Source organism: Granulicella paludicola, from assembly GCF_025685545.1.
Classification (GTDB): domain Bacteria; phylum Acidobacteriota; class Terriglobia; order Terriglobales; family Acidobacteriaceae; genus Granulicella; species Granulicella paludicola.
This window is the reverse complement of sequence record NZ_JAGSYC010000018.1, coordinates 113,623-171,293: the sequence shown is the minus strand read 5'-3', so window position 1 is coordinate 171,293 and position 57,671 is coordinate 113,623. Positions and strand designations below refer to the sequence as shown.

The 57,671-nt window shown below is 56.3% G+C and carries 42 protein-coding genes (2 of these 42 only partly in view); 30 read left to right on the top strand and 12 right to left on the bottom strand.

The window, feature by feature from the left end; genetic code table 11:
* On the bottom strand, nt 1-547 hold the beginning of the coding sequence (locus OHL14_RS02505) for a hypothetical protein (RefSeq protein WP_263377728.1). Its footprint begins 1,058 nt before the window's first position; the window shows 547 of its 1,605 coding nt (coding positions 1-547); its start codon is at nt 545-547; its stop codon lies off the left edge, out of view.
* Between the two features lie 157 nt (nt 548-704).
* Between OHL14_RS02505 and OHL14_RS02500 the strand changes: the two genes are divergently transcribed.
* The 3 genes from OHL14_RS02500 to OHL14_RS02490 are packed head-to-tail and all read left to right on the top strand — an operon-like array spanning nt 705 to nt 5,367.
* Nucleotides 705-1,712, top strand: a complete 1,008-nt coding sequence (locus OHL14_RS02500) for a lysylphosphatidylglycerol synthase transmembrane domain-containing protein (protein WP_263377727.1) — start codon at nt 705-707, stop codon at nt 1,710-1,712.
* A 39-nt stretch (nt 1,713-1,751) separates the two neighbouring features.
* A complete protein-coding gene (locus OHL14_RS02495; protein WP_263377725.1) occupies nt 1,752-3,737 on the top strand; it encodes an arginine--tRNA ligase in 1,986 nt (661 codons plus the stop codon).
* 16 nt (nt 3,738-3,753) lie between these two features.
* Nucleotides 3,754-5,367: a bifunctional metallophosphatase/5'-nucleotidase gene (locus OHL14_RS02490; RefSeq protein ID WP_263377724.1), complete on the top strand. Its 1,614-nt coding sequence runs from the start codon at nt 3,754-3,756 to the stop codon at nt 5,365-5,367.
* On the opposite strand, the gene OHL14_RS02485 is transcribed toward OHL14_RS02490, so the two are convergent.
* From OHL14_RS02485 to smpB, 4 genes are all read right to left on the bottom strand, one after another.
* Entirely contained in the window at nt 5,364-5,840 is a 477-nt protein-coding gene (locus tag OHL14_RS02485) for a c-type cytochrome (RefSeq protein WP_263377723.1), read from the bottom strand. The genes OHL14_RS02490 and OHL14_RS02485 overlap by 4 nt on opposite strands.
* A 98-nt stretch (nt 5,841-5,938) precedes the next feature.
* Nucleotides 5,939-7,462: a leucyl aminopeptidase gene (locus OHL14_RS02480; RefSeq protein ID WP_263377722.1), complete on the bottom strand. Its 1,524-nt coding sequence runs from the start codon at nt 7,460-7,462 to the stop codon at nt 5,939-5,941.
* Between the two features lie 407 nt (nt 7,463-7,869).
* Nucleotides 7,870-8,388 (bottom strand): hypothetical protein, encoded by a 519-nt coding sequence (locus OHL14_RS02475; RefSeq protein WP_263377721.1) that lies wholly within the window; start codon nt 8,386-8,388, stop codon nt 7,870-7,872.
* A 121-nt stretch (nt 8,389-8,509) separates the two neighbouring features.
* On the bottom strand, nt 8,510-9,052 hold the full coding sequence (gene smpB / locus OHL14_RS02470; protein ID WP_263377720.1) for an SsrA-binding protein SmpB: 543 nt from the start codon (nt 9,050-9,052) through the stop codon (nt 8,510-8,512).
* Between the two features lie 410 nt (nt 9,053-9,462).
* Between smpB and OHL14_RS02465 the strand changes: the two genes are divergently transcribed.
* The 8 genes from OHL14_RS02465 (at nt 9,463) to OHL14_RS02430 (ending at nt 19,182) form a co-directional block, all read left to right on the top strand.
* Complete coding sequence (locus tag OHL14_RS02465) at nt 9,463-12,015, top strand: cohesin domain-containing protein (RefSeq protein WP_263377719.1); 2,553 nt, start codon at nt 9,463-9,465, stop codon at nt 12,013-12,015.
* Between the two features lie 52 nt (nt 12,016-12,067).
* Nucleotides 12,068-12,541, top strand: a complete 474-nt coding sequence (locus OHL14_RS02460; RefSeq protein ID WP_263377718.1) for a type II secretion system protein — start codon at nt 12,068-12,070, stop codon at nt 12,539-12,541.
* 36 nt (nt 12,542-12,577) lie between these two features.
* Entirely contained in the window at nt 12,578-12,997 is a 420-nt protein-coding gene (locus tag OHL14_RS02455) for a type II secretion system protein (protein WP_317890389.1), read from the top strand.
* 231 nt (nt 12,998-13,228) lie between these two features.
* On the top strand, nt 13,229-14,485 hold the full coding sequence (locus OHL14_RS02450; RefSeq protein WP_263377717.1) for a M48 family metallopeptidase: 1,257 nt from the start codon (nt 13,229-13,231) through the stop codon (nt 14,483-14,485).
* Nucleotides 14,486-14,695: 210 nt separating this feature from the next.
* Entirely contained in the window at nt 14,696-15,121 is a 426-nt protein-coding gene (gene queF / locus OHL14_RS02445; RefSeq protein WP_263377716.1) for a preQ(1) synthase, read from the top strand.
* A gap of 193 nt (nt 15,122-15,314) precedes the next feature.
* Complete coding sequence (locus OHL14_RS02440) at nt 15,315-16,661, top strand: M20/M25/M40 family metallo-hydrolase (protein WP_263377715.1); 1,347 nt, start codon at nt 15,315-15,317, stop codon at nt 16,659-16,661.
* 50 nt (nt 16,662-16,711) lie between these two features.
* Nucleotides 16,712-17,968: a spinster family MFS transporter gene (locus tag OHL14_RS02435; protein ID WP_263377714.1), complete on the top strand. Its 1,257-nt coding sequence runs from the start codon at nt 16,712-16,714 to the stop codon at nt 17,966-17,968.
* Complete coding sequence (locus tag OHL14_RS02430) at nt 17,965-19,182, top strand: glycosyltransferase (protein ID WP_263377713.1); 1,218 nt, start codon at nt 17,965-17,967, stop codon at nt 19,180-19,182. Before OHL14_RS02435 ends, OHL14_RS02430 begins: the two co-directional genes overlap by 4 nt.
* Nucleotides 19,183-19,217: 35 nt before the next feature.
* Here OHL14_RS02430 and OHL14_RS02425 read toward each other — a convergent pair whose 3' ends face one another.
* The 3 genes from OHL14_RS02425 to ispG all read right to left on the bottom strand — a co-directional run bounded on the left by OHL14_RS02425 (nt 19,218) and on the right by ispG (nt 22,769).
* Nucleotides 19,218-20,783 carry an ArnT family glycosyltransferase gene (locus OHL14_RS02425; protein WP_263377712.1) on the bottom strand — a complete coding sequence of 522 codons (1,566 nt, stop codon included), beginning with the start codon at nt 20,781-20,783 and terminating at the stop codon, nt 19,218-19,220.
* A 54-nt stretch (nt 20,784-20,837) separates the two neighbouring features.
* A complete protein-coding gene (locus OHL14_RS02420) occupies nt 20,838-21,296 on the bottom strand; it encodes a response regulator (RefSeq protein ID WP_263377711.1) in 459 nt (152 codons plus the stop codon).
* Nucleotides 21,297-21,536: 240 nt separating this feature from the next.
* Nucleotides 21,537-22,769 (bottom strand): flavodoxin-dependent (E)-4-hydroxy-3-methylbut-2-enyl-diphosphate synthase, encoded by a 1,233-nt coding sequence (gene ispG, locus OHL14_RS02415; protein ID WP_263377710.1) that lies wholly within the window; start codon nt 22,767-22,769, stop codon nt 21,537-21,539.
* Here ispG and OHL14_RS02410 point away from each other — a divergent pair.
* On the top strand, nt 22,759-23,646 hold the full coding sequence (locus OHL14_RS02410; RefSeq protein ID WP_263377709.1) for a hypothetical protein: 888 nt from the start codon (nt 22,759-22,761) through the stop codon (nt 23,644-23,646). The two genes, ispG and OHL14_RS02410, sit on opposite strands and share 11 nt — an antisense overlap.
* 4 nt (nt 23,647-23,650) lie before the next feature.
* Here the strand turns inward: OHL14_RS02410 and OHL14_RS02405 are convergent, their stop codons facing one another.
* Nucleotides 23,651-23,830 (bottom strand): hypothetical protein, encoded by a 180-nt coding sequence (locus OHL14_RS02405; protein WP_263377708.1) that lies wholly within the window; start codon nt 23,828-23,830, stop codon nt 23,651-23,653.
* A gap of 133 nt (nt 23,831-23,963) precedes the next feature.
* Between OHL14_RS02405 and OHL14_RS02400 the strand changes: the two genes are divergently transcribed.
* Entirely contained in the window at nt 23,964-25,019 is a 1,056-nt protein-coding gene (locus OHL14_RS02400) for an NAD(P)-dependent alcohol dehydrogenase (protein ID WP_263377707.1), read from the top strand.
* A gap of 4 nt (nt 25,020-25,023) precedes the next feature.
* On the top strand, nt 25,024-26,043 hold the full coding sequence (locus OHL14_RS02395; RefSeq protein ID WP_263377706.1) for an AraC family transcriptional regulator: 1,020 nt from the start codon (nt 25,024-25,026) through the stop codon (nt 26,041-26,043).
* Here the strand turns inward: OHL14_RS02395 and OHL14_RS02390 are convergent.
* Nucleotides 26,040-28,160, bottom strand: coding sequence for a beta-galactosidase (locus OHL14_RS02390; RefSeq protein ID WP_263377705.1), 2,121 nt, complete (start codon nt 28,158-28,160; stop codon nt 26,040-26,042). The genes OHL14_RS02395 and OHL14_RS02390 overlap by 4 nt on opposite strands.
* Before the next feature lie 178 nt (nt 28,161-28,338).
* The gene (gene poxB / locus OHL14_RS02385) at nt 28,339-30,075 is read right to left on the bottom strand and encodes a ubiquinone-dependent pyruvate dehydrogenase (protein ID WP_263377704.1); all 1,737 of its coding nucleotides are present in this window, start codon (nt 30,073-30,075) and stop codon (nt 28,339-28,341) included.
* A gap of 197 nt (nt 30,076-30,272) precedes the next feature.
* On the opposite strand from poxB, the gene OHL14_RS02380 reads away from it, so the two are divergent.
* The 12 genes from OHL14_RS02380 to OHL14_RS02325 all read left to right on the top strand — a co-directional run bounded on the left by OHL14_RS02380 (nt 30,273) and on the right by OHL14_RS02325 (nt 44,955).
* On the top strand, nt 30,273-30,680 hold the full coding sequence (locus OHL14_RS02380) for a carboxymuconolactone decarboxylase family protein (protein ID WP_263377703.1): 408 nt from the start codon (nt 30,273-30,275) through the stop codon (nt 30,678-30,680).
* 445 nt (nt 30,681-31,125) lie between these two features.
* The gene (locus OHL14_RS02375; protein ID WP_263377702.1) at nt 31,126-32,136 is read left to right on the top strand and encodes a tyrosine-type recombinase/integrase; all 1,011 of its coding nucleotides are present in this window, start codon (nt 31,126-31,128) and stop codon (nt 32,134-32,136) included.
* Nucleotides 32,137-32,935: 799 nt separating this feature from the next.
* Nucleotides 32,936-33,895, top strand: a complete 960-nt coding sequence (locus OHL14_RS02370; RefSeq protein ID WP_263377701.1) for an RNA polymerase sigma factor — start codon at nt 32,936-32,938, stop codon at nt 33,893-33,895.
* A gap of 864 nt (nt 33,896-34,759) precedes the next feature.
* Nucleotides 34,760-35,032 carry a hypothetical protein gene (locus OHL14_RS02365; protein ID WP_263377700.1) on the top strand — a complete coding sequence of 91 codons (273 nt, stop codon included), beginning with the start codon at nt 34,760-34,762 and terminating at the stop codon, nt 35,030-35,032.
* A 59-nt stretch (nt 35,033-35,091) separates the two neighbouring features.
* Complete coding sequence (locus OHL14_RS02360) at nt 35,092-35,532, top strand: hypothetical protein (protein ID WP_263377699.1); 441 nt, start codon at nt 35,092-35,094, stop codon at nt 35,530-35,532.
* Between the two features lie 62 nt (nt 35,533-35,594).
* Nucleotides 35,595-35,957 carry a hypothetical protein gene (locus OHL14_RS02355; RefSeq protein WP_263377698.1) on the top strand — a complete coding sequence of 121 codons (363 nt, stop codon included), beginning with the start codon at nt 35,595-35,597 and terminating at the stop codon, nt 35,955-35,957.
* Nucleotides 35,958-36,057: 100 nt separating this feature from the next.
* Nucleotides 36,058-36,705, top strand: a complete 648-nt coding sequence (locus tag OHL14_RS02350) for a hypothetical protein (protein ID WP_263377697.1) — start codon at nt 36,058-36,060, stop codon at nt 36,703-36,705.
* A gap of 300 nt (nt 36,706-37,005) precedes the next feature.
* A complete protein-coding gene (locus OHL14_RS20295; RefSeq protein WP_449727808.1) occupies nt 37,006-37,422 on the top strand; it encodes a phage terminase small subunit in 417 nt (138 codons plus the stop codon).
* A 667-nt stretch (nt 37,423-38,089) separates the two neighbouring features.
* Complete coding sequence (locus OHL14_RS02340) at nt 38,090-41,044, top strand: phage tail tape measure C-terminal domain-containing protein (protein WP_263377695.1); 2,955 nt, start codon at nt 38,090-38,092, stop codon at nt 41,042-41,044.
* An 86-nt stretch (nt 41,045-41,130) separates the two neighbouring features.
* A complete protein-coding gene (locus OHL14_RS02335) occupies nt 41,131-41,688 on the top strand; it encodes a hypothetical protein (RefSeq protein ID WP_263377694.1) in 558 nt (185 codons plus the stop codon).
* Nucleotides 41,689-42,132, top strand: coding sequence for a DUF6950 family protein (locus OHL14_RS02330; RefSeq protein ID WP_396270737.1), 444 nt, complete (start codon nt 41,689-41,691; stop codon nt 42,130-42,132).
* A 3-nt stretch (nt 42,133-42,135) separates the two neighbouring features.
* Nucleotides 42,136-44,955 (top strand): phage tail protein, encoded by a 2,820-nt coding sequence (locus OHL14_RS02325; protein ID WP_263377692.1) that lies wholly within the window; start codon nt 42,136-42,138, stop codon nt 44,953-44,955.
* A 144-nt stretch (nt 44,956-45,099) separates the two neighbouring features.
* On the opposite strand, the gene OHL14_RS20140 is transcribed toward OHL14_RS02325, so the two are convergent.
* Nucleotides 45,100-45,318, bottom strand: a complete 219-nt coding sequence (locus OHL14_RS20140; RefSeq protein WP_396270735.1) for a helix-turn-helix domain-containing protein — start codon at nt 45,316-45,318, stop codon at nt 45,100-45,102.
* A gap of 192 nt (nt 45,319-45,510) precedes the next feature.
* Between OHL14_RS20140 and OHL14_RS02320 the strand changes: the two genes are divergently transcribed.
* The 4 genes from OHL14_RS02320 to OHL14_RS02305 all read left to right on the top strand — a co-directional run.
* A complete protein-coding gene (locus OHL14_RS02320; RefSeq protein WP_263377691.1) occupies nt 45,511-49,989 on the top strand; it encodes a DEAD/DEAH box helicase in 4,479 nt (1,492 codons plus the stop codon).
* 1,743 nt (nt 49,990-51,732) lie between these two features.
* Nucleotides 51,733-56,334, top strand: a complete 4,602-nt coding sequence (locus tag OHL14_RS02315; RefSeq protein WP_263377690.1) for an RHS repeat domain-containing protein — start codon at nt 51,733-51,735, stop codon at nt 56,332-56,334.
* Nucleotides 56,307-57,374 (top strand): WD40/YVTN/BNR-like repeat-containing protein, encoded by a 1,068-nt coding sequence (locus OHL14_RS02310; protein ID WP_263377689.1) that lies wholly within the window; start codon nt 56,307-56,309, stop codon nt 57,372-57,374. Before OHL14_RS02315 ends, OHL14_RS02310 begins: the two co-directional genes overlap by 28 nt.
* A gap of 54 nt (nt 57,375-57,428) precedes the next feature.
* A protein-coding gene (locus tag OHL14_RS02305; RefSeq protein ID WP_263377688.1) for an RHS repeat-associated core domain-containing protein crosses the window boundary here: on the top strand, nt 57,429-57,671 show its beginning. 549 nt of this gene lie beyond the right edge of the window; the window shows 243 of its 792 coding nt (coding positions 1-243); the start codon lies at nt 57,429-57,431; the stop codon falls past the right edge of the window.

Genomic DNA, 57,671 nt, shown 5'->3' with positions numbered 1-57,671 from the left:
CCGACAGTGACCATTGATCGAGAGCAAACGCGCAGGCCAGCAGGGTGAGCGGCGTGGTGAAGCTGCGCGCCGTCAGGTATGGGTCGATGAGCATGAGCGAGGTCCCGGCGACGGGGAGCGTGGACCATGCGGCCAGGAGAGCCACTCCGCTGAGTTGAGCGAGCTGCGAGAATTCGCAGCGCTTTAGCAGCTGCAGCCCAGCATAAAGCAGTAGCCAAAGGCTGAAAATATACCCCGGCAGTAGGATGGACCCAAGCGGTAGATGTGTAATGTGGACCAGCACAGCCATGCCTGGCGCAAAGATCGAATACTTCAGATGCGCAGTAACGAAGACTGTGTAGTGGGGAAAGAGCTGGGGATTCAGCAGATATTCGATCCCGGCCACATAAACGCCACCATCCTCTGCAAATGGGTGATAGCCGTCTATGAGCAGCGTTGCCAATGTAAGCAGCGGTAGCAGCAGGCGCCACGGCAGCAGGTGCCGCGCAGACAGGCGTTCGTCTGTTGTCAGCAGAGCCGGAGATACCGTGGTTATCGTGGCAGCCATCGGTCTAGAGTAGCGAATTCTTGGGCATCTGCGCGATAGGCGATCGACATCATCGCCGACTCCACGGGCGATACAATGGTCAGGTGATTGGGAAGAGTTGTCATATGCCGTCGCAGCCGTGCTGCGGGGCGAAGGTGTGGAAAACGGGGAGAGTCGCGTGAACAAAGAACGCAGGGTCGGCCTGCTAAAGATGCTGCCCGGAGTCTTGATCAGTGTCTTCTTCCTCTGGCTTACGTTTCGCGGCTTTCGGCTCGCTGATTTCCAGAATGTGCGTCTGCGCGAGCCTGTCTGGTTGCTTGGCGTGGTGTTGTTCGGTGTTGCTGGCTACACGATGCGTTGCTATCGCGCATGGCGAATGCTGCGCGGCGTCAACGCTCCGTTCGGCGCCTGCTCACGCGTGTTTATGACCTCGCTGGCTGCAAACAATATTCTGCCCCTGCGCATCGGCGATGTGATGCGCATCTTCACCTATGCCGGCGACTTGAACGCAACTCCGTCGATGATCCTGAGCACGGTTCTGCTGGAGAAACTGCTGGACGTGTTCTCCCTTGCGGCACTGTTTGCGGTGACGCTGCACTTCGGCGGTGCCGTATCCCCGCGCCTGGTGCTGGGCGCTGAGATTGGCATGGCCGTCTCGGCCGCTGGCCTGCTGGTGCTTGTCTTCGGAGCGCGTACGCTGGAGCCGCTGGTGAAGCGCATCTTCGCGAAAACGCAAAAAGAAAAGCTTGCAAAAATCGAACACTGGATTCTGCTCGCACTCGATTGCATCCGTCAGAACGGCGTGCTGGGCACACTGTGGCTTGTCGTCTGCAGCTTTACCGCATGGACGCTCGAGGGGCTGATGTACGTCGCAGCGACGCGGCTGGTTGGTCTGCAGACCGACGCCACTGGTCCGTGGCAGGCTGTGGCGCAGGCCAACCTGTCCTTCCTCATTCCCAGCTCACCTGGCGGCATTGGCCCCTTTGAGGCCGCTTGCAAGGATGCGTTGATACGGCATGGCACGCCTGCTGCCGCTGCAGGTATCTTCGGACTGGCCATGCATGTGTATCTGCTGGTGACAATCACGGCAGTTGGCGGAGCCATGTTCCTGATGCACCGACTGCAACGAGCGCGACGCCTGCCTCTGCTGGAAGAGATTGAAGAATTACCCGTTGGGCTACCGTAAGCGGCAGGCAACAGAATTAAGGATCAGGAAAGACGGTTTATGTACAGGATATTGCAGCAACAGTTGCAGGCACAGATCGGCACGCTTCTCAAGGAGAAGTACGAGATTGAGATTGCGAATCTAGTCGTAGAGCTGCCACCGAAGATTGAGTTCGGCGAGATGGCATTGCCTGTCGCGTTTGAGTTGGCGAAGCGGCTGAAGAAGCCGCCACGCGCCATCGCGCAGGAGTTGCAGCCGCTGCTGGCGGAGATCCCGGGCGTAGCTTCAGTGGAGATCGCTGGCGCCGGCTATCTGAATGTGAAGCTCGACCGTGCAGCGACTGCAAAGCGCATTGCCGCAGATGAACACGCGACGGTTGGCGGCGCAGGTTTTCGCCTCGTCGAACACACCAGCATCAATCCGAACAAGGCAGCGCACGTGGGGCATCTGCGCAATGCGATCCTTGGCGACAGCTTTGCGCGGATGTTGAAGGCGGATGAGTACAAACCAGGTTACGAGACTGGCGTACAGAACTACATCGACAACACGGGCGTTCAGGTTGCGGACATCGTGGTCGCCATCACGCACCTCGAAGGCATGAAGCTTGATGATGTACACGCCTGGATGACCGAATTGATCGAGACGAACACGCGGCTGGACTACGCCTGCTGGGATCTCTATGCGAACGTTTCGCAGTGGTATGACGCTGACCCCACACAGTCTGTAGCGCGCAAGCAGCTACGGCTGGATACGTTGCACCAGATCGAAGCGGGAGACAACGAGACAGCTGAGATCGCTGATCTGATCGCCACAGGTGTGCTGCGTCGTCACCTCGAAACGATGGAACGACTTGCCATCGAGTATGACTTTCTGCCGCGCGAAAGCGAGATTCTGCACCTGAAGTTCTGGGAGGCCGCTCGCCAGCTAATGGTCTCGAAGGGGGTGCTCTACGAAGAGGCCGAAGGCAAGAATAAGGGCTGCTGGGTGATGCGTCGCGCGGGCGTGGAACTCGCTGCGGGCGAGGTCGATGAGGACGCGAAGATCCTCATCCGTTCGAACGGCACGGTCACCTATGTCGGCAAGGACATCGCTTACCACCTCTGGAAGTTCGGGCTGCTGGGCAAGGATTTCGGCTATGCAAAGTTCCGCGAATATCCAGCACACACGTGCTGGATTTCAACGATGCATGGAGAAGATCCGCATCCGAGCTACGGCCACGCCGACGCGATCTACAACGTGATTGATTCGCGCCAGGATGATCCGCAGACGCAGGTGAAGGAGGCTTTACGCGCGCTGGGCTATGTCGCTGAAAGCGAGCGCTACACGCACCTGAACTACGCATTCGTTGGTCTCACGGCACGCACCGCGGAAGAACTCGGCTACAAGCTCAGTGATGAGGACAAGGCAAAGAACTTTATCGAGGTCAGCGGTCGCAAGGGCTTTGGTGTGAAAGCTGATGATCTCATCGACCGCATGATCGGAGCTGCGAAAACCGAGGTCGACACACGTCACCCTGAACTCGATGAGGTCGAGCGCGCAGAGATCGCCGATGCCATCGGTGTAGGAGCACTACGCTACTTCCTGCTTCGTTTCACGCGCAACACCATCATCGCGTTTGACTACCAGGACGCACTGGCGTTTGATGGCGAGACCGGACCGTATGCTCAGTACGCTGCCGTCCGCGCTGCCAATATCTTCCGCAAGGCCGGAGTCTCGGCTGAAGAGGCAATCGCAGCTGTAGCCTCTCTCGATCTGGCTTCGATGCTCGAGGGCGAAGAGGGTACGAGCGTCTGGGAAGTGTGGCTGTCTGTCTCGCGCGTCTCTCAGGTATTGGAGCAGGCGATCGCTACAGCAGAACCAGCGATGCTCGCACGCTATGCGTTTGTGCTCGCCCAGCAGTTCAACAACTTCTATCACCGCCACCACATCCTGAACGAGACCGATGCTGCACGCAAGACGTTGCTGCTGGCAACGGCAGCTGTCGCGCGGCGCGAACTGCTTCGTGTCCTCGGATGGCTCGGAATCAAAGTGCCGAGCGCAATGTAGCCTACGGGAGGAAACGATGTCCAGGCGGTTCGTGGTGACCCTTGCGATGATGGCTGCCGCAGCGTGCGTCGCGCAGAAAACGCGACCGGTGACGGTGCAGGTGCTGGCGATCAACGATCTTCATGGCAATCTCGAACCGCCTACAGGCAGCAGCGGCAAGGTAAATGCAACGCCTGCAGGAGGGACCGAGTATCTCGCGACGCATCTGAAGCAGGCAGAAAAACGGAATCCTAACTCGATCCTGGTCGGCGCTGGCGACATGATGGGTGCCTCGCCGCTGCTCTCGGCGCTCTTCAAGGACGAGCCCACGGTCGAGGCGCTGAACGCGATGCACCTGTCGGTGACCTCGATTGGCAACCACGAGCTGGACCACGGACCGGACGAGCTGAAGCGGCGGTTAAAGGATGCAAAGTATCAGTACCTCGCGGCGAACGTCGTGCGCAAGGATACGGGCGCAACGCTCTTTCCATCAACTGCGGTGCGGATAGTCGGCGGTGTGAAGATCGGTCTTATCGGCGAGATACTTGAGGATTCGCCATCGGTGATCGCAGGGCAGTCGATCCGTAATCTGCGTTTTTTGGAGGAAAGTCATGTTGCGAACGAGGCTGCAGCGCGACTGGAACGGCAGGGAGTACACGCGATTGTTCTGTTGATTCATCAGGGCGGTATGCAGTACGTTGAGAAGAGCATCGACACCGATCCGAATGGTTGCGTGGGCTTCAAAGGCGAGATAGCCGACATCGCGGAGAAGCTTTCGCCCGCGATCAAAGTCGTCCTCAGCGCACACACGCACCAGTTCTACAACTGCGAGATTGCCGGTCACACGGTGACAAGTGCGGGATCGTACGGACGTCTGTTCACGCGCATAAACCTGACGATCAATCGGCGCACTGACAGGATTATTGCGTTGACCGCGAAGAACGAGATTGTCACACGCGATGTTCCGAAGGACCCGACACAGACCGCGATTCTTGCGAAGTATGAGCCGCGCGAGAAGGCGATGGCTGACAAGGTGGAAGGTTCGATCACCGCGACCATCACGCATCGAGGTGATGAAACGGGTTCCAGGGAGTCCGCGCTGGGTGATGTCGTCGCCGATGCTCAACTGGCTGCGACGCAGGCTCCAGATCAGGGCGGTGCAGTGATTGCGTTTATGAACTCAGGTGGGCTGCGCGCCGACCTTGTGCAGCCGGAGGGAGCGCAGGGACCGTCGCCTGTCTCTTTTGGTGATCTCTACGCGGTGCAGCCATTCGGAAATCATCTAACGGTTGCGACGATGACGGGCAAGACGATCCGGCTGCTCCTGGAGCAGCAGTTTCATGTAGACGGTAGCGCAAACGTTCTACAGGTCTCCGATGGCTTTAGTTACAAGTATCGGCTTCATGCGGAACAAAGCCAGCATGTGTTGCCAGGCTCGATCATGCTGCGTGGTCGTCCGATCGCCGACGGCGATGTGCTGCGTATCGAAGCCAGCGACTTTCTTATGGGCGGTGGTGACGGGCTAACGGCGTTCCGCGACGCGAAGGATAAGCTTCTTGGACCAGCGGACATCGATGCGCTTGTGGAGTACTTCCACAAGCACTCTCCGGTTGCGCCTGGAGCGCAGAACCGGATTGTGCGCATGGACTAAAGCGACGGGCTTGGCGGTGGCGCAGGCTTATGTTCGGCTGGAGGCGGCGGAACGAATACGGATGGTTTGGCCATACCGCGATGGCAGGTGCCGCAGTTGACGTCGTTCGTGGGCTTGGGATCCGTCAGCTGCGAGAGATACTCGGAGTTGATGGTCGAGGTCATCTTCATCATCACGCGAGCGCGGTCTTTCATCGGGTTTGCATCGGAGGCAAAGTTGTTGCGACCAGTAGCTGGATCTTTCGCGTGGCAGTAGCTACATTCCACACCGAGCTCACCTTCCCAGTTGCGCATGATGGCGACGACTTGCTGGGAAGTCATGTCTTTGGGAAGGACCTTCAGGTTGGACGGCGGAGGCATCGGGCGACGCTGGCCACCGCCTGCGGGCGGCGCAGCTGTCTGAGCGGAGGCGATGAACGCGCAGCCTGCAAAAAAGAGGCAGGTTGTGACGCGAAAGCGCTGAAGTCGAGTCATGATGGACAATCCTTTGCGTTGACAGTGTTGGATGCGGGGATCTTGATGCGAAGTCTATGAACAATCGCAACCGCTGTCAACGCAGAGGAATGTCAGGCTCAGGAAGAGTAGCTGCGAACCCACTCTGTGATGCTGCGGACTGCCATTCCAGTGGGGCCTCGCGAGATCCAGGCGTCGTTGTCGTCTGACCAGGCCGTTCCGGCGATGTCGAGGTGAATCCACTTGGCTGCGGGCAGCTCGGGCGTCTCGGTGACGAACTCCTTCAGGAACATGGCCGCTGTTGTCGCGCCACCGTAGCGAGTCGCGCCGGTGTTGCGGATGTCGGCGATCTGGCTCTTGATCTGGTCGCGGTAGTCGTCGGTGCAGGGCATGCGCCAGTACTTCTCGCCGGTGGTAGTCAGCGTTTCCATGAATTGCGCTGTCGTCTCGTCATCGTTGGAGAAGAGGCCTGCGTTGAGCAGTCCTAGCGCGACTCCGATGGCGCCGGTGAGGGTTGCTGCGTTGATGAGGTGCGTTGCACCGAGCGTGCGGGCGTAGAAGAGACCGTCGGCGAGCACGAGGCGACCTTCTGCGTCGGTGTTGATGATCTCGATGGTTTTGCCGGACATCGCGGTGACGACATCGCCGGGTTTGAAGGCCTTGCCATCGGGCATGTTTTCGGCCGAGCAGACGACGCAGATCACGCGCACAGCGGGCTTGAGCAGGGCGATAGCGCGCATCGCGCCGATCATCGCGGCAGCACCAGCCATGTCGTACTTCATCTTCTCCATGTTGTCGCCGGGCTTGAGCGAGATGCCGCCAGTGTCGAAGGTGATGCCTTTGCCGACGAGGCCGAGAATGGGCGCGTCTGCTGCGGGAGCGACAGCAGGTTCGTAGTGCATCACGATCAGCGCGGGCGGTTCAGGCGAGCCCTGCGTGACCGAGATGAACGCGCCCATCTTGAGCTCGTCGAGCTTGGCGCGGGAGTGGACTTCGCAGGTGAGGCCGACTTCAGCGGCCATCGCTGCGGAGCGCTTGCCGAGCTCGGTTGGCGTCAAAACGTTTCCAGGTTCGTTGACGAGAGAGCGGGCGAAGTTCTGGCTCTCGGCGACGATGATGCCTTCGTCGAAGCCTTGCTGGAGATCGGTTGCGTCGGACTGCTGGTGCAGAACTGTTACTGAATGGACCGAGAGGTCTTTGCGGTCGCTGCGATAGGTGTCGATGTCGAACTCGGCGAGTAGAGCGCCTTCGGCGATCGCGCGGGCAGCGTGCTTTGCGGGCAGCGACTTGTCTTCCGGGAACGTGATGGCGAGATCGCGGATGCTGCGCGGTTTGGCGAAGCGAACTGAAACACCTGCGCCTTTGCGGAGCTGGTGAATGCCGAGTTTGTCGGCTTTGCCGAGGCCGATGATGAGGAGACGTTCAGCTTTGAGGCCAGTTGGAGCGTGGAGCAGGAGCGTTTCGCCGAGAGCTGCTTTGAACTCGCCGCTGGAAAGCCAGGGTTTTGTTGCGGCGAGGAGAGCTGCCGAGTTGGTGAGAAGTGCGGGCGAAGCTGGTTCCGCTGTTGCGTTGTCAGCGGCGAAGACGATGAGCAGCGGAGTGGAGAAGGCTGCGGAATCCTGGAGGTTCAAGGAGATATTCACTTCTCCATCGTATCGCGGGTATCGCGGCGAGGGTCACCCCCCTCCCCCCATACTTTCGGTCCCAAAGTCTTGAAAGCGGGTGGGTTGAGTCCGGACTTCGGTGTATAGGAAGTCACGACTGTGGATTTGCGTTGATAAATCCGAAATTTTCTTTCTCTCTAATTCAATTATAGCCAGCGGAGATTGCGAACATGCAATTGTTTTTCGACTCGTAACTGTTTTGCTTTGAGGTGGTTAGAGCGAGATCGAGATGTCTGGGGGCTTGACACCATCTGGCGCGACCTCGGGGGAGGGAGAGGTTCGCGCGCGTTGCGCGAATGTCCACTTTCCACCCCAGCGAGCAAAGAAGGCTCTCCGGGGTGCCCAGAAGGACGAGGCGGTACCTATCCCTTCGGAGTGCCCTGAGGTTAGCGTTCGCGGCAGGTGCTGTCCTTCTTCAACATGTCGGGGAGTTTGCCCTTCAGGTCGGTAAGGAGGAGGTCGTCCATGGTTTTGACGCGAGCGTTGGGGTCCTTCGCGATGATGACCGAGTAGCCCTTGAGGACGCTGGTGAAGGCGTAGGTGTTGGTACCGTAGGGGTCAGTTCTGCCGGTCTCGATGCGATAGGTGGCGCTGCCGAGCAGGTAAAGGCGGTAGATCTGGGCCTGGTAGGGGTAACCGGTGGTGCTGAGTTTGCTGAAGAAGTTGAAGAAGCTGGAGCAGAGCGGGGTGTGGAAGTCGGGTGAGGTGCTGACCTCCTGCACGGCTACTTCGGCGTCGCGGTTCAGCTGCGGGTCGAGCGGATTGGCTTCGAGCTTATGCGAGATGGCGGTCCAGGCTGGGTAGTTGGCCTCGGACGAGGGGGTGGTTTGTGCGCCGGCGATCGAGGCGGCGGCGAGCAAGAGCGTGCAGAGTGGAAAAAGGCGAAGCAGTGAACCAGTCTTCATTTGCTGGGGATCTCCTGTGATTTTGCCGGGACAGTGTCATTCCGATCATGATGTTCCGGCGGCAGTTCCATGCTGGTATTGCTGTGTTTCCTTTACTTCTGTCACTTAGTGAAGAATTTGGTTAACGTCGCTGGCTGCGAGCCACGGCGGCTTTGGCTTCCTTATCGGCCTCGCGGGAGCGTTCGGTTTCGCGCTTGTCCCAGTCCTGTTTGCCCTTGGCGAGGGCGATCTCGCACTTGACGCGACCGGATTTGAAGTAGAGCTTGACCGGGATAAGAGTGTAGCCCTTTTGTCTGGTGAGGGCTTCGAGCTTATGGATTTCCGTTTTGTGCAGCAGCAGCTTACGGGTGCGCAGCGCTTCGTGATTCATGGTGTTGCCGTGCGAAAAAGGGCCGATATGGGCGTTGAGGAGAAAACACTCGCCGTCCTTTAATAGACCGTAGGCATCCTTGAGGTTGGCCTTGCCTTCGCGGATGGATTTGACCTCGGTGCCGCGCAGGGCGACGCCTGCCTCGAAGCGGTCGGTGAGGAAGTAGTTGAAGCTGGCGGAGCGATTGAAGGCGGCGTCGCGCATACCGGCGGCGATGGGGTCGCGGTCCTTCTGCTTGACGACAGGCTTGGTATTCCCAGTTGGGGAGGTCGGATTGGAGAGGATACGAGGCATAGTAAGACGAATATTGGCGTGGTGCGTCCAAAGGAAAGGCTAGCAGATTTGTGCGGTGACGTAAGAAACGTTTCGTTGTTTGAGACGGTACGGGCGTAATGGCGGCGGTTGAGGATAGGCTCGTGCTGCGCACATCGCTATGACGAATGCAGGGGTTTCTCCGCTACGCATCGCGATAAAGCTGCGATGCTCCGGTCGAAATGACAGAGTTCGGGTGGTTTGGTGAGAATGTTTTGGTTGCACCGAAGTGGAGTAAGCCTGTGAATCGAATGGTATTATCGACCCAGCCCGACCCATCGGCAGGAAACCTGTTTGAGGCAGGTTCGGAGCGGATATTGACAGGCATCGGCGGAACGCAGATCAGCAGGTTCAGAGTGAGCGCCAGAGGTCATCGGGAGCGGGTCGCAGTGATGCAACAAGATCGAGTGAGCGGGATTGGCCCGCTGGGCCACCTTACAGAGCCGAAGAGCTTCGGCCAGCAAAATCTTCGTGTGGCTGGACGTTTCCTTGCCCGCAACCTTGCCAGCGTGACTCTGGCGTCGTTGCTACTGGGCGGCGTTGTCGTGACCGCGAGCGCCCATGCGCAGTCGGCTGGCAGCTGGAACACGAAGGCCCATAACGCGGAGGCCCGCGAGGACTATGACGCGGCGTACGAGGCGTATCGGCAGGCGCACCTGAAGAAGCCGAACGATCTGCGGTACAAGACGGGTTATGAGCGCGCAAGATTCGAAGCGGCCAACATGCACGTGGACCGCGGTCGGGTGCTGCGTCAGTCGGGTGATCTGGCAGGTGCGGTGAACGAGTTTGCACGCGCATTGCAGATCGATCCGGGCAACGAGGCAGCGGCCCAGGAGCTGCAGAGCTCAGAGAAGGCGCGGCCGGCGGATGCAACGACGGGGCCGGGTGCGGCTGCAGTGACGGGCGGCGGTGTGCCGAATGCAGGACAGCCGATGATTCCGGGTGTGGGCGAGCAGTCGCCTTACCAGCGCAAGGTGCAGCAGGACATTGCGGAGATGGCCGGACCGATTGTGCTGAAGCCGGTGTCGGATGATCCGATTACGCTGCACGCGGTGGAAGATGCGAAGGTGATTTACCAAGCGATTGGCAAGGCCGCCGGGCTGAATGTGATCTTCGACCCCGACTACCAGTCCAAGCGCATCCCCGTGGATTTGACCGGGGTTTCCTTGCAGGACTCGTTGCGTATTGTGGGTACGCTGAGCGGGACGTTCTGGAAGCCGGTGACGTCGAACACGATTTTTGTAGCGCAGAACAATCGCACCAAGCGAACGGATCTGGAAGATCTCGCGGTGCAGGTGTTTTATCTGACAAACGTGTCGCAGCAGAACGACGCGAATGAGATTCTGGTTGCCCTGCGCAACCTGCTGGACCCGAACGTGCATATGTATCTGGTGGGGAGCCAGAACGCGATTATTATGCGCGCGACGCCGTCGGAGCTGACGCTGGCGGAGAAGCTGATTAATGATCTTGACCGGATTCGTCCGGAGGTGGTGATCGACGTGGCTGTGCTGGAGGTGAGCCGCCAGCTGGAGCGCAACCTGGGCATCACGCTGCCGACGAGCTTTGGTCTGACGCCGCAGGCGAGCAACTATAACGTGTCGACTTCGAACACAGCGACGACGACGACAACGACTTCGACGTCGTCGACGGCTGCTTCGACGGGTGTGACGCTGAACACGCTGGCGAATTTGAATGCGACGAACTTTGCGGTGTCGATTTCAGGTGGAACGCTGAATGCGTTGCTGTCGGATTCAGACACGCGCGTGCTGCAGAACCCGCGCATTCGAGCCACGGATGGTCAGCGCGCAACGCTGAAGATCGGATCGAAGATTCCGGTGGCGACGGGTTCGTACTCGGCTGGCGCGGCGGTGACAACGGCTTCGCTGGGTGTGCAGACGCAGTTCACGTATCTCGACGTAGGTGTGAACATCGACGTGACGCCGACGGTGCATTATGACCGCGAGATTTCGCTGAAGATGAAGATCGAGGTTTCGAGCCAAAACGGATCGGTGACGATTTCGAGCGTGACGGAACCGATCATTGCGCAGAAGGTTTCGGAGCAGGTGATTCAGCTGAAGGACGGCGAGCCGTCGATCCTGGCTGGCCTGGTGCAAAAGCAAGATTCGAAGGTGGTATCCGGAACGCCGGGGCTGGGTGAGCTGCCGTTTCTGAAGTACTTCTTCTCAAGCCAGGACAAGACGACGCAGAGCGATGAGCTGGTGTTTCTGATCATCCCGCACATTGTGCGCGAGTCGATTTTGACGGACGAGAACACGCGGCAGATTTATACCGGCGCGGGTGGCTCGGTGGAGCTGCTGCACCGCGATCCGCCGAAGTATGCGATGCCGGCGGTGGCTCCGACGGGTGAGGCTGCGGGTGCTCAGGGAACGTCGGCTGCGAATGCTGCGAACGCGATGATTGGCAAGATTGCTGCTGACGCGCGGCCGCTATCGATGGGCGCGGGCAGCACGCTTTCGGTGCCTCCGGGAGCGAGCGTGCCGATGGATGCGAACGCTCCGGGCGGGCCGGTGCAACTGTCGGTGCTGCCAGCGGTTTCGAACCAGGCTGTGGGCGCGACCTTCCAGGTGGCAGTGACGGCGGCGAATGCGCGCGATCTGGCGAGCGTGCCGATGCAGCTGCAGTTCGATCCGAAGCTGCTGTCGCTGGTGAACGTAGATGATGGCGGCGTGCAGGGACTGCTGGGCAAGGACGGGCAGGCGGTGACGGCGCTGCATCGCGATGATGGCAATGGCGCGGTGTCGCTGTCGGTGACGCGGCCGCCGGGCGTTCCGGGAGTGAATGGGCAGGGAACGATCTGCACGCTGACGTTCAAGGCGATTGCTCCGGGTGAGGCGACAATCACGATGGCTCGCACGGGAGCGAAGGACAGCAAGCAGGCGAGCCTGCCGACGGTCGGCACCCAGGCGATTGTGCACGTGAAATGACAGGAAACAGGGAGTAGGGAACAGGTTGGAGGAGCGAGCGGTGTCAGCGGCGATGAGGAGCAGGTTCGAGGCGCGACGCCGCAAGGGCGAGGCGGGACTTACGCTGACGGAGCTGATTATCGTGGTTGCGATCCTGGCGATTCTGGCCACGATGGCTCGGCCAACGGTGACGTTTGTGGTGAAGCGGCAGAAGGAGAAGGAGCTTCGGCGCGACCTTTGGATGATGCGGGACGCGATCGACAAGTATAAGGATGTGGCGGATCTGGGTGGCATCCAGACGAAGGCGGACTCGAATAACTATCCGCCGGATCTGCAGACGCTGGTGGATGGCGTCGATGTGAAGGACAAGCGGATGCGGTTCCTGCGGGAGATTCCGAAGGACCCGATGACGGGCAACACAGACTGGGGGCTGCGGTCGAACCAGGACGAGCCGGATTCGACGGGGTTCGGCGGGCAGAATGTGTACGACGTGTATAGCAAGAGTAGCGGCACGGGGTTGGATGGGACGAAGTACAGCACGTGGTGAGTTGAGACAGGCAGTAGGGAACAGGGAGTAGGAACAGTGATAGCGGCCAGGACAATACGAGGCAGGGCGAAGGGCGAGAGCGGTTTTACGCTTGTGGAGCTCATGATCGTGATGGCGATCATTGGCATCCTCGTCTCGATTGCTGTGCCGATCTATGTCCGGGTGGTGAAGAGCGCGAAGGAAGCGGCGCTGAAGGAAGACCTGCATGTGATGCGGTCGGCGATCGACAGCTACACGGTGGATAAAGAGAAGGCGCCACAGTCGCTGGATGACCTGGTGCAGTCAGGGTATTTGAAGTCGCTGCCGGTGGATCCGATGACCAGCCGGAACGATACGTGGATTACCGGGGAGTCGGATGCGATGCGGGACATCAACGAGACGCAGGGCGGGATCGACGATGTTCACTCGGGGTCGCAAGGGATGGGGAACGACGGGACGACGTATAACACCTGGTGAGGGCAATCCTCCGGGGCTAAAGCCCCTTTTAGGGCACTGGGGCTGCATGGACGGGCTGAAGCCCGTCCCCTTCAAAGCAAGACTCGATGTAAGTCTTTGTGGGGTTTGATCTGGTGCAAAAGTGGGCTAAGGGGTGAGGTGGCTTGAACCTCGCGTGGTCACGGAACCGTCTACAATAGGAACAGCGAGTTGCGTTCAGACGATAGCGTCCGCGCTCCACGGGAGTATCCCATGCGCCCTTTAACCCTTGCAATGCTACTGACCCTGTCCGCGACTGTTGCTACTGCGCAGCAGCCGCCGGCTCCGCAGTCGACGACACCGCCGACGACGGCTCCTGCTTCGACGACACCGGATGCTTCGGTTCCTCCTGCGCCTCCTGATGAGACGAAGGGGCCGAACACGGATGCGAAGGTGGATGCGAAGTCCGCCGACGCGAAGGCAGGCAAGGACGACAAGACGGCAAAGAATGACAAGGATGGCAAGGCGAAGAAGGATGACGTGGCGAAGGACTTGCCGATCCCTTCTCCGGGTGAAGAACTCGATCCGAATATCAAGAAGGGTTCGGAGGACGATGTGAACGCGGTGGGACAGCGCAGCATCGGTGGGCGCGGTATGGGTAACTGGTACTCGACGAACTGGGAGATCGGGATCGGCAACCAGTACTCGCATGAGATTGAGAAGTCGTCGCATCTGGTGACGGACCCGGTGGTAGTGGAGTACGTAAACCGCGTGGGGCAGAACCTGGTGAAGAACTCGGATGCGAAGGTGCCGTTCACGATCAAGGTACTGGATACGGACGAGATCAACGCGATGGCGCTGCCGGGCGGCTACTTTTATGTGAACTCCGGCTTGATTCTGGCGTGCGACAGCGAGGATGAGCTGGCAGGTGTGATGGCGCATGAGATTGCGCATGTGGCGGCGCACCATGCGGCTCGCGAGATGACCAAGCTGAACTACATGCAGATCGGCTCGATCCCGCTGATGATCTTTGCGCAGGGCAGCTGGATCGGCTACGGCCTTTATGAGGCTTCTCAACTGGCGGTGCCGCTGACGTTCCTGCAATTTTCGCGTGAGTATGAGGCGGAAGCAGACTATCTCGGGGTGCAGTATGCGTATCGTGCCGGGTACGATCCGCAGGGCATGATCTCAATCTTTGAAAAGCTTGACGCGCTGCAGAAGCACAAGCCGGGAGCTCTGTCGAAGGCGTTCAGCGATCACCCGGCGACGCCGGACCGCATTGTGAACTCGGAGACGGAGATTGCGACGATTCTGCCGGCGCGGGCCGACTACTTGGTGACGACCTCGGAGTTCGACCAGGTGAAGGCACGGCTGGCGCGCATCCAGAACAAGCGTGGCATCAACGATAAGAAGAACGTGGGCAAGCCCACGCTGCGTCGCACGAGCTCGACCAACAACGATCCGAATGCCTCGTCCAGCGGCACGAACGACCAGCCGACGCTGGGGCGCCGGGTGCCGACTCAGAATTAGATTCCAGGTTCTAGGGCGACTCTGACCGCGTCCATTCTGGCTCAAACATACGCACCCTCTGGGGCTAAAGCCCCCTCCATTTTATGGAGCTTTCAACGTACGGGCTAAAGCCCGTACCCTTCAAAACTGACCTGATCAGAGGCCCCCAAGAGAGAATGGCCCGGCTTTGGTCGGGCTGTTTTCTGCCTGAATGGGCGTAAACTAGAGGTTATGGCAAAGACGAAGCAAAGCAAGAAGCACACAACCGGCTACACCGATGACCACGCGAAGTCGGGATTGAAGACGAAGTTTCCAGAGATTGAGACGTGGCGCAATCAGTTTCAGAAGTACGAGATTCTGATCGACGACCCGGAGTTCACGAGCGTATGCCCGAAGACCGGCCTGCCTGACTTCGGCGTGTTGAAGATCCGCTACATGCCGCGCGAGAAGTGCCTCGAGCTGAAGAGCCTGAAGGAGTACCTATTCGTGTATCGCAACCTCGGCATCTTCCAGGAGAACATCGTGAACCAGGTGCTGGACGATGTGGTGAAGGCGACCGATCCGGTGTGGGCCGAGATCGTGGGTGACTTCCGGCCGCGTGGTGGGATTTCGACGATCGTGACGGCGCGTTATCCGCGTACGGAAGAGATGCGATAGCTCTGCATTCGGCGCTTTGCGAGAGTTCGCGGCGTAGGGTTTTTGTTCAGCGTAGAACGAAGAGTGTGCGAGCGTAGAGTGTGAACAGGTCTGCGGTTGCTTCCACGCTCATGACGATGAGGCTGTTCTGAATCGAGCGCTCGAGAGACGACGCTACGGGTTCGCAGGCGCTTCGTGCTACTCTTCCGGCATTATGGAAAATTTGCGAGTAGTTCTGCTGCTGGTGTTCGGCACAGTTGTCTCTGCGTCTCAACTGCAGGCTCAGGCTGCGCCCGATGCGACGGAAGCGGCGCTGGTCAAGGCCGTCGATAACGGCACGGCGGCGGATGTGGCGCTGCTGGAGCGGCTGGTGAACATCAACAGCGGAACCATGAACCTTCCGGGCGTGATCAAGGTGAAAGACATCCTCGAACCGCAGTTTGAGGAGCTCGGATTCAAGACGCGCTGGGTGCCGATGGACAACCTGACGGCGCGTGCGGGTGACCTGATCGCGGAGCATCCGTGCCCGCAGGGCAAGGGCAAGTGCGGGAAGCACATTCTGCTGATCGGGCACATGGATACGGTGTTTGAGCCGACCTCGGTGTTCCAGACCTACGAGATTGTGAAGGGCACGGATGGGCGGGTGGCGACTGGACCGGGCGTCGCGGATATGAAGGGCGGGCTGGTGATCATGCTGCGCTCGCTAAAGGCGATGAAGGCGGCTGGGGTGCTTGATCGGTGCGAGATCACGGTAGTGCTGAGCGGCGATGAAGAGCGCATGGGCAGCCCTGAGACACTGAGTCGACGCGACCTGATTGATGCCGGTAAGCGCAGTGATTTGGCGCTGGAGTTTGAGAACGCCTCGCGCGATGCGGGTGTCGATGGCCGAGATGCGGTGCGGATCGGGCGACGGAGTTCGACGACATGGACGATTGAGACGACGGGACGCAGCGGACACTCTTCGGGCATCTTCGGTGACACGCTGGGCGATGGCGCGATCTATGAGCTGGTGCGGATTCTGGACCAGTTTCGGACGGAGCTGCCGGAGCATGGGCTGACCTATAACGTGGGCATGGTTCTGGGTGGAGCGACGGCGAAGGAGAACGCGGAGAAGACCGGCGGCGAGGCTACGGGCAAGGCGAATGTGACGCCTCCTGTGGCGCTGGCCGTGGGTGATCTACGGACGCTCGATGAAGACCAGACGACTCGGGTGAAGAAGAAGATGGAGGCGATTGTGCGCGACCACCTGGCGAAGACGGGAGCGACGATCACGTTCAATGAGGGGTATCCGGCGATGGGTGTGACGGCGGGATCGCAGGCTCTGCTGGCGCAGCTGCAGGAGGTTAACAAGACGCTGGGGTATGCGCCTGAGGTGGTGACCGATCCGGTGCTGGGGGGAGCGGGCGATATCAGCTTTGTGGCGCCCTATGTTCCGGGGCTGGTGGGTGTGGGAGCGATGGGGGCAGGTGCTCATGCCGAGGGCGAGACCGTGTATCTGGACTCGTTGCCGCGGCAGGCAAAGCGGATGGCGATTTTGATGTACCGGGAAAGCAGGGAATAGGTCGTGGGGAGCAGCCGGTAGGAAGAAGGTGCAACTGGTATCCTCGACCCATGTCGACGATGTCTGCAACTGCGAGCAAACCTGACAGTGGTGTAGCGAAGGGCGCGTGGGTGGCGCTGGCGCTGCTGACGGCGATGAACTTTGTGAACTACCTGGACCGCTATATTCTGCCTGCGGTGCAGGAGCAGGTGAAGAGCGAGTTCCATCTGAGCGATGGGCAGATGGGATCGCTGACGTTCTACTTTTTCATTGCCTATGTGTGCGCTTCGCCGGTGACGGGCTGGCTGGGCGACAGGTTTCCGCGCAAGTACATGATCGTGGGTTGTGCGCTCATCATCGCGGCCATGAATTTCCTGACAGCGCACGTCACAGGCTTCTGGGAGCTGAATGTGCGGCATATGGCTCTGGGCGTGGGCGAGGCGGCCTTTGGAATTTTTGCTCCGGCGCTGATCGCGGACTTCTTTGCAGAAGACCGCCGTAACGGTGTGCTGACGATCTTCAATATTGCGATACCCGTTGGTTCAGCACTGGGATTTCTGGCGGGCGGAAATATTGCGCAGACTCATGGATGGCGCATGGCGTTCATTGCCAGCGCAATACCCGGTGCCATCATCGCCTTCCTGATCCTATTCTTTATGCGGGAGCCACGGCGCGTGGCGGCGACGGAGAAGCACACCGTCGACAAGCAAGGTGCGGCTTCGCTGGTGAAGAATCATGCGTATCTGTGTGCGATCCTCGGGTACGCGGCTGTGACGTTTGCTCTGGGAGGGATTTCCTTTTGGATACCGACGTTCCTGCAACGCTTCAACGGGCGCGATATTGGAGCCGCGGGCACGATCATGGGGACGCTGACCGTCGTTTGCGGTCTGGGCGGAACGGTGGTGGGCGGTGTGCTCGCGCAGTGGTGGTCCAAACGCACAGGTAAGGCGCTGTATTACGTGCCGGCGTTGAGCGCTGCGCTGGCGGTGCCTCCGGCGGTGCTGACGTTTTTTGGGCCAGCGTCGTGGACGCTGCCTGCGTTGGGTGTCGCGGTGTTCTTCATCTTTCTTGGCACCGGGCCTGTAAACGCGGCCACGCTGAATGCGGTGCCAGCGAATCTGCGTTCGGTCGCGATGGCTGGGCAGCTGTTTGCGCTGCATGTTTTCGGTGATATGCCGTCTTCATGGGTGATCGGCATTGTGAGCGATAAGACGAACCTGAGGCTAGGTCTTGGCGTCACTCTGGTCAGCATGGCTGTCGGGGCGGTGGTTTTCTTCATCGGAGCGAAGTACGCGCCGGAGCTACATCACGAGGTTGCCGCTGCGTGATCGCTGACGCACGTGAGTTGTGGCGAACGGGATTAGAAACGACGGCCTGGCTGATGGCCGGAGCGTGGTTGTGGAAGGCTGCGGACGTGGTCCGCAACATGCCGTCGATGGCGGACCTGTCGGGCTTCGAGTGGGATGTGCTGCCGGAGAAGCCGGCGACGCTGACAGTGGTGGTTCCGGCGAAGGACGAAGAGGCACATATTGCGGCGACGCTGGATGCGCTGATGCTGGCGGATTATCCAGGGCTGCGGGTGCTGGTGATCGATGACCGATCGAGCGATAAGACGGGGTTGATCGTTGATGCGTATGTTGCGGAGTATGCGGGGCGGAAGAGCGGGCCGCAGCTGGATGTGATCCATGTGACGGACCTACCGGAGGGGTGGCTGGGCAAGACGTTTGCGCTGCAGGTGGCGACGGAGAACACGGACTCAGAGTTCTTGCTGTTCACGGATGCCGATGTGTTGTTTTCGCCTTCGGTGCTGCGGCGGACGATGGCCTATGTAGAACAGGAGCGGGCGGATCATCTGGTGGTGCTGCCGACGATGGATGTGCGGTCTCGTGGCGAGGGCATTGTGCTGGGATTCTTCCAGGTGCTGGGGATGTGGGCGGCGCGACCGTGGCGCGTGAGTGATCCGAAGTCGCAGGATGCGATTGGGGTGGGCGCCTTCAACCTGGTGCGGCGAGCGGCGCTGGAGGAGATTGGCGGATGGACGCCGCAGAGGCTCGCGATCCTGGAAGACATCACGATCGGGCGGAGGATGAAGGCGGCCGGGCAGCGGCAGCGGTTGGCGTTCGCTCCGGGGTTGGTGCTGGTGCACTGGGCGAGCGGCGCGTTCGGGCTGGTGCAGGTGATGACGAAGAATTTGTTTTCAGCGTTCAACTTCCGGCTGCTGCTGATGGGCGGCACTATGGGTTGGATGCTGGTGTTCTTCTTTGGACCGCTGGTGTCGCTGTTCTGGTGGCCGACGCTGCTGCCTGGGTTGCTGGTGATGTGTAGCATCGGGGCGGTGTATCGGGTGATGGGGGAGACGAGCCTGATCGATGCGCGGTACGGGTGGCTGTATCCGCTGGGAGTGCTGACGTTTCTGTGGGCGATGCTGCGGTCCATGGTGACGGCGCTGTGGCAGGGTGGCGTGATCTGGCGCGGAACGCATTATGCGCTGCGGGACCTGCGGCGGCATAACAGCCAGTTCGCCTGGAGAAGCAGGGGGTAAGCGGGAGGCTGCTTCCCGGTCATGATCAGAGAGTTTTATTGGAGAGGAACCGCTGCCAAAGGGCTGTCTTTCCGAACGTAGATCCGGTAAGCAGGAACATTCGGGTTTGTGCCCGGATTTGAGGTTCGCTGGGCACCGAACTCGCGCTGCTTCGCAAGCGTGTACTTTGCATTCAACGCAGCAGCAAAGTCCGGCCAGGTGAGCAGGCGGTCAAAAGATCGCTGCGGTTGACCGAAGTAAAGATTACTGACGACGTACACGTCCGGTGGATGCAGCGCAGCCCATCTGGAATAGACTTCCCGCGCATGATCGACCTGCGGGGCGGGAATCGGCTGAAACAAGAGGAGGTCGCCCGTTGCCCCGGTGGACTGAACGATGTCGAGATGGAAGAGGGCGGTCAGGCAGCCGTCGATGATGTCGAAGCATTGAACGTTGTCCTGAAGCCGCGGCACTCCCAGTTGGGTGAGGTCGGATTCCAGCGATTCTGTGTAGGCATCCCGCACCGGGTATGAGCGCACCCGAGAGAGGTCAACGGGAAGGATGTACACCGCGCAGGCCAGAAGAGCAGCGATGGCCGCGATGCGAGTCGTTCCTCTCCTTGAAAGCGCTGCGTAGAGATGGATAGAAGCCCACAGGAGGAGAAATGCCAACAGCATGTAGCGATGCTGCTGAAATCCCTTGTGCTGAAAGAGGTAACTCAGTTCGCCGATCGCCGCTGAAAGGAGCAACGCGGTCATTTCCCAGGCAGGGAGTGTCGGGCGCACGAAGCAGGCAGCGATCAAACCGAAGGTGGCGAAGAGAGCAACGGAGAGTGGCAGATTATGAGCGAGTATTGTCCCCCAGGAGAGGGCTCCGAGGGCCTGGTAGTGAGGCAGGGTCTGGGTAAGCAGCAGGTAGAAGGGGTGTGCGGCGTGGTGCTGAAACAGGTACGCAAGCACGATGAGGGAAGCGGCAGCAAAGCCGCCGATCGCAGCGACGGCATAGGCTTTGAGCGCCACGCGATGTCGCATCAGCTCCAAAGCAGCGCAGGCGAAGAGCAACGGAGCAAAGGGAAGGAAGGTGGGCTTGATCGAGGCAGCCAGCGCGGACAGGAAGCCGAAGGCGGACATCCACCCGGCCCGTTTTGAGCGGACCGATTCAAAAAGCGCGGCACAGGCGAGAACAAGCAGGACAGCGATGACCTGATCGCGTTGTCCCGCGTCCGGTGGGCCGTCGGCGCCATGGGTCAACGCAAAGAGTACGGCTGCGGTGAGGCCCGCGAGCCAGTCATAGCTGCGAGCGATCCAGACCATCCCCACGCCGAGGAGGATGGACAGAGCGAAGTCATAGAGCCTCCAGCCGAGGTCGCTGTGGCCGAAGAGAGCCAGGGCCCACCTGTCGGCCAGATAGGCTCCTGGCATGTTCATGTCGCCGATTTCGCGATAGGGGGCGAAGCCATGATCGGTGAGAAAGGTGACGTAGTGCATCACCTGGGTATCGCCGGTGAGCGGCCAGTGCCATGTAAGACCAACATAGGCCGCGAAGGCCAGAGCAAGGATCAGAATAGCCACAGCGCGAACGCGCGCAAGAGCTGGGTCCTGTGGCGATAGTACGGGTTGCATGGGCTAGCGTAGCATGGCGGGCTCCAGCCGCCGGTGCGTCGACCCGCAGCTTAGCTAAGGTGCAAAGGGCGTGTTTGAGGTCGACAGGGCAAAGACCTTGGAGGGCGCGTGGGACGGAAACTTCGGATTGGATGTCTTGCGGGGGACGAGGCGCTCGATGAGCATGAGGAGCTCGCTGAGGCGGAAGGGTTTGACGAGCATGTTGTTGTGGCTCAACATGCTCTTGTTCCAGGTGAGAGAGCCCGCTGGGTAGCCAGTGGTGTAGATGACCTGGGCGTGTGGATGGGACTGGGTGAAGCGTTCGCCGAGCTCGATGCCGTTGAGGTCGCCGGGCATGAGGATGTCGGTGAGAAGGAGTTCGACCTCGGGGTGATCGGCGAGGAGACTGAGGGCGCTGCAGCCGTCTATCGCTATGAGCGTGGGGTAGCCCATGGTGCGGAGGTAGGTGGCGGTGAGGTCGAGGACGTCGATTTCATCGTCGACGACAAGGATGGTAGGAAGATTCGTCTGCATGGGTTAGCTGCTCCGTTGACCCGATAGGCAGAGTTTAGGGCAGGCTAGTTGATTTGAATCAACGAAATTGCTGAAGAGGGTGGGGGCGTTCCAGATTGGGAGACTGGCAGGGTATGCAGTCGCGAAACGGTTCTATTCCGACTACGGATAACAGAAAAAGCAGATAACAGAGGCGTGAGTCCAGGCTGTTCTCCCCGCTCATGACAATGGGGCTGTCATGAGTGGGGCAGCCAGATGTTCTTAGACGGCTACGGGCTGGTGGCCGTAGCGCTTCTCGACGTAGTCATTGAGGATGGTCTGGAACTCCTCGACGATGTGGTCGCCCTTGAGGGTCATGGCGAGCTTGCCGTCGATGTAGACGGGTGCTTTTGGTTCTTCGAAGGTGCCGGGGAGGGAGATGCCGATGTTGGCGTGCTTGGATTCGCCGGGGCCGTTGACGATGCAACCCATGACGGCGAGTTTGAGCTCTTCGACGCCGGGGTAGATCTTCTTCCACTCGGGCATGGATTCGACGAGGTAGTTCTGGATGCGCTCGGCGAGTTCCTGGAAGTAGGTGGAGGTGGTGCGACCGCAGCCGGGGCAGCTGGTGACTTGCGGCATGAAGCTGCGGATGGAGAGGGACTGCAAGATCTGCTGGCCGCAACGGACTTCTTCGGAGCGGTCGCCGCCGGGGGTGGGGGTGAGCGAGACGCGGATGGTATCGCCAATGCCTGCGAGGAGCAGGGGGGCGAGGCCAGCGGCGGAGGCGACGACGCCCTTCATGCCCATGCCAGCTTCGGTAAGGCCAAGGTGCAGGGCGTTGTCGCAGCGGGAGGCGAGCTCCTTGTAGACGTCGATGAGGTCGCGGACGCCGGAGACCTTGGCGGAGAGGATGATCTGGTCGCGGCGCAGGCCGTAGCGTTCGGCGGCGGCGGCGTTATCGAGCGCGGAGACGACCATCGCCTCCATCATGACGTCGCGGGCGTCGAGCGGTTGGGCGAGCTTCGAGTTGTCATCCATCATCTTGGTGAGGAGGGCCTGGTCGAGGGAGCCCCAGTTGACGCCGATGCGGACGGGCTTCTGGTGCTTGACGGCGACTTCGACCATGGTGCGGAAGTTGTCGTCGTCCTTGCGGCCGATGGAGCAGTTGCCGGGATTGATGCGGTACTTGGCGAGGGCAGCTGCGGTGTCGGGGTACTTGGCGAGGAGGATGTGGCCGTTGTAATGGAAGTCGCCGATGATGGGCGTATTCCAGCCCTTGGCCTGGATGCCTTCGATGATGTAGGGCACGGCCTTCGCGGCTTCGTCGTTGTTGACGGTGATGCGGACCATCTCCGAGCCAGCGCGCGCGAGGGCGGCGATCTGCTGGACGGTGGATTCGACGTCGGCGGTGTCGGTGTTAGTCATCGACTGGACGACGACGGGAGCGTCGGAGCCGACGCGGATGTTTCCAACTTGAACGGTGACGGCTTTTCTACGATAAATGGCTGGCATAGGCGCAACATTAGTTTATCATTCTGAGCAATCCAGAAGCGGTTGTATCCGGGCCCCGAAGGCGGAGGCGAGTATGGAACATACGCATGTGGTGTGGTACAAGGATGGCGCTACGGTGGTGGCGTCTGCAGCGCTGGTGGTGTCGCTTTTGAGCTGGCTGATCTCCCTGGTTCATACGCGATCCCTGGAACTTTCAACCGCGCATGAAGATCTGATTGTGGTGATTCGGCGCATTCTTGCGACGGGGCGGGAAAATATAGAGCGGGCAGAAAAGTATTCAGGCAATAAGCCGGTTATGAGCCTCATCGATGGTATGGCACGTCAGGAGATGGGCGTGCTGGCCGCGCAGAGCGCTAAATCTGCACGCATGCTGGGGCCAAAGCGAGTGGTCTCCGCCGAATACATGACGATCGCGCGCGCCCAGGAAGAGGCCGGGGACTTCGAGTCGCAAGGCTACTTTGTGCAGAAAGCGGTTGAGACGGCGAAGACGAATAATGACAAGAGAAATGCGCTCTTCGATTCCGCCAACTACTTTTTCAAACACCGCGGTTTTGAAGAAGGTCGGCGAGAGTTTCGGCAGTTTTTAGAGGTGTTGCGAGACAGTGACACCCTGACGCAAGATGAAATCGCCGATGCCGCTGTAGGTCTGCATCTCGCTTGGGCTGGAGTCGAGTTGCAGAGGGCAGGGGACTTAATGGCAGCCAATGCACAACTTCAGGCTGCTGCCGATGTGATTCAGAGTCTGCCTACAGGGCCATTTCGGCAAGCGCTGCAGAAGAGCCTTGATGATTTCGTACAGGGAGGTAACCCTCCAACTGGGGCGCCAGCCGTGCCGCCCCCGGCTGGAGCGGCATCGACACCTGCGAGTGTTGTGTAGATAGCTACACGTTGGCGGCGTCCTCCTCGAGGAGGGCGCGAGCTTCGGCAAGGGAGAGCAGACCGCCGTCAACCTCGAACTCATACTCGCCTGCGTTGGCGGGGGTGGGAATGATGTGGCCTACGGCGTGGCCGCGTTCGATGAGGGTCTTGCGGATGAGTTCTACGTCGATTTCATGCTTCATGGTGGTTAGAACCTCTGTGTATCAGGATGCGGAGGTATGGTTGAGGGGTTATCCCAGAGGCTGGCGGGTTTTGCATAGAGAATTGGCGGGTTCTGCATAATGCTGTAACGTGCGGAGGGCTAGAGTTGTCTTTATGACGAACGCAAAAGCTTACGCAGCTACAAGTCCTGAGTCGCCGCTTGGAGAGATCACGATCGCGCGGCGCGATCTAACCGAGGATGACGTGCAGATGGAGATCCTGTTCTGCGGGATCTGTCACAGCGATCTGCACCAGGTACGGAACGAGTGGAAGGAAGTGATGGCGACGGTATATCCGTGCGTGCCGGGTCACGAGATTGTCGGTCGCGTGACGGCAGTCGGACCAAAGGTGACCAAGTTCAAGGTGGGCGATATCGGTGCGGTTGGCTGCATGGTTGACTCCGATGGCACCTGCCAGAACTGCAAGGATGGCGAAGAGCAGTTCTGCCCCAGCTGTGTGTTTACGTATAACTTTCCGGACAAGCACACGGGCAAGGTGACGTATGGCGGCTATTCGGACAGCATCGTGGTGAAGGACCGGTTCGTGCTGAAGGTGCCGGCGGGTCTGGACCTGGCTGGCGTGGCTCCGCTGCTGTGCGCGGGCATCACTACGTACTCGCCGCTGCACCACTGGAAGGTGGGCCCCGGGAAGAAGGTAGGCGTGGTCGGACTGGGCGGACTCGGACACATGGGCGTGAAGTTTGCTCATGCCCTTGGAGCGCATGTGGTGCTGTTCACGACGTCGCCGAATAAGAAGGACGATGCTCTGCGACTGGGTGCGGATGAGGTGGTGGTGTCGAAGAACCCTGAGGAGATGGCGAAGCATGCTGGCAGCTTCGACTTCATTCTGGATTGCGTTTCTGCGGACCATGACATCAACGCGCTGCTGAACCTGCTGAAAAAGGATGGCAATTTGACGCTCGTGGGAGCTCCGGAGAAGCCGATGGCGGTGGCTGCGTTCGCGCTGCTGTTCGGTCGTCGCAGCCTCTCGGGTTCGCCGATCGGCGGCACGGTGGAGACGCAGGAGATGCTGGACTTCTGCGCGAAGCACAACATCACGGCCGATGTTGAGGTGATTCCGATCCAGAAGGTGAACGAGGCGTATGACCGGTTGCTGAAGCAGGACGTGAAGTACCGCTTCGTGATCGATATGGCGTCGTTGAAGGGATAAGAGGATGAGTAAACACTTCAGGGTTTCCAGCCGCCTGCCTGCAAAGATGCAGGAGTTGGGAATCCCTGTGGATGCAGTGTTGCAGAGGGCGGGGCTGGCGGCGGAGACGTTCGCGCAGCCCCGTGTGCTGCTGACGACGGAAGAGTTTTTTGCGCTTTGGAGCGCCATCGGAGCGTTGAGTCCTGATCCGGGATCTGCGCTGGCCCTGGGTACGGAGACACAATCGAAATACTTCGACCCGATTGCTCTTACGGCGCTGGCGTCGGAGAACTTTGCTGAAGGGATGCGCAAGATGGCGTTGTACAAGACGTTGTCGTGCCCGGAAGAGATCAAGCTGGAGAACGCGCCCGGCGAGATGAGCATCGAGTTCAAATGGCTGCTGGCGCAGGGGGGTGAGCCGGAGGCGCTGCGTGACCTGTGCTTTGCGTGGGTGTTGACCATTGCGCGGCATGGCACGGGAGAGAATGTGCTGCCGATACGGTTGGAGCTGCAAAGGCCACGGGTGAAGATCGTCCACCTGGAGCAACACTTTGGGTGTCCGATACGGTTTGAGGCGAAGCGCAATGCGATCGTATTCAGTGCGAGTGATGCGGAGCTTCCGTTTGTGACTCGGAACGAGGAACTGCTGGGGATGCTGGCGCCGCAGCTGGATGCGGAGCTGATGCTGCATCGCGGGGCCGAGACGTTTCCTGAGCGGGTGCGGACGAAGGTACAGCAGAAGCTGACGGGCCGCAGGCCGAAGATGGAAGAGATTGCTCGCGAGATGAAGATGAGCTCGCGGACGCTGCAGCGGCGGTTGCAGGATGCGGGGTACAGCTTTCAGCAGGTGCTGGAAGAGGCGCGGCATCAGCTGGCGCGGCATTATCTTACGAACAAAGAGTTGGAGTTAAACGAGACGGCGTACCTGCTGGGGTATGAGGATGCGAACTCGTTCGTGCGGGCGTTCCGTGGGTGGGAGGGAGCTCCGCCAGGGCATTGGCGCGAGGCACAGCGGGCGTTGGGTATGTGTGGAGCGTCGGTCTAGGTCTGCGCCGCTTGGAGAATCGCTACTCCGTAGCGCGGCAGAGTGAAGCTGTCTGTTGCGGAGGCGTTGGTGAGTAGGTCGCGATAGCTACCCTGTAGATTGAGGGTCGCGGGTTGAGGGGTGTGGTTGAGGGCTATGAGCCAGCGCTTGTTGCCCGCGGCGCGGGTGGAGAGTTCGATGCCGGTGGGCGCTTGTGCGGCGGGTTTGATACCGGCGTTCGTGGCGATGGCGGAGAGCAGCTGGGCGTTATCGGCAGCGCCGAGACGGGAACCGATGTAGTAAGCGGCGCCTTTGCCGAAGCGATTGCGGGTGATGGCGGGTTGGGTTGCGGCGTCGCCCATGGTGTAGGTGGCGAGGACCTCGGCTTTGGTGGGGGTGAGGGTCTCGTACCAGAGCTCGCAGGCGGCGGATTTTGTGGGGAGCAGCGTGTCGGAGTGGATGGCCTGCTTGCTTGCGTACATGGGAGCGTAGTCGGCGACGGTAATGCCTGCGATCTCCGCGAGCAAACCGGGGCGTGGCATGTCGACGACCTGGTTGGTGTCGGTCTTGACGCCGGAGCGGCAGCCGATGACGAGGGTTCCGCCTTGCTCGACGTAGCGTTTTGCGCCCTCGGCCTGCGCCTTCGAGAGGACGTAGTGCAACGGCATGACGATGAGCTTGTAGCGCGAGAGGTCGTCGGTGAGGTCGATGCAATCGAGGCTGTGGTGTGCGGACCATAGCGCGGCGTACCAGGAACTGACCTCGGAGAGGTACTTGAGGTTGGGCTGGCCGGGCTGGAGGGTGGTGGCCCAATCGCAGGTGGGGTCGAAGGCGATGGCGACTTCGGCGGCGACGGGTGCGGTGAGCAGCTGCGGGTCGAGGTGCTTGAGCTCGCGGATGGTCTGGGTGATCTCGCCAAAGGCTGGGCTCTTGCTGCGGTCGTGGTTGAGGAGGCCGTGCCAATACTCTTCTGCGCCGAAGCGGGCGGTGTCCCAGCGGAAATAGTTGATGCCCATGGCACCGTGCGCGATGGCCTGATAGGTCCAGAGGCGGACTTGGCCTTTCTGCGGCTGAGCGGAGAAAGTGGGCTGGCCCGATTTGCCAGACTGCTCTTCCATGATGAGGAAGGGCGCGCCTTTCTTTGCCCAGCGCATGGCGTCGAGGCAGAAGGAGGTGAAGGGCGCGGCGGCGTCATCGGGAACGCCCATGATCATGGCGCTGAAGGCTGGGTAGCTGTCGGCGGAGGCGAAGTCGAGATCGCGATAGAGATGGCGGAGATTGAGGGAGTCCGCGAGGCCGGCGACGTTATTCGTGGTGATGAAGTGCTTCGGGCAGTTAGAGCGAAGGATGGCGAGCTGTTCAGATTGGAAGCTGGCGTAGGAGTCGGACTGAAAGCGATCGTAGTCGAGTGCGAAGCCGGGGTTGGGTGGAGCGGGTGAGGGGAGCGGTGTGGGGATCTGGGCGAAGTCGGTGTAGGTCTGGCTCCAGAAGCTGGTGCCCCAGGCAGCGTTGACGGCGTCGAGGGTGCCGTACTTCGCTTTGACCCATTGCTGGAAACCAGCGCGGCAGGAGTGACAGTAGCAGCGCGGATAGGAGGCGAGGGTGAACTCGTTGTCGATCTGCCAGCCGATGACGCCGGGCTCGTTGGCGAAGGTCTTCGCCATCTGGGTCGTGATGGCGTTGGAGAAGCGGCGGTAGGTGGTGTTGGTGGGGCAGGTGTAGCGTCGCGAATCGGGCGACATGGTAAGTCCCTGATCGTTGACGAGGAGGACTTCGGGGTACTTGAACGAGAGCCACTGCGGCGGCGCAGCGGAGGGTGTGCCGAGGATGCAGTCGATGCCGTGGGCGTGCAGGAGGCGGACGGATCGTTGAAGCCACTCGAAGCTGAAGTGAGTTTCGGAGGGCTCCATGAGGGCCCAGGCGAACTCGGCGAGGCGCACGTTGTTGATGCCGGCTTCGGCCATCATGGTGGCGTCTTCAGCCCAGAGGGATTCGGGCGTCTGGTCGGGGTAGTAATCGACGCCGAGGAGGATGCGGTTGCCCGCGGTGTTGAGGGAAGGCGACTGCGACCAGAGGCGGCGCTGTGCGAGTGCGGCCGCGAAGGCTGCGGAGGAGAGACAGAAGGAGCGACGGTTCATGTGGGCTCGCTTGAAGATCGAGAGAGATGCCGGGACGTAACCGTGTACATAGTAACTGCAATGTAGTTGTTGTGGCGATGTGCTCTTGGCTATGCGAACAAAAAGGAATAGCTCAAGGCCACGTTGAGCGTGACCTTGAGCTATCGGCAATCTTCTTTCATTTATGGGATCTGTTGCGTTATCGCCAGAGGTTTGTCTTTGCCATATCGAGGACTTCATGGCCATCACCGTGCAGCATGGCTTTGAGCATGTAGAGGTTGAAGCCAGCTGCCTGCGCGAGGGTGATCGTGGGCGGAAGTGAGAGCTCCTGGCGGGCAACGGTGACGTCGATGACAGCGGGGCCGGGGTGTGCGAATGCCTCGCGGAGAGCGGGTTCGACCTGCTCCGGAGTTTCGACGCGCCAGCTCTTGATGCCTGCGCCGCTGGCGATGTCGGCGAAGTTCTGTGGCTTGAACTCGGTGGCATAGGTTTCGATGCCAGCGGCCTTCATCTCCTGTTCGACGAAGCCGAGAGCTCCGTTGTTGAAGACGACGACCTTTACGTGGAGATCAAGCTGGCGAAGCGTGAGCAGGTCGCCGAGGAGCATGGAGATGCCGCCATCGCCGGAGAGGGTGATGACCTGGCGCGCTGTTTCGAGTGACTGCACACCGATGGCCTGAGGCATCGCGTTGGCCATGGTGCCATGGTTAAAGCTGCCTATGAGACGGCGCTTACCGTTCATCCTGAGATAGCGCGCAGACCACGTGGTGGGGGTGCCGACGTCGCAGAGGAAGACGGCGTCTTCCTCTGCGAGATCGCTGATGCACTTGGTGAGGAACTGCGGGTGGATGGGGGACTTGCCCGGCTCATCGACGGCGCGGTCATCCAGCTCTTTGCGGATCTTTTGGAAGTGTTTGACCGAGTCTTTGAGGTGACTGCTCTTGTGTGGAGAAAGCAGGGGCGTGAGCGCTCTGAGCGTATGCTTCACATCGCCGATGAGACCGACGTCGATTCTTGTGCGACGGCCGAGTTGCTCGCCGCGGATGTCGATCTGTATGACATTGATGCCTTCGGGGTAGAACTGCGAGTAGGGGAAGTCAGTGCCGAGCATGAGGAGGGTGTCGCAGTCATGCATGGCGCGATAGGCCGAGGGCATGCCGATGAGGCCGTTGAGGCCGACGAAGTAAGGATTGTCGTACTCGAGGTACTCTTTGCCGCGCAGTGCGGTGATGATGGGAGCCTGCAGCACTTCGGCTACGGCGAGAACTTCTTCGCGGGCTTCGGCGCAACCGGCACCGGCGAGGATGGTGATCTTCTTCGTTGTGTTGAGGAGCGTCGCTGCTTTGGCGAGGGAGGATGCGGAAGGAAGGATGGAGTCGGCGGGGGCGTCGATGCCCAGGTCTATGGCCGGTGCCGAGGCCAGCGCGGTGAGAATGTTGCCGGGGATGACGATGACGGCAACACAACGTTTCGCGATGGCTGTTCGCATAGCTATTGCTAGGACGCGCGGGATTTGTTCTGGGGTGGAGATGACTTCGCAGAAGTCGGAGCAGGTTAGAAATATCTGTTCGGGGCGCGTCTCTTGGAAGTAGTTCGTGCCAAGCTCGGCGCTGGGGATTTGTGCGGCGATAGCGAGCACGGGCACGCGGCTGCGATGACAGTCGTGGAGGCCATTGATGAGGTGAAGATTACCGGGGCCGCAGCTGCCCGCGCAGACAGTGAGCTTGCCACTGATCTGGGCTTCGCCACCGGCGGCGAAAGCGGCGACCTCTTCGTGCCGCACCATCTGCCAGTCGATGCCTTCGTGCGAGCGGATGGCGTCGGTGAGACCGTTGAGCGAGTCGCCAGCCACTCCGTAGACGCGACGGACGCCAGCTTTAAGCAGGGTTTCTACGAAGACGTCGGCGACTTTGGTCAGAGGTGTTTTCTTGAACATTTTCGATTGCTTCCTTTTCGGTTGCGAGCGTGGGCTCGAGCAACGGAGGTCCTGACTGGTTGGATGCAAGGTTTCGTGACGTAGCCTGGCAGGCCTGGCCACAATGAATGGTCGGCTATACGAGTTTTGTGTTGAATCGCGGCATACTCTTTGGAGGGTGGAGTGGCCCAAGGTCGCTTCCCATGGAGGCAATGACGATGGCTACGGTAAAGCTCTGGAGCGATGCCGAGATCGCGAAGGTTCCTCGACTCGCGGCGGTGTTCGACGATATTCGCGCTACGCGCAAATCAGATTTCATCAACAACTTCTGGCGCGCGCTGGCGAATCAACCTGAGCTGCTGGAGCGGACCTGGGCAGGCGTGAAGCAGGTGATGATTGCGCCGGGGACGCTTGACCCGCTGACCAAGGAGTTGTTGTACATCGCCGTTTCGACAATCAATAGCTGCAGTTACTGCATTCATTCGCATACGTCGGCGGCTCGAGCGAAGGGACTTACAGAAGAGCAGCACGCAGAGTTTCTGGCGGTGATCAGCATGGCTGCCCACACGAACTCGATTGCGAATGCGTTGCAGATTCCGGTAGACCCGGAGTTTCTGGTGAGCTGAAGCTGAGAGGAATGGTGGCCCGGGCAGGAGTCCAACCTGCGACCTTCGCGTTAGGAGTGCGAAAAGGACCTCTGCACTATATCGCAGCAATTTGCAGACGTGCCGCATAAGTGAAGAAATGAAAGGAATTACCGTGTTTTTCGGTTGCAGAGGGTCGCATCATGGCGCTAGCCAATACAAAGAAAAAGTATCCCCAAAGTATCCCCAGAATCGGTAGCATGGTTGTGAGGTCTAGCGAAAACATATGAGCAAGGGGTTTCAGCCCAAGCAGGTAGCCGGAGTGTATTGGCGTGAAGACCGTGACAGTTGGGCTGCACGCTACCGAGTAAACGGGCGACTTGTGCGAAAGACGTTCGGGCCTCTCCCTGAAGACAGGAAACAGGCCATTGCCTGGTTGGAGGATGCACGGTCACTCAAGCGCAGAGAAGGCGCTGACTCGCTGCCAATGAAGGCAACAGAGCCGATACTGACGATGGCTGAGAAGAAGGTCTTACAAGATCAGAAGGCAAGCACGCTGAAGCTTGCTGAACTCTGTGATGATTTGAAGAAGTACATCGTCCGGCATAAAACGCAGTTCAAGGATCAGCTGAATCCTCCACGACGCATAGATCGCATTAAGGCGGACCTCGGTGAAATATCCGCAGCCAGCCTCAAGTCTAAGGATGTAGAGTCATGGCTCGACGGCTTGATGAATGGTCACGTTCAGCGCGGTGCTGGCCGGCCTCTCGCGGACGCGAGTGTGAACCGCTACCGTGTCACCTTGAGTTCGATTTACAAGCGTGGAATCAAGAACGAGAAGGTAACCGACAATCCTGTACGCGGTACCTCGCAACGCAAGCTCAAGAACGGCGTCATCCGTTGGCTGCGTCCCGAGGAAGAGAAGGCAATACGTGCCGCTATCCAATCCCGGATTGATATCGCCTCAGAAAGCGGGCGCGCAGACTATGCAAACCGTCAGCGCCATCACCTCTGCGAGTTCGTTGTGTCACTGCAAACAGGTATGCGCGCAGGTGAGCAGTACGGTCTGACTTGGAGTGAGGTCGACCTACGTGCTAAGCAAATCCACGTTCGGGAATCGAAGAACGGCACCGAACGTTATATCCCCATGCTGCCAGAGGTGGTGGCTGCCTTCAAGACACTCAAGGCTATGGGGCTAGAGCGTAAGGACAGGGCCGAGGGGCAGCCAAACGGGTCTCCAGACGATAGCTGCTTCGCGCTATCCGGCTATAAGAAGTGGTGGGCTGCTGTATTGCGTGAGGCAAAGATAAAAAAGTACCGCTGGCACGACAACCGGCATAGCTTCTGCTCCCGTCTCGTCCAGGCGGGGAAGAGCCTGAAGGTGGTGCAGGAATTGGCTGGCCATCGAGATGTCAAAATGACTGCCCGCTATGCTCATCTTGATCAGAGGTCAAAGCGTGAAGCTTTGGAAGACGCCTTCGCCTCTGCCGCCGTCTAGCGTGTCTTGACACTTTGGAGGTCCCTTACAAAACGAGGCAGTAAAGAGGAGGGTAAAAGTTAGGAGAAAGTGCCTAATAAGACGATTTTTCTGTGGAAACTCAGAGGATAAGATTCGTATTATCAACGGCTTATCGCTTGACTTAGCTTTGTCTCTATGCGATTCTAGGTATATCAATCCGACGCTGTGCAACGCACAGTACCACCTAGTCTCTAACCCAGCACGATCTCAATACCGTAGGACGGCAGTACGCAAGCGAAGCATCTAGGCATTTGGATCACGCATCAGGAGCGACCCAGTGACCGACCTGTAACAGCTTGCAAGTCGATACCAAGACTATAACTTGGTCGCGCTTTGCCGGCGCAGTTAAATCAGGTAGCCAGCCATGTCTTGGCGGCGAAACGACGGGAACCACGTCGGAAAAAACGGAAATCCCTAGAACCCTGCAGTACCGGTCCTGAGGCGGGTTTGCGTCGCGCATTCTCGTTTACGGTCCGTCAACCGTCACCGATGTTAACCGCATTTGCACCTATAGGAAACCTATGCCCATTAGCAATAACGGGGAGCCTGCCTCCCCGTCTGTAAATACTCCTGTCCCACATCTCCAGAAACTTCTTTATGACCGACGCTCGGCAGCGTATGTGCTTAGCATCTCTGTGCGAAGCCTGGATTATCTGATCGCTCAAAAGCGATTGGCCACCATTAAACTCGGCAAGAAAATTATGGTCGGGCATGGAGCTTTGACCGAATTCTGCCGTGCGAGCCATGCCGTCCTCACGGGCAATGAGGCTCCTGCTCAGTGAGGTTTGAGGAGTTCATACACCTCTACCCTAGCCGTGAAGCCGTAGCAGTCGAAGCGAATACTGAGCACGCCAGAGCGCTCTTCGAGCAAAGGCGTCTGAATGATTCCTTTGACCATGCCCAGAGGTCCAAGCTGAACCCGGTTTGGATCAACGAACCGGATGTGGTCCGACACAACATCATGACCAAGGGAGAGCATTCAACGCACATCCCTGGACCACGGGAGAGCCTGCTCGAATGCAGGGCTGCTACTAGTGCTGCCCTCGATGACTTCCTCAATGACGTGGGACTGCTAAGGCAGACACCTGTTCCGGAGCTCACAGAGCGGTCACTAATCAGAAATCCTCAGCGGGACGAGGGTGAGGATGATCCTGTCTCTCTGCCTCAGTCTTCCCTTCGACCCACCGAAGCTAACATCATGGATGCGTTCTCGAACTATCTGTCCGGGCATCCCCACGCTGAAGCGAAACTCTGGCGCCTTGTCTTGTTTCTCAATCTCGCAACGGCTCGCGCGAAGATGACAGGAGCAGGGGATCGGAGTATTAGCCCTGAAGACACTGCACAGGTGGCGACAATCATTGCTTGGCAGTCTCTGCCCTCATTTAGGGGAGACTCTTCGCAATTCTATGCGTGGGCGAAGAAGATCGGATCACGGACTGCGGCAAAAGGGCTTACGGCAAACCTTGAACACAACAAGACCCATCTCCCTCTTCAGGTTGAAGGTGTTGATGGCGTCTTAGACGATAATCCTCTGCTCTATAAGAAACTTGAGGATCGAACGTTCGCACGAGAGTTACCTGAGTCCATCACTGGTAATGATCGCTTCATCTGCCTCTATATTCGAGAAGGACTCACATATAAAGGCATGGGGAACGTTCTGGGACTGTCCGAGTCGGCCGTAAAGCAGAGGGTCGCTGCGATGCGTGAAATCTACGGCAAGAAACGCAACAAAGAGTAAAACTGCATAGTGTGCAAAGCGCACCATACTGCACACAGTGACAGATCGAGTTCAGAGCGAGAATAGGTCAAAGTATTTTCGCTCTGAACAGACTTTTCCCTCAGAAAAAGTACACTCTGATAATAGAGAGCAAATACACTTGCTCTTCTCTCCCGAACAGAACACCGTTCGAGGACTCTTTAGAGACAGACCACCAGATGGCAGAACCCTGAGCGATAGCGAGGAGCCGGTGGCAACCTGAAACTCTCCTGAGTTCATAATCCCTGCGGCGTTGTATGTGTTCAATCCAGGTCCTGCTAGTTGCATCGGCAGATGAGACTGTGTAGGCAGTCTGTATCCGAATCGAGTAATCGACGGCGCCTCCCGCATACATTGGTCAGATGTGTCACACGGGCGATATGAGGACGGATGACCGCGAGTAGAGCGCGGTGGCCGGGTACAAGTTACCGACTTGTGTAGAGAAAGTGTGCAGCCATGACTGTTCAAGAATTTTCTGGTGATCTTGAGCAAATACCCTAGCCAGAGGTGTATTCATTTTTGATAACAGTGATCTTTACTCTGTGTCTAAACAACACTGAGTTCATCTTTGTTAACAGTTCTGAACTTATGCGTGTATGCGCGCGCGAGTGATTCAGAGTGGTTTAGTCAGCCTAAGAGGCAGAAAGTTTCTCCTGTGTTTAGTCCATGAGAGGCAGAAGTTTTTGGGGCTGTACGCCCCTCCCCCATGCCGCTGACCCCCCTCCCCAAGACTCCGTTTGCACAGTATGCAGATCTTGCAACCTGGTCGCCAAGCTTCTGAACCGTTTGCAGTCCGAACGCTTGCGCCATTCGTCGCAAAACCCAAAGAAGCTCCCGAGGTACCAAATGAGACAAGAGTTCGCAAATCGAATCACCGACCGAACAATCAAGTCACCGACCCCAGCCGAATATACCGAGGCAGCACGCCGTGGTAAGGCTCTGTCTAGTCAACTGCTGACGGAGATCCGATCGGATGCACGCGCTGCAAAGCGTTCGAAAGTGGTGGTGGCTGCAGCTCCGGTTTCGGCAAACCCAGCCCTGATCGCGAAGCTCAGAGCAAAGATCGAAAGCCTCAGCCAGGAGAATACGAAACTTAAGGTCAAGATCATAACCGGCTAGTTGATCCCTCATCCAATCTCCGCATTCAAATCCCTTCCAATACAAGGAACTTTGCTCAAATGGCATACATCATCACGACCGCGAAGCTAAACCCACTCACTTACAGGTGCTTCTTCACAAGCACGGCCGGCTTGTTCTTGGGGCAGACTTCCCACCACGGTGAAGAAGAGCACTCGACTCTCCTCCGGGGCTATCTCAAGGCTGCCCTAGACGGCTTCAGCAAAATCGAGAACACGTTAGGAAAGGGAACTCGTGTTGAACTCTTGGTGCCAGATGAACAGTCAGCGGCACGGATGCGAGATGCGGAGCTCAAGATGTTCTCGCGAATCTTGAAGTTCGACAATGCAGATCTATGGGAAGAGTTCGTAAAACGAAAGCAGGACTTTACCGTGAGTATTCTGAGTTCTCCGGACGAGGGCGAAGAGCTTCTCAACGTTTGGGCTTTCCAGCGACCAGAGCCCGGAGCCGCTAAGCTTCTGTCTATGCCCTCTTGCAAGTAAATTAAATCGTCGCCAAACGCACCTTTCGCAACAATTGCCTAAAGCCATTTTCAGGAGCAAGCATGAACCTAGTAACTAAGATTGATTTTCTTCCTTCCCACGGACAGTCCTATTATTCTGCCGAGTGCAGTGGATACGGAGCAACATACAAAGTCTCCGGAATGGAGCGGAAGAGTTCACCTCTCAGAGCAACTCTAGCAGCCGTTACGGAAGGGCTTGAGGAGATTCTGACTAAACAAGGCAAAGGACACAAGGTGTTCGTTGCTATCGAAAATCAGCGCATCGCAGAGGCGTTGAATGAGAAGAGATCCTTGAGCCAACTCACTGTCTTCGACGCCGATACTGAATTGTGGACTCGATACATCGAAGTTCGCTCTAAGTTTGCTTTGACATTCGCGATGCAGGGCGGACGGACAATTTCTTGATTCTTCAGATCAAAGCATCACTTGAACATGTTCTTTGCAGCCGCACCCAACGATGTGCAGCCGAAGTGACACACCTGAACCTCACACATAAGGTACAAACTTGATTGGCAAAAACGTAAGAATTTGCGATGGCAAACCTCAGCTAGACCTGCCTCGCGTCACGGTGACTTCAACCGATGAACTGTCCATCCATTCAATCGCGAGCGCCACGGCTCAACTCGCCCACAGGTCTTCACAGCCACACGACATAGGGAAAAGCAACGCCCTCATCGCGGCTGTCGTACGAGCCCTGTCAGGAGTTAGTCCAAGTCGAGCGACCCAACTCGTTAGACCATACAGGGCAGCAAAGAAGCTGCGCAATCCTAATGCAGACCTAACAGATGTAAAGCCGCCCATTGAGATCCGAACGGATAGCAGAGAATTGATTGAGGCAGGAGAGTTCCTGCGTGCAGAGCCCCAGTCGTTCAACGATGAGACTCAGGCTCTGCGTAAGCAGCTGCTGCGCTTCGATGTTAGTTGGGTACTCCTACCTCTGGATGGTGCCGAAATAGAAGCTCTCAAGCGTTGGGGTGAACTCGCTCGTCTGCCGTTCTGCGCGACAGACTCAGGATCATCAACACAGAGCAATGGTGGTGTGATCTCTCGCTATCCATCATCCGAAGACACCGCGCCCCGATATGACCATGAGAGCAGCGACTTGCAGTACAACTTCATTTCAGAAGGCGAACCGCTTCCTGTAGCTGCGTAGACTCCATATGTGTCTAACGTGGGTTTGACGCTGAACTCCCTACAGTGAGGAATTCTAGTGGTGTATTAGGTCCCGGTGGGGTATCGAGATGGACAGGGCGGTAGGGGTGACCGATTTCCGGGAGCTTCACGACCCTGGCGACCGACTGACCAACCAAATTAATTTTTGCAACTCATCAGGAAAATTTTACCCGACACCGATTACCTCGGTGTTGAGGACTTGCGCGAATGTATTGACTTGTTCCCTTGGGCTTCTCTGATGGTTAGACGCGATTAGACAAGATTAGGACGTGAAATTTATATGCCAACACCAAGAAAAAGCATCGCAGAACTCGCTGTTAGCGGAACCTTAGGTAAGAATATCGGCCGCTACCAGGCCCGAATAGCGGCCCAAACCACGGTCATAGCACCCATCGGGAGGGCTCCTGCAGATCTGTCAGCCACAGAGCGAGCCATCTGGACTGAGGTCGTCAAGTCCGGACCACCCATGCTGTTCACAAAGAGCGACCGGTTGGGACTTGAGATTCTCTGCAGGCTGGTGGCTCGAATGAGAACCGCTCCGTTCAAGGCTTCTGAACTGAACTCACTTATGGTCATCCTGGGCAAGTATGGAATGACACCAGGCGACCGTTACCGCATGAACGTGGAACCGATTGCCGACGCGCGTGCGCACATTGCAGAAGACGCACAGTGGTCAGCTCTCGATGAACTCGAATAATCGCATTCAACTCCTACGAATGAAATTGGCTTCGGATGTTGCCATGAAACAGTGTCGCAAACGGAAGCTTCTTAGGGAGTTTTAGGCACGATAGTTGGCCAACCAGCTGGTATCTTAAGTTCGACAGACAAGCATTCATCATTGGGGCATCTGTACAGCCTCACTATCCTTGATCCCTCAAGGGAGACAGTCTTGTTTTCCGTTCCCCTTGGAATCGCGTACGGAATCGCATAGGGCTGAGTGTCCAAGACCATCTCTGCATTGCAGCGCAGACACATTACATCTCTTAATTCATCAGACATTTAGTTCTCCTTGTTCTAAGCATCCTACGCCCGTGGAAAGAAGATCGGGATCCAAGTACATAAAACTCATTTCAAAGGGCGTGTTCGCCTCCCGTGTTCTGCATAGTCTGCAGATCGCGGTGAGAGCTTGAGCACGCCTTCATTCTTTTAATGACTCATTAGCAGGTTCAGTCGGCACTCATGGTGCGGCCCTGCACAGAAGGCAGAGGCTCCCCATTCCCACCAAGCTTGGCACAATTTCAGTCGATTTAATAGCGAATACCGTCAGTTTCTCGAATGCCATGAGTTCGATGGGACAGTTGTCCCTGTCAACAACCAAAAATGTACAGCGCAGTTTCAACCTGATGTCTGTCGCGGCTACAACGATGGCGGCCAGTATCACTGCAAGCCTTACGGCAGCGATTGCTAAGGGTGAGGATTTCGCCTTCACCATCTCACGCATGGCTGAGATCACAGGAACGAGTACGGAGATGTTCTCTAAGCTCGCCTTTGCTGCAAAGCAATCGGGCGTGCCGCTGGATACCGTCCGTACCTCTCTGGAACGGCTGAGCAAAACTGCATACTCTGCGCAGAATGGGCAGAAGGAGGCTATTGCTGCGTATGATGCTCTCGGAATCTCGGTAAAGGACCTGCAGGGACCACTCAAGGACTCTGGAAGCCTCCTCTTAGCCGTCAGCAAGAGCCTGGATAAGTTCGGAGAAGGAACCGCGAAGGCTGGCCTAGAACAGAAGCTACTTGGACGCTCAGGTGCTGAACTCGCACCTCTCCTGAAACAGATTGCCACGGGATTCGACACAGCGTCTGAGCAAGCGACTCTCTTTGGCGTGGTCATCGGTGACAAGACAGCTGCACAGGCCAAGCGCTTGCATGAGTCCATGACGGCGTTAGAATCTGTTGCGCTCGGCTTCTCACTTAGGCTCTTGGATGGTGTCTCGCCTGCGCTCGAAGATGCTACAAACAAGATTCTCAAGTTCGTCACCAGTGGTGAAGGTATGGCTACGGTTGGAACTATTGCGACGGATGTATCGAAGGCAGTCTATGCTCTTGGCACTGGGTTCCAGCTTCTCTCTCAGCACACAACAGCGGTGAAGACGGCTCTTGAAGGGCTCGCTCTGCTCCAGGCAGTGTCAATCTTCATCCCACTCATTAATAGCGCAGCCAAGGCAGGCACAGCGCTCGATTCAATCGGTCTCACGGGTCTGAAGATGGTTAGTCGCCTATCTGGACTCAGTGCGGTTCTGCCCATACTCGCTGCTGTCTCGGCTGAACTGAAGCTGCAAGCGTTTATGGTGGCAGGCTTGGCCACCGAAGAGTCTTGGGCGACCGCTGCGACATACGCATGGGCAACATCCATGAATGCGCTGAAGGTTGCGCTCGCTGGTTTAGCTGCTAATCCTGTGACTGCGCTGGTACTAGGTCTCACTGCTGTCGGCGTGGGCTTCTATAGGATTTCATCCGCTGCGATGGCAACGGAACCTGATGCTGGGAAGTGGGCAGACGTATGGCGGGCTGGCATTCTCGGTGTGAAGGAGGACGCGAACGACCTGGTGATGGTGATCGATCTCCTCACAGGTCGGTTCACTGATCTTGCTACTCGAAAATGGGAATTCACACCCTTTCAGGGACTTGTGCAGAAGGCAGGGCAGCAGCGCCGTGGAATGTCAGATAACGAATACCGGATGTCGCACGCAGGGGACATTCAACAGAATGCCCTATCAAGTGCAGCGAAGCCCAGTGCTCCAACACTTCCGAAGGAACAGAATGACAAGATCGATCACCTCAAGCTGAAGATGGACGAGCTTGCTGCCTCGGCTCTCGCGGCTCGGCAATCGCTCTTACACGCAGGAGAAGGTGTCGACTTCTCCCGAGCAGACGAAATCGCAAAGGAATTCACGAAGACGACCATCGAGCTTGAGAGCCAGTTGAAGGCTCAGCATAAGACGCTCAGCAATGCGGACAAGGCAAGTATTTTGTCGAGCATCTCTGATCGGATAAACGCTGACTCCCAGGCCAAGTACCGCACTGAACTCGTAAGGTCCACTGAGAGCGTCCTCTCTCAGGCCGGAGCTCAGGATATTCTTACTCGCGCGGTCGGGCGGGGCGCAGATGCGGTAAGGACGGCCGCCATTGCTGCCAACGCTGCGAAGCGTGATGCCAACCAGTCAGAGGATTGGAAAAAGCTCAATGCCGGGTTGCGAGCCGACAACGACAAAGCCTTCTCTCGCGACTTTGACGCAACGAACAGAAATGCGGATGCTCAGGCACTGTCTAGTGTGCAGGCTCAAATAGACACGCAGCTAAGACTGAATAGTGCTGTCATGCAGGGGCAGACTGCCCGAGAGGAAGCGGCCCACGCTGAAGAGCAAGCAAACATCCGTAGGAAGTATGCCGACCGAGGCGATAACGATGCAATGGGGTTACTGGCCGAGCTTGACGCCAATCAGCGCCTGTTCGAACTGAAGAGGCAAGAGGCGAACCTGTCTCGCGCTGCCTCTATGGACCCGGCTGCCGCCTATCGTGACCAAGTAGAAGCCCTTAACGATGCCGCTGATGCTGCCACACGGGCAGGACAGGCCATCAATTCCATGCAGATGGCAGCCGCGAATAGACAAGCGTGGCAGTCCTACCTGGACTCAATCGACAAGACAACTCTTGCGGTGGGCTCGGCGGGGCAGGGCATGTCTCTGTTCTTCAACCAGATGAGCAGGGACAGCGAGTCGGCAGCCGAAAAGGTACATACCGTACTAGAAGGCGCGTTCAACAGCCTGAACTCAACTCTCATGAAGATGGTTGAGGGGCAGAAGACCAGCTTCGCTGATCTATTCCGTGGCATCTCTGCTGACCTTATGAAGTTGGCTCTTCAGAAGACCGAGAGCGCTGCCGCTGGAAACATCATGAATATGCTCGGCATGGGCACGCAGAAACCGGCTGCCCCTGTCTCTTCGGGTTCCTCGGAGAGCACTGCCCTGAGCGGTCTCGCACCGATCTTCTCGCTCATTCCCGGCATGAGCTTCCTTGGAGCTTTCGGTGGCCACCGTGCAACTGGTGGTGACGTAACCGCTGGTATGTCCTATGACGTAGGTGAGATGGGCCGTGAGACCTTTGTTCCTACTCAGAGCGGCAAGATCATCCCGAACAGCCAACTAGCTCGTGGTGGAGTGTACATCGGCCACATTGATGCGACAGGTTCGAATGACCCTGCTCAGACAGAAGCTGCTGTCCATCGCGCGATGAGCCACTATGGGCCTGCTATCGCAGCGAGCACGAATCACGCTTCCAGGGAGCAGAAGTTCAGAACCCCTAGTTCAAGCAGAATCTAACCGATCAACAACTGGCTGCACTCAAGCGGATGCCCTTCACTGGGTGTCCGTTTTTGTTTTGTCAGCAGATTCAAGAGGCAAAAGTAATGAGTAGAGCTTTAGATCCAGCGTTGGCAGCAGCGCTTTCAGCGGGTGTTATCGTCCCCGCCATTCTCCTGATGCTCACCTTCAAGTCAGGAACCAGATACGTGTGGAGCGGGGTAGGGAACCTTGTCTACGACGCGCAGACATATCTAGGCGTGGGCTCCCTTGGCAGCATCGGGACCATCATCGAGGGCACCGAAGTCAAGGCTGATGGCACATCTGTGAAGTTGTCGGGCATCGACCCCGTGCTTCAAGGAGAGTGCCTAACTGATATCCAACTCGGTGCGCCGGCCAAGATCTGGTTTGCACTGTTCTCAGAAGGAACCACGCTGATTGGCGCCCCTTACCTTTTGTTCGCAGGCGCTGTCGACAAACCCACAGTCATAGCCAGTCCAGGTGAGGTGACCATTTCCCTCGCGTTGGAGAACAGCCTTATCAATCTGCAGCGAGCGAATCAGCGCAGGTACACCTCCGCAGATCAACGTGAGGTCTATCCAACGGATACCGCGTTTGGTTGGGTCGAGCAGCTCCAGGATCAAGCACTGTCGTGGGGAGCGTAGATGGCGCTCATACGAAATTCTCGTTGGATACATGACTTTGACTCCTACCTCCAAACTGCTATGCGCACGGAGTTCAGTTGGGGGACACAGGATTGCTGCATGTTTCCTGCCTCAGCGATTCAGGCTTTCACTGGCACAGACATTGCAGATGACTTTAGGGGTAAGTACAAGACTCAGCTTGGCGCGTTCGCACTGATCAAGAAGGTCACTGGTGGAAGCACGGCGGAGAATGCGGCTGCATACTGCGCAACCAAGTACGGCTTGGTCGAGTATCAGTTTCCGCTATTCGCAAAGCGTGGAGACCTAGTGGTGATAGCCAACGGTGACGACCTGATCGCAGGCATCGTTCACCTAAATGGCCGCCACGTGGTGTCTGTGTCGGCTGCTGGCCTCGTGCGCCTTCCTATCAGTTCCACAACCGTAAAGAGAGCCTGGAGCGTTTAGACGATGGGAAAAGCTTTAGAAGGGGCTGCACTCCTAGCGGGTGCGGTCGGTATGGGTGTAGCTGCGTTCATGGACCCTGCCCTCGTAGCCTCACCGCTCTTTGACAAGATTTGGGCTTCGCTGATTATCAGTGGCGTCAGTATGGAGGCCGCTGCTATTGCAGGTGCCCTCACCTCCAACCGTGGGCAGAACATCACCACGAGGCAAGCCGCTTCCTATAGACAAATCATCTATGGGCAGCAGCGTGTGGGTGGTGTGACCATCTTCCGTTCCACCACAGGTGGCAGCCATAGCCAGTACAACTATGTCATCGTCCTAGCCGGACACGAGATCGACAGTATCCAGAATCTGTATCTAGACGGCCGCCAGGTTCATTGGGTCGTGGGTTCAGGTGGAAACAGCACTAGAAACGGCGTGAACTTCGGCGGCAACGCTGACAGCGGAACCTACACCGGACCCAACGGAGTTCAATATAACTTCGGCTCTGGTAACGGCTATGCTGCACAGGTCTACTGTGAGGCTCGCTACGGTGACCAGTCTCCCGGCGATGTGATCACAGGCTTGACTGCCAATGACCCTGCATGGGCTCCTGATGCTAATGGGAACTCTCCTTGGGTCGGTGGCTGTGCCTATGTGTATTTGAAGGTCGAGTACAACACCAGCCAGTTCCCCGGTGAGCCTGAGATTAGGTTCACGGTAAACGGCAAGAACAATATCTACGACCCGCGCACAAACAGCACAAAGTTCACCTCGAACTGGGCTCTGGTAGCAGCGGACATTATTACTGATCCCGTATTTGGGCTCGGCGACGCGAGCGTTAATCAGGCCCAACTGATCGCGGCTGCAAATGTCTGTGACGAGGATGTAGAAATTGCCATTGGTGGCGTTGAGTCTCGCTACACCTGCAACCATCATTACGACACTTCAACGGCTCCGGGTGACGCACTAAACATCGTGATGCCTGCAGCAGCGGGAAGAATGAGCAGGATCGGCGGCGAGTGGTATATCTGGCCGGCTTACTGGCAGGGACCAAGCTTCAGCTTCGGTGAGTCGAACCTGACGGGCTCGGTGCAGTGGACTCCGTACCGAAGCTTCAGAGACCTCGTGAACAGGGTTACCGGGACATACACGGCACCTACATATCCTTGGAACGTCACCGGCAACTTGTATGACGCCAATGGTTTCTACAACGGTCAGATTCAGAACAACTTCCCGTTCGCATGGCAGTCAACCAATTTCCCGATGTACGCGGCCGATGTGCTGCACGGGTACGCTTCTGACGAATACCTTGCACAAGATGGTGGTAAACAACTTCCACGTGAACTCAACCTGAACACAGTCATCTCTCTGGCTCAGGCCCAAAGAGTAGCGAAGATCAACCTGCTACGAAACCGGCAGCAAGGTTCCGGTCTTCTTCGGTTGAATCTCACTGCATTCCAGATGCAGCCTTGTGACACCTTCTTGTTTTCATACGGTGAGAACGGTTGGGTTGATAAGACGCTTGAGGTTGAGACCGTCAAGTTTCAAATCTCTACTGGCGACGATCAGGAGCCGCCAAGTATTAGGGCTGAGTTCAACGTCATTGAGACAGCAGCCAGTGTCTATGACTGGGACGTGTCAGAAGAGCTGTCGGTGTATGACGTTCCGATCATGGCTCAGGGGCAGTCATACACGCCTGCTGCACCCACGAACATGGCTCTGAGTTGTTCGGCAGCCACAGCTGTGATCTCCACGACTGACGGCACTGCCACACCGCGCATAAAGGTAACGTGGGACACTCCGCAGGACGTAGCCGCTGTTAATGGAACCATTCACATTCAGTATCAAGTGGTAGGAGCATCTTCTTGGATTGATGCTGGCTCGGTGAGTACATCTGTGAACCAAGCCTACATCTCTGGCGTGGTATCCGGTGTGACTTACAACGTGCAGATCCAAACTGTTCGCAACTCGGGCGCAACTTCGCCCTGGGTCTCGGTCAATGGCTTCACGGCCGGACTTACTCTGAGCTCACAAACCAGCGTGGGTATAGGAATAGGGTCGCTCGTCGCAGACGGATACTCAAGCGGAAACGCAGGTATTGTCTGCACTCCGTTCACAGCACTGATTGGCCAACTGTCCCTCAGCATCTTTACCTCTGGAGAAGTCACCCTATTGGTGGATGGAACACTTGGAGGGTCAGGAGCAGCACTCGCGCAGCAGACGCTCTACTACGTCTACTATGTTGACCCGACGATTGCTGGTGGCAATGTCACTCCGATTGCAACTACGAACCAGAGAGACTTCCTCGGTAAGAACGGATATTTCCTGATTGACAGCATTGTGACGCCTTATGCGAGTTCAGGCGGGTCAGGCACGAGTTCCCGTTACTACCCGTTCTCCGGTGTAGATGCAGGGTCAAGAACGACTGCGAACCCGACAGCCGCTTACGACACGAACCTGAGTACCTTTGCTTCAATCTCAGGCTTTGCATCGTCAGATACCTCCTCCGGTATCGACCCGACCTACGGTGATTTTCTAGTGGGTGGCTGGCAGACTGGTTCCAGTACGAGTGCCAGCACGCTGGTGATTATCCTTGCTGCTCAAATTGATCAACTCGGTGGCGGTTCGGGTGGTTCAGTGGTCGTTTACACAACCATAGGGACCACGAGCTCAACTCTGGTCACACTTAGTGCAACGACATCGAAGACCACTTATACAGCTACGATTCCTGCTGGTGTAGATCGCAGCACTGTTGGCGTGGAGGTGTCGGCTACGCCGGGAACACCTGGTAGTCAAAACTGCTCTGCTTCGGCAAGTCTCTACGAAACTTACATCCAGATTTAGTATGTGTTGATAGAAGGCCGCCAAAGACTATTGCCCGCTCTGTGCCATCTTGCTCGAAGGGTTGGTTCTTACTCTTGCACACTATTCATATCTGCCCCTCATTCCAGAACATCGGTTTGAGGGGGGTTTTTTCGTTTGGAAGTTTTATTCAATTCGAAAGTCCCTTGGAATGATGGTCTGCGTTTCTAACCATTTAGCAAGTATTCGGGGCTCAAAGCGCTTTAGTGACCCAACACAAAAATAGGGAATCTTGTTATTGCGAATCATGGCATAGAGCTTGCCCTCAGAGCAGCCTAGAAGCTCAGCTGCCTCGCCCACCTTGAGAGCAGTCTTGTGAGCAGCGATGCGTTCAGGAAGGGTCATTGTCGAGTAATCCCGGGGTCCGATGCAGCTTTGTCAATACGTTTAATCGCGGTTGAAGTGGCTCTCCGATACATCAAGCTTCTAATTCTCTTACGATGTTGGCTGACCCCGAGAACGCCGTCAAGCATCATTATTTTCAATGACATAGGGGTTCATGCTGCATCTCGACCTAACCAGTTTCATTTGTTCCACTTGATCGCCGCCAAGCCGGCACTTCGCTGCTCTGGTGCAAAGCAATTAGTTTGCGGCCGATGGCAACAGACCATTCGTTCTCAAGATGTCAGCCGCTTCAAGAGGTACTTGAGTGGCGACCGCCAGGCTTCGTCTGTCGAAGGTGCTACATTCAAGGGATTCCCTGTACAGAGCAGACGGTCAACCATGGAATCTTCCGCAATCCGCGATCTTGCCAAGAGTGTTTCAAGCTATTTCCTCAACTATCTCGAAACTGACTTTAAGAAACAGCAGACGCCAGGCAGACGGCTTCAACTTCAGCGGGAGGGTGGCCTCCGGGTTGGCCTGAGCCTCTCACGTTATGCGCATCTGAATAACGCGTTCTGGAAGGCGCTTGAGAGTCCGGCCTCGGAACTTGAGCCAGTGATCGTCAGCCGGCGAGCCTTCACCACCACACTCTCAGACCGGTTCCGTGACTCTGTTGTGCGAAGCGTCCAGGCCATACCCTCCGAATCTTACGCACTAGTCCGTCAGCAGGTCGTCGGCTGTGCCGAATCAACGATTGCAGAGTCTGAATACGCTGACGGCTGGGTCATGGAGATGTTTCGGACAGCGGCCAACGAAATCTGCGAACGCATCGTTCATCCGCTACTGAGCGTCCTAGATCCTGTTCTAAGGCGGGACGCGCAATCCCTTCTCGAAGCAACCTATGACCTCGAAGGTGAGCTGACCAACATCCTGTTGCAGCCACTGAATGACGACTTGTCCACTGCCCTCTACACGATGGCCTCCACAAGAAATACTGAAGCCTTGTGGGAGGTGATGACGCGTCTCTTCACGCGCGAGCACTCCTCTACGGTACTCGTAGATTACTTCGAAACCTTTGCGACCGCTGACGCATATGTTGATGTAAAGCAGCTGGTCGCTGCCTCCAAATCGCGCGAGAATCTGGATATTTATCTGTACCTTGGAGTTCTGCGTTTTCAGAAGAATACGTTTCCGCTCTTTTACATCCCGCTAAGCGTCGAGATGGACGAGGAGACCACGAAGTTCAGAATTTCTTTGAAACCACAGGTTCTGGTTTATAAGCGTGCTGTCGATTTTGTTCTTCAGGAAACTAGTAGTCGTAGTGATTCGTCATCACCGATCAGTGAGCGTATTCTGCACGCTGTTGGAGAGCAGACGCTGATGAACCTGCTTCACGTACCCACAACTCAGGTGCTCTCGGCCTTACGGCTGCCACCGGAGTTCGAAATCAGCCATGAGCAAGGAACTGCGGCCGAGAGTCCTCTATATAGTTTGGAAAGTTCTCTCCACCTTGCCGTTTACGACAAGAGCGATGAATCCCTACTGAATGACTATGAGGAACTGCTGACAGCCGCTCGTGGTGCGGGCGGACCAGTGTTGGATCTCTTCGAAGGAATGGTGAAATCCATCATTCTCGATGATCCCCAGTCTGTAGACCGTAAGATCAGCGACGAATGGGATTTGAAGGGCATATCGGAGCGGATGGTCCAGTCCTCTCCCATCCCAATCAACGAAGAGCAAGCCAAGATCATTGCAGCGCTCAAACAGCCAGAGTGTCGATTCGTGCTGGTGGAAGGTCCTCCTGGTACTGGCAAGTCGCACACGATCTCTGCAATAGCATTCGACGCCATCCTTTCTAAGAAGAGCGTACTCATCCTTTCCGACAAGAAGGAGGCGCTAGACGTAGTTGAGGACAAGCTAGAGCAGACACTCGCAGGAGTTCGCCCATCCGGACTCGACTTCCCAAATCCAATCCTCCGTTTAGGCAAAGAGGGCAATAACTTCCGAACTCTGCTTCAGGGAGCAACCGTCCAGCAGATCATGGATTTCAACCGAGCAGCCAGGACACGAGAGGGAGCGATCAAGAGTGAGCTCGAAACTACTTTGTCTGAGCTCAAAGGGGAACTGAATCAGACAGCCACCACACTGTCGAAGATTGAGCTCAAAGTGATTCGGGATCTTCAGGCGCAGGAGAGATCATTGGAGGACCTCTCACCAGGGGTGACATCTCAAATCCGTTCAGCTCTTCCAGCTACCAATAAGAGGTCTCTAGCCAATTGCCTTAGCCATATCCCTGCTGATGCAGAACAGCAGATCTGTAATTTGCTAGAAGATATCGAAACGGCTGACTTGAAGCAGATCATTCGCTGTGCTGAACCCTTCGAGTATGCCGCCAAGCTCTGCAGTGAGATCGACTGCTCTTCCATTCGCGAATTCCAGCATCTGTCCATTGAAGATGCGACACGGCTGAAAGCAAGTACAACTGAGATAGAGAGACTCAGGCGTCCGCTAATCGGATACATGTTCCGAAAGAAAGATCTGGACCGCCTGACCCAGCGAATCCACTCTGAGTTTCTGCTGAAACACACCTTGAAGTTCCCAGGTGATCTGCGCACTCTGCAGCAGGCGGAACTCGCTCTCACTCAGATTGCAGCCCGCTGCAAAGCTGCCAAACAGGATCCAGATCAGGTTGTTGAAATTCTGCTCAGCCAAGACGGCGGTGTTGGCATAGGGGCGCTTGCATTGCCATTGCGCGAGTTCAATACACTTTTTTCGGGTCGGGAAGCTAAGGGGATGATTTTTGAACTGTCCCGTTTCCACACAAGGGAGGCCTACGCCACGTTCCTGCTAAAAACGATTAGTTACGCGTCGTCGTTCCAGGGATTGACCGCCGAATTCAGCAGCGTGCCCGAAATGGATTTTGTAGGTAGCCGAACAAAAATTGAGCAATTGTATTCAACGCGGATGGCGAACGAGATTGACGGACGCTTTCTGAGCTTCGTACAGCAGCATCGCGCGGAGGCCAAGGCACTTGGCGCCGTTATCAAGGCTCGGCAGAAATTTCCGGAGGATCGCTTTGATCTTTTGCGTTCTGCGTTCCCGGTCATCATCGCATCGATTCGTGAATTCGCAGAGTATATGCCTCTGATGCCTGGATTATTTGACATCGTGGTGATCGATGAAGCATCGCAGGTCTCGATTGCACAGGCGCTGCCTGCAATACTGCGCGCCAAAAAGGTGGTGGTTCTTGGCGATGCCAAGCAGTTCTCAAATGTGAAGTCATCACAGGCCAGCAATGAGCTGAATCAGCAGTGCAGAAGCGATCTTGAAAAACTGTTTCGCAAGAAGGTGTCAAGCGATGCAAGCAAGTTGCAGCGCCTCGCAATGTTCGACGTGAAACGATCTGTGCTTGAGTTTGTGGAGTCGTGTGCAAACTACAAGACTATGCTTCGCAAGCACTTCCGTGGGTATCTTGAACTCATCTCATTCTCTTCGCAGTATTTCTATGGCGGTACTCTACAGGCAGTAAAGATCCGTGGTCGTGCGATCGAGGAAGTGATCGAGTTTGCCGAAGTACAAGCGGAGGCAGAAAAAGAGAATACAAACAAGGCGGAAGGGCAGTACATCCTCAGCCGCCTACGGCTGCTACTAGCCGACGAAAAGCCAAGGTCTGTGGGTGTCATCACTCCTTTTCGTCAGCAACAAATCGAACTGCAGAAGCTGTTCTCCTCCGATGTGCAAGGTTCTGATTTCGAGTCGAAACTCCGCCTGAAGGTTATGACGTTTGATTCATGCCAAGGAGAGGAACGCGGCATTATTTTTTATAGTCTTGTCGCCTCTGAGCATAGTGATCGGCTGAGTTGGATCTTCCCACCATCGCTAGAAGAGGCTGATGCCCAAGTCGAGGACAAACTGCGAATGCAACGTTTGAACGTGGGTTTCAGCCGAGCCCAGGAGAAGATTTGCTTTGTGCTTTCCAAGCCGATGGAGCAGTACAAAGGGAGTATTGGACGAGTCCTGCATCACTACCACTCCATATTGACGCAAAAGGGCATCGCAACCGCGTCCGAAACAGATAGCAGTTCACCGATGGAACGTCAGGTGTTGGAGTGGCTGAAGTCCACACGTCTTTTTCAAAATCACGGCGATTCTATTGAGTTGCGTGCACAGTTTCCCATCGGAGAGTATTTGCGACAGTTGGACCCAACGTACACCCATCCGGCCTGGAAGACAGACTTCCTGCTCTTGGTGCCTACGAAATCAGGACGGACCGTTCAAATCATCATTGAGTATGACGGGTTTGAATTCCACTTTGGTGATCACGAGATGATTCACGCAGGTAACTATGATCAGTACATGTCCGAGGCTGATGTGGAGCGCCAGAAGACCTTGGAAGGTTATGGGTACAAGTTTCTGCGCCTGAACAGATTCAACTTGGGTGAAGATCCTGTAGTCACATTGTCGGAGCGCTTGGATAAGCTAGTCAGGTCCGCCGATGTTCAGGCGAGAGCGGTGTCTTTGGATGCAATCAGTTCTACAGTCGAGGCACTTCAGAATCGAACAGCTAAGGAGTGCAGTAAGTGCCTGAAGGTGAAGGACCAGAGTGCATTTTTTGACAAGAGCCTCGCAGGCGGCGGAGGTGGATATGGACGGATCTGTATGCCTTGTAAGCAGAGCAGTCGCTGGCGTTAGACGCTAAATGAATGAGCGATGGGAAAATCATCCGCAGACTAGAAGGCCGACGAACACGGCTGCGGTTCCATGCGTACTGGGTCGATCTACGCACAATCTGTAACTCACACACGTTATAGGAGCCCTAAAGGCCAAACAGCTTATCCCGCAGGTCACTTATACAAAACGGACACAAATTACGGGCCTTAGATCGCTCGATAGGGGATCGAAGCTGGCGACGTGATCCCTAATTTGACCGATTCTCGGGATTGCGCACATGGTTTCCTAGCCAGACAGAGACCTGACCAGTTCAAAATGAGAACTTTTATGGCAACTAGATGTTCTTTTGAAAGATGTGCGGAGAAGGTGATCGCTGTGTTTCAGGTGATGGTGCCAGCAACACTCAATAGATGACCTCTGTGCCAAGATCCGAGCAGGAACGTCGTGTGATTTCTGGAAGATGAAGGAGAAGGACGAGTAAAGACGGCGTTTGAAGAGAGCACGACACCTGAACTCAAGCGAATGGGCCGCCCTCGGTTGAGGGCATACCAAGGCAGCCCTACACGTTTGGGGAGGGGCTTTGTACTTCATTTGTGAGGTAAAGGTTGTCTGGGCAGGTACAACTGAAGGCGGTTCAGTACGCACCTGGACACAGCAGCATCGCTTCAACAATGCGTCACCCTTAATTCCCCTCCCCCCCCCCCCCCCCCCCAATCACAGGTCTTAGATGCCATGGCGATGTTGAGTCATAAAGCTGCTTAAGCGCTCTTATGAAGGTCAACAAGACGACTCCCTCACAAAAAGGCATGGACGCTTGCTTCAGATTAAGAATTCCCGCCGGACCGCATGAATTGATCCGATTAAAATAAAAGGCATTGACAACAAAGAGGCTGACGCGAGATAGTCAGACGTTCCTCAAGTCGATTGCTTGCACCGGAGAGCTTCATGCGTCGTGTTAGACCCTCTTTCTTGGCAATGCTGTTGAGCCCGTTAAAAACAAGTCACGCGAAGACCTTCAGGTGGGAAGATGGAATTTCCGCTAGCAGAATCATCTTGCGACTCTGTTCCCCTCCCTTTTTGGCATGGCTTAGAGTAAGCAGCTACTCAGTTGTACTTAGTGTTGTTCGCGTGGCCACTCTGGCGCTAATGCTGCGTTCTCCGTCCCTTCTTTGGGGACAGCAACCCGAAACTAATATAGGAAATGCGCCCGCTATTCCAACTCTAGGAGTGGGTCACTCCTATGAAGGTCTCCTAAATGAGACTGTGAATCCCGCTGATGGCACGGTGACAATCAACATCCCAATTCCTCTCCCGGCCAATCGTGGCACTCAGATGCCATTTTCAATTCAGTATAGTTCGAGTAACTCTTCTCGTATGTACTCAGAGACCTTTCCGAGTGGCGTTACTCAACTCGCATATACGAATAACCAGTCGCTGACCCGGAAATACGGATGGTCGTATACGCTCCCTACCTTGTCCGTGGAACTAGGCGAACGTTACATGGATAATATCGGTAACTCTGATAGTGGACCCGTGCCAGCATATTGTTATTACTATTCGGGATTCAATTTCAATGATCCGGCGGGCGGGAGCCATAGTAGTGTTCTCGGCATCGTGGGTGGCTCGAATAGCGCAGCAATTAATTGCAGCGGTGGCGGAAATCTTAATTCGCAGAGGTACGACCAACCGGACGGGTACCTAATGACGCTCAGTCCTACGATGGCTGGCCCAAGCGCAGTGTCATTCAACGACAATGCTCCGGGGATGACCGCTCGTGTATCTGATCCTCATGGGACAATTTACGCCTTTGATTATTCGAACCCGCACCCCGATCCCATAAATAATGGCTGGATCTATTATCCAACATACGTAGAAGATAAAAATGGAAATAGGCTCACGCTAGCGGATACGACCGCTGCACATCAGCAATTCACGCTTACAGACGATGTTGGAAGGACTGCCTTATACATCAACGGCTTCGGCTCAACCGGGGACACCGTCTCGGTATCGGGTTATGCACAGCCTTACACGATGACCTGGGATCCTGGCAACACTCAACTAACGCCAATCAACGTAGACGTCAACTACATAAGCTCGGTTCCCGCGAGTACCAGCTTCTGCATTGCATCCGGCTCTGGGCCGCTTCCTAGCGTCGGCAAGGGCATTACGATGATTACGTTGCCCAACCAACAAGCTTATGAGTTCCAGTACAACCCGGAAGGATATTTGCAGCAAATAACATATCCTGGCGGTGGTTACGTTCAATACCAGTGGAACACATTTGATGATGACCATTACGAGGAATACCAGCTCGTTCCTACTCCATTTGCAAATGGCGGTTCCTGGGGTAATTCGGCAACCTGTCCATATCGAAGAGGCAGTTATAACTTATCCCAGCGTACGGTTAGCTATGACGGTAAAACAGTTGCGCTGACTCAAACTTACAACTACACCACTCATTGGCCTTCAGCATATTCGATTACATGGGACGCTAAAACAACCACTGTTATAACAACTGATAACGTTACAGGCTTGTCCTTTGCAACAGTCTATAACTATGTCCCAGGCGGCTCTTATTTCGTCACCTCACGTCTAGACCAAGCTAACTTTTCGGTTGCTCCAGTCGCGCGCTTGGAGGCGGAAGTTGATACCTATTCCAATACGTCAACGTCGAACACACCGCTCGTGGCGGTCAAAGAGACATGGTTTAACAATCTAGAGCGTTTCTGTAGCATCAGCATTGAAAATGGCAGCCTGATTTCGGGCGCTTTTACAACGTGGGCGTGGCCTACAATCCTGGCGGACCAAAAGAACTATGACTACGGACTCTTGAATGCTAATTCTTGCGGTAGCGGAGTCAGTCCTGGCGATACTTCGGGACTTCCAACCCCTACTCAAGAGACCGCATACAACTATCAAAGCTTCACACCAAGCCCATTTCTCTATCCGGCTACCAATCAAGGTATACCCGTGAACCCTCCGCTCTCTGGCTTACTTGATGCGCCCTGTGAAATTGTGAGTAGCGCTCAGGGCGGTATGATTGGAGAGACGGACTACTATTACGATGGAGGAACCGCACTTTGTGCTGCCGTCGGAGCTCCAAATACGGTTTCACTGTCTAGTACTAATCATGATGAAGTTAACTACGGACCTACGGGATCCGCGGCTCGGGGCAATATCACACAGATCGTTCGGCATTGCTTCATTGGCTCTGCGACATGTTCTAGTGGAAACCCAACGACGACCATTGCTTACGATGAAACCGGAAAGATTAGCTCGATCACAGATGCCTGCGGCAACGCGGCTTGCGCTGACGTAAATGGTAGCAATCACACGACGACGTATAGCTACACGGACTCACCCTCAGGTAGTAACTCAGCAGGAAACTCGAACGCCTATCTTACATCAGTAACAGATCCCTTAGGCCACCAGAGGACAGCCAAATATAAGTACACTACAGGCCAGATATCGTCAAGTACGGATGCCAACAAGCAAACAACCTCTTATTTATATAATGACCCTCTGAATAGACTTACCGAGGTCGATTTTCCTGACCAAGGGAAAACGGATTTTAATTACAACGACCCGGCACTGGCCGTCACGTCTACCAAGCTTGCAAGCACGGATAATTCCGAGCCAACTATTGTCACGATCACCACAGCTGATTCAATGGGGCACGTACTAAATTCAAATACCGCGAATGGTGCGATTGAGGTAGATACCACTTTTACCGGGCTCGGGCAGGTTGCATCTGTAACCAATCCTTATAGCTCGGGTGCAACTCCTGTCAACACCGTATACAGCTACGATGCTCTGGGAAGAAAAACACAGAAGCAGAATCCCGATCTAACGATCCAACAATGGTGTTATGACAACAATCCGACGAGTGGTCAGGAAGTCTGCAAACCTCTCGGTAGCAAGTCGAACTTCTCGTGGGTCGATTACTCGGACGAGGCCGGTAATAGCTGGCAGATCGCGAATGACGCTTTCGGTCGCACAGTTCAGGTGCTAGAGAATGCCAGCTATTCAAGTGTTTCGGCGAATGTTGCGCGAGCTTCAATCCGGCCATGCGGAGCAGCTTGCCGTCCAGCGCCTTCAACAACAGGCCTGCTGACTGCCTATTCCTACGATGCCTTAAGCAATTTGCTCCAGGTGAATCAATTCGGAAACGCCGGGAGCGATATTGCAAGGAATAGAAGCTTTACCTATGATTCGTTGTCACATCTCCTCACATCTCAGAATCCAGAGACTGGAACAATCTGCTACGGGCAGTGGAGCGGTGGTTCTGTTGGCTCGGGATCCTGCGATAACGGATACGACGCGAATGGAAACCTCAGCTATAAAACTGATGCTCGCGGCATAAGCACTGCCTATTCATATGATGCCCTCAACCGTTTGGCTAGCAAGACATACAGTGACGGAAGCCCGATTGCCGCTTTTGGGTACGACGGGTTCAACGAGAGCGGAACACCCCTTAACAATCTGGGGTTGAATTCTCAAAATTCTGTCGGTCGAATGTCCATTCAATCAAATGAACAAGGCGCTGGTGTTGTGTACTCATATGATGCGATGGGCCGCGTGGTTGAGCAATATGATGTGGTGCCGTCTACACCGCAAATGGGTTGGATACCAATATCAGCTACTTATGATTTAGCGGGTGATCTTCTTTCATTAACATATCCCGATGGTAGGATGATCTCGCAAACACTCGATAGCGCAGGGCGCTTGTCATCCGTCAATTCAACAGGTTGGTCTAATGCACCCACAACTCCTTTAGCCTATCTGACTGTGAGCAGCTACGATGCAGCCAATCATGTCACGGGGGCGAGTTTTGGGAATGGAGTCCAATTCAATGCCAGCTACAACAATCGTCTTCAACCTAGCGGGCTTTCCTATGTGAATCCGCTCAGTGGTGGAGTTTACTGGGGACGCGGCTACACATGGACGCCCAATGGCAACTTGAGTCAGACAACAGATCAAGTTCTGGGAACCAATCGGCAGTTCGGCTATGATTCCCTAAACCGACTGACGAGTGCTCAGGATGTAGGAGTAAGCGGCGGTTTGAATGAAATCTATTCATATGATTCGTTCGGCAATATTGAGCAGAGTGGAAACTTCGGATTCACTACGACCTACACTGCATCAAACCAGTTGTATGGTTATTCTTACGATGCTGCAGGGAACTTATTGAGTGATGGTTTGAGCAACTCGATGGCATACGACGCGAACGAGCAGATCGTAATGCTGAATGGGATAACCTATACTTATTTGCCGTCAGGCGACCGCATCGCGAAATCAGGTTCAAATGCCACGGGTTATTTCGAATTCAGTGGTAAACCTGTCGCACGATACTCTGGGGGTCAGTGGACTGATTTAATCAGCGGACCCAATGGGCTTATCGCCGAGGTCACTGGATCAGGTCAACCTGTTTATCGAATGTTGGATCACCTCGGAACCGAAATCGGTCAGTTGGACTATCAGGGTAACCTTTTAAGCAGTGTAGACTACGCTCCCTTTGGACAGTCTTTCAATGGAAGCGACCAAGATCCATACAAGTTCACCGGCAAAGAAAGAGACGCGGAATCTGGGCTCGACTACTTCGGAGCCAGGTACTACGGTTCGAATATGGGACGAATGATGTCACCCGATGATTTCGTAAACGATACGCATACCAGTGATCCTCAATCGTGGAATCTGTATGCCTACGCACGGAACAATCCGCTGCGCTACATCGATCCAACTGGCGAGATTGTCGAGAACACAGATGACCCTAACCACAAGCTGACGAACGCCCAAATGAGCGCTATAGCCAAAGACCTCCAGCAGAAGACTGGTCTCAGCAGTATTGCCTTCGACAAGAATGGTCAGTTGGGCTACGACAAAGACGAAACTGCGAACGGCGGATCGGCGGGACTCCGCGATCAAATCACTTCAGCCATTGATAGCCAGGCTAATGTGTTCAAGCTTGCTGATTACTCAAATGATCCAAAGCTCAATTTCATGGACAGTGACGCCGGGTCCATGAACGCAAACTCAGGTCAAACAACATACAACGTACGGATCGACTTCGCAGATTATGCAAATGCGGCAGGACAGAGCGACAAGCAGGCAATGGCCGCATTCTCTTTAGGGTTGGGCGTTTCGCACGAGATCGACCACAAATTCCCGGTGTACAACCCGCGCGACACGGGGCCAGGTGGGGTGATTGACAACGTGAATGTCTTTCAAAGGCAGCTTGGACTCGCAACGCGCGACATAAATGTCCACAACATAACCTGCCCGTCAGGTACATGCAGTATCCCTTTCCATGATCCGGGTGGAAAAGAAAGGACTTTGAGATGGCAACTAGAGAACAGTCGGCGATGAAAGACATCGCAATGTCCGGCTACAAGTTCGTGATTGTGGCTCTCTCTTGCGTGCTGCTCTTCTGTAGAGCCGCTTCGGCGAGCCCTAATCTTGACCTGCATAGGGTCAGCTTTTCCGATTCGACGCACGGAATTCTTCTGACCACCTCGGACACGGAATCTTTAGTCCTATCGACCGTAGATGCAGGTAAAAACTGGCGCATCGTTTACAGAACCACAAAGTTCCTGAAATCGCTGGCTTGGGCAGATCACGCTCAGGGATGGATTGGAGGAAACGAAGGATTGCTTCTTGAAACGGAAAACGGTGGCGTTTCATGGAAATCAATTCCTAGTGGTACCGAACGAAATATCAACGCGCTTCTCTATGACGGCTCGTCGCTATTTGTTGCGGGAGACAAAGGTACTTTCATGAAGTCGGAGTCTCCGGGGACAGCGTGGGAAAAGATCAGTCTTCAAGGGACGCAAGATTTAGTCGCAATTACACGCGGTGCCACACGACTATTCGCCCTGAGCAGAGGGTCGATATCTTTTTCGGACGATGATGGGCGGACGTGGAAATCTCTCCCGCCTCTCAGGTGGGAGACGTTGATCGATTGCGCTTTCTTCAGCCCGACTGAAGGGGCGTTATCAGGCGGGGTTGCGCTTCTCACCGCTGATGAAGGGAAAACCGCTATGCCTGTGAAACTCCCGATAAATGGCAGTGCGGGACGCATGTTGATCGAAGGAACAAAGTCGCTCTTCCTGCTCGTTGGTTCAGCCGAAAGCGGTGATGCCGTAGAACTAAACCCTGGACGGTTGAGTTCTACCTCTGCGATTGTGAAGAGCGTTGATAGAGGCCGCTCCTGGATATCCGTGTGGAAGGTGGAGGGACAAACTGTTCGAGTCGGATGGCTCGAAGATATCAGTGCGATGGAAGACGGGAAAGTCGTTGCAGTTGGAATGGCTGGATTGATGAATACCAGTCTGGACGACGGGAAAAGCTGGAGATCTTGTCATTTGACGAGCGTTGGGAGATCACGATTTCATTGCGTGGCCAAATAGCGAACCTTTCGCTATGACGGGAGTACCTTTCAAGTACGATTACACTTTGAGTTTGTGTATTTGTATCGTTTCAAAACGTCCAGGTTCACCGGCAAAGAAAGAGACGCAGAATCGGGACTCGACTACTTCGGGGCAAGGTATTATGCCAGCTCGATGGGAAGGTTCATGAGTCCCGACTGGGATTCGGTTCCGGTAGCAATTCCGTATGCAGTTCGAACGAATCCACAGTCATTCAACCTGTACGGCTACGTTGGCAACAATCCTCTGAGCAGAACCGATCCGGACGGTCACTGTACG

Coding starts and splice junctions, on each gene's coding strand:
- OHL14_RS02465 (WP_263377719.1), top strand. CDS start 9,463: ATGCAACAAGATCGAGTGAGCGGGATTGGCCCGCTGGGCCACCTTACA.
- queF (WP_263377716.1), top strand. CDS start 14,696: ATGGCAAAGACGAAGCAAAGCAAGAAGCACACAACCGGCTACACCGAT.
- OHL14_RS02310 (WP_263377689.1), top strand. CDS start 56,307: ATGGCAACTAGAGAACAGTCGGCGATGAAAGACATCGCAATGTCCGGC.
- OHL14_RS02475 (WP_263377721.1), bottom strand. CDS start 8,388: ATGAAGACTGGTTCACTGCTTCGCCTTTTTCCACTCTGCACGCTCTTG.
- OHL14_RS02460 (WP_263377718.1), top strand. CDS start 12,068: ATGAGGAGCAGGTTCGAGGCGCGACGCCGCAAGGGCGAGGCGGGACTT.
- OHL14_RS02425 (WP_263377712.1), bottom strand. CDS start 20,783: ATGCAACCCGTACTATCGCCACAGGACCCAGCTCTTGCGCGCGTTCGC.
- OHL14_RS02365 (WP_263377700.1), top strand. CDS start 34,760: ATGAGACAAGAGTTCGCAAATCGAATCACCGACCGAACAATCAAGTCA.
- OHL14_RS02325 (WP_263377692.1), top strand. CDS start 42,136: ATGGGAAAAGCTTTAGAAGGGGCTGCACTCCTAGCGGGTGCGGTCGGT.
- OHL14_RS02420 (WP_263377711.1), bottom strand. CDS start 21,296: ATGCAGACGAATCTTCCTACCATCCTTGTCGTCGACGATGAAATCGAC.
- OHL14_RS02395 (WP_263377706.1), top strand. CDS start 25,024: ATGAGTAAACACTTCAGGGTTTCCAGCCGCCTGCCTGCAAAGATGCAG.
- OHL14_RS02330 (WP_396270737.1), top strand. CDS start 41,689: ATGGCGCTCATACGAAATTCTCGTTGGATACATGACTTTGACTCCTAC.
- OHL14_RS02390 (WP_263377705.1), bottom strand. CDS start 28,160: ATGAACCGTCGCTCCTTCTGTCTCTCCTCCGCAGCCTTCGCGGCCGCA.
- OHL14_RS02400 (WP_263377707.1), top strand. CDS start 23,964: ATGACGAACGCAAAAGCTTACGCAGCTACAAGTCCTGAGTCGCCGCTT.
- poxB (WP_263377704.1), bottom strand. CDS start 30,075: ATGTTCAAGAAAACACCTCTGACCAAAGTCGCCGACGTCTTCGTAGAA.
- OHL14_RS02490 (WP_263377724.1), top strand. CDS start 3,754: ATGTCCAGGCGGTTCGTGGTGACCCTTGCGATGATGGCTGCCGCAGCG.
- ispG (WP_263377710.1), bottom strand. CDS start 22,769: ATGCCAGCCATTTATCGTAGAAAAGCCGTCACCGTTCAAGTTGGAAAC.
- OHL14_RS02485 (WP_263377723.1), bottom strand. CDS start 5,840: ATGACTCGACTTCAGCGCTTTCGCGTCACAACCTGCCTCTTTTTTGCA.
- OHL14_RS20140 (WP_396270735.1), bottom strand. CDS start 45,318: ATGACCCTTCCTGAACGCATCGCTGCTCACAAGACTGCTCTCAAGGTG.
- OHL14_RS02340 (WP_263377695.1), top strand. CDS start 38,090: ATGGCGGCCAGTATCACTGCAAGCCTTACGGCAGCGATTGCTAAGGGT.
- OHL14_RS02495 (WP_263377725.1), top strand. CDS start 1,752: ATGTACAGGATATTGCAGCAACAGTTGCAGGCACAGATCGGCACGCTT.
- OHL14_RS02435 (WP_263377714.1), top strand. CDS start 16,712: ATGTCGACGATGTCTGCAACTGCGAGCAAACCTGACAGTGGTGTAGCG.
- OHL14_RS02405 (WP_263377708.1), bottom strand. CDS start 23,830: ATGAAGCATGAAATCGACGTAGAACTCATCCGCAAGACCCTCATCGAA.
- OHL14_RS20295 (WP_449727808.1), top strand. CDS start 37,006: ATGCCAACACCAAGAAAAAGCATCGCAGAACTCGCTGTTAGCGGAACC.
- smpB (WP_263377720.1), bottom strand. CDS start 9,052: ATGCCTCGTATCCTCTCCAATCCGACCTCCCCAACTGGGAATACCAAG.
- OHL14_RS02315 (WP_263377690.1), top strand. CDS start 51,733: ATGACCGCTCGTGTATCTGATCCTCATGGGACAATTTACGCCTTTGAT.
- OHL14_RS02335 (WP_263377694.1), top strand. CDS start 41,131: ATGAGTAGAGCTTTAGATCCAGCGTTGGCAGCAGCGCTTTCAGCGGGT.
- OHL14_RS02355 (WP_263377698.1), top strand. CDS start 35,595: ATGAACCTAGTAACTAAGATTGATTTTCTTCCTTCCCACGGACAGTCC.
- OHL14_RS02380 (WP_263377703.1), top strand. CDS start 30,273: ATGGCTACGGTAAAGCTCTGGAGCGATGCCGAGATCGCGAAGGTTCCT.
- OHL14_RS02360 (WP_263377699.1), top strand. CDS start 35,092: ATGGCATACATCATCACGACCGCGAAGCTAAACCCACTCACTTACAGG.
- OHL14_RS02410 (WP_263377709.1), top strand. CDS start 22,759: ATGGCTGGCATAGGCGCAACATTAGTTTATCATTCTGAGCAATCCAGA.
- OHL14_RS02375 (WP_263377702.1), top strand. CDS start 31,126: ATGAAGGCAACAGAGCCGATACTGACGATGGCTGAGAAGAAGGTCTTA.
- OHL14_RS02450 (WP_263377717.1), top strand. CDS start 13,229: ATGCGCCCTTTAACCCTTGCAATGCTACTGACCCTGTCCGCGACTGTT.
- OHL14_RS02440 (WP_263377715.1), top strand. CDS start 15,315: ATGGAAAATTTGCGAGTAGTTCTGCTGCTGGTGTTCGGCACAGTTGTC.